This is a genomic window from Vibrio sp. 10N.286.49.B3 (genome assembly GCF_002873395.1).
In the GTDB taxonomy this organism is placed as follows: domain Bacteria; phylum Pseudomonadota; class Gammaproteobacteria; order Enterobacterales; family Vibrionaceae; genus Vibrio.
On the sequence record NZ_MCUV01000035.1, the window covers coordinates 98,792 to 156,462 of the forward strand.

Genomic DNA, 57,671 nt, shown 5'->3' on the forward strand with positions numbered 1-57,671 from the left:
AACTAGCCAAGATATTGCAAACGCCATCTGCTACGCGATCTCGTATTGGTCAAGGTCAGTACTTAGAGCCAACAGAGAACAACCCTGCAGGTAGAATAGAGCAAGCTCTGACGATTATTTTAGATGCAGAGCCAATTTTTAATAAAGTCTGCCAAGAGTTGCAACAACGCCGCCCATTTTTACGCTTAGATCTTATCGCTGATATAGGCTTAGAAAAAGAGATCATTACACTTGAGCAGGCACAATTACTGCGTGATGCTGAAGAGCACCGTCTTTATGTCATCAATGTTGATGATTTTGAGCCAGAACAGTTAAGTGCAAGTCAGCAACCTCAAAAAATTAATGTTGATGAAGTCGCTTAGATTAGACTCATAAAAAAGCCCTTATATTGAATTCGTAAGTATTCTCTATAAGGGCTTTTCTTTGTGCATTTTTGTTAGCCTAATGGCACTTCCAATTTACCATTTGGCTTAGTTACCGCTTTAGCTCTATATTTACGCCATGCAAACCAAGCAACGAAGGCAAGTAAAACAATCACAACATTACCAACCGCTATAATTATAATATTTCTTAAACGCAGATGCTCTCTTTGTTCAATAAGGCGTTGGCGCTCTAATAGTTGGCGTTGTTTCGCTTCTGTGAGTGCTAATGCTTTCTTACTTTCCATCAGTTTTATATTATTAACGACACTGTAGCTTCGCTCTGTCACTGGAAATATAAGCTCACGCTGAGTTGAAGAATCACTGGCATATGCCTTTCCAAACAAGAAATAGCGCCCAGTATCCTGATTATATTTTAATGGTAATGAAACTTGCAGATCATCGGTTAGCGCCTGCCCTTGAACATATCGAATATACTCACCTGGCCCTTTATGCTCTATATGAGCCGCAAGAGAACCTGGCGCTATCATCCCTAACTCACCGGCAATCACCACTTGATGATCGACACTACTATCACGAGATTGAATAAACGTGGTAGTGATGGGGGGTGGGTAAACCAGTACCTCTTGCTCTTTTGCTCGCATAAAGACGCCATTGCCAGACACGACTTTCATGCGGTATTTACCCGGTTCAACATCTATTGGTAAACCAACGGTAAAAACGCCATCGCCAGAGTATTCATCTAATAGCTTTCCATTATCCAAAAACTCGCCAAGTACCTGTGGGATGGGCTTTTCACTATCATCCAACTCATCTTCATTTTCAATAAATTCTGTCAATGTAACCTGAAGTTTGACGCGGTCAAGAAACTCTTTTAACTGTAAGGGCTTTCCATCCGAGGTTAATTTAGCTGTGAATTTGAGAACTTCGTGTTGATATAAGCGATTAGGTAAGGAATCTATTGATAAATTTAAATGTGAAATTAACGTGACTTTATTCCTTGGCGTCACTTTACCAATGGCTTGCCAAGGTCCAGGCATAGGCTGATCGATTGAGATAATGTCGATGCTCGATTCTCGATACCAACGAACATTATCTTCTTTTTTATAGGCGTAGTATTTTTTTCCATCAGGACGAACTAACACCACCGAAGGCGAACCTTCCTCTCGATGTATTAAGAAACTAATGCTCTTAATTGTCGGATCAACTCGAAAACGGTTATCCAACAAAGAGACTGAGGACTCTGTTGTCGCATATAAACTAAAACTTGAAAGAAACAATAAACAGACAACAATGATCCTCAACATAACATCTCCTAACTACGCCAAAGGCAAGCGCCACTTTTTTCAACGATATCCAAACGAGATTCGTGCTCTTGTAATTCATCGGCAGTAGCACTTAAAACCTTTAATGCTTTTCTTCCTAAAACCCGTTTTATTTCTTCCGCTTCCCCTTCTTTATGACCGGCACTGAACTGTAAGTCCGTTTGTCCACCCGTCATTAAGAGGTATACATCTGCTAATATTTCAGCATCGAGCAAAGCGCCGTGAAGAACACGCGCGGAAATATCAATCAGGTAGTGTCGAGCTAGTGAATCTAGATTTTTACGGCTAGGTAACCCTGCCATCCCTTTTGCCATTGCTAGCGTATCGGTGACCTTACAGTACTGTTCGGTTTTACCAATTTTAGGATCAAGCAAAGCAAATTCATGATCCATAAAGCCGGTATCGAAGGGCGCGTTATGAGCGACTAATTCTGCACCATCAATAAAATCGAGAAACTCTTGGTGTACCTGCTTATATTCCGGCTTATCGACCAAGAACTCATCGGTAATACCATGGACACCTATCGCTTCTTCTTGAATATCACGATCGGGCTTAATATAAGCATGAAAGTGTCGCCCAGTTAATTTGCGGTTAATGATCTCTACCGCACCGATCTCAACGATACGATGCCCTAAATAATGCGGACCACCTTCGGTATTCATACCTGTGGTTTCTGTATCGAGAACAACGATACGTCTGTTTTCTGTATTGTTACTGGTATTCATAATGATATCTATGTCAGACTATGCCAATTATATGCTTAAGGTAATAGTATCAAATCATGGCAAAACAAGTTGAGATTTTCACTGATGGATCTTGTTTAGGTAATCCTGGCCCAGGTGGCTATGGTATCGTTTTACGTTATAAGCAAACTGAAAAGACATTATCTCAAGGATATGATCTCACCACCAACAACCGAATGGAAATGCTCGCGGCGGTTGTTGCACTTCAAGCGCTAAAAGAGCCGTGCTCAGTTATTTTAACCACTGATAGCCAATATGTTCGCCAAGGGATAACTCAATGGATCCATGGTTGGAAAAAGCGTCAGTGGCAAACCAGCAATAAGCAACCAGTAAAAAATGCCGATTTATGGCAAGCGCTTGATAAAGAGACGCAAAAGCACACCGTTGATTGGCGTTGGGTTAAAGGTCACGCTGGCCATCGAGAAAATGAAATGTGTGATGAGTTAGCACGAACTGCAGCAGAAAACCCAACTCATAAAGATGAAGGCTATCAAGCTAATTAACTTCTCATCACCAATTGACTATTGGTCATTAGTCTTTGGGCTTTAGCTCGATATCACTTCTTCAATGCTTTAAATGGTGTTGATTTACTAACGCGATAATTAACACTCATTGGTGAAAGAGAACGCTTCAATTTCCAATGTGGTTTAATCGGCTTTAAAGGGTAAGTTCGTTTGCGAGCGACAATGAAGTAGGTGCTACCAAACGAACTTCCCCAATGACCAAATAAGTTTTCGACCCACATACCTAGTGTTAAATAGCGTGTCATTGGAAATAATCCATAACAGTCACAATCGACGATTTCATAGTTCAATACCCCCAGCCAATCTTTTACTCGACTCGGTGTAAACATCCGTCCACTCCAAGGAAGATTTTTTTTTCGCCATGGAAGGAAGCTTGATAGACCTAATAAGCTTATCGGATTGAACCCACTGATCACTAAGTAGCCATCATCCATCATTACTCTATCAACTTCTCTTAAAAGACGATGAGGATCATCACAATAATCAAGTTGATGCGCTAAGATAACGGCATCAAAACTTTTCTCAAGGAAAGGGAGTTGGTAGCTATTGGCAATAACATTGTGTAAAGGATTACTGTCATCGACTCTCACTTGATGTTGAATGTTGCACATATGAGTGGCAAGTTCACAGCTTAACCCTCCTAGCTTTAACATGTGATAGCCAAATAATTTTGGGCTCCATTCGTCTAAACGCATTTGAATAGATTCACTTATCCGCTCACCATTGCTAAGCTGTACCCAAGTATAAGGGGCTGCTATCTTTTTTTGACTATGAGCGGGCTTCATCAATTATTGGCCTCAATTGAAAATGGCTGGAGAATTAATAATGTTACAGATCAAAAGCATACCTGCATTTAACGACAATTACATCTGGTTGATTGAAAATAGCGATCAACGTTGTGCTGTTGTTGACCCAGGTGATGCCACTCCAGTACTTAAATACCTAGAACAGCACGGTTTAACTTTAGATGCTATTTTAGTTACTCACCACCATAATGATCACATTGGTGGCGTCCCCGACTTAGTGAGACAGTTTCCTAATATCGACGTGGTCGGCCCTCGCAGCGAGCCTATCCCTACCCTGACTCACCCAATGGATGATGGTGACCAATTACAGTTATTTGGTGAGATTTTTTTAGTGACTGAATTACCAGGCCATACAAAAGGTCACATCGGCTACATTGGTGATGGTAAGCTGTTTTGCGGTGATGTACTTTTTTCTGCCGGTTGTGGGCGTATCTTTGAAGGAACGCCAGAGCAAATGTTCAACTCTTTAAACAAAATATTATCTCTGCCAGAAGAAACTGAAATTTATTGTGCTCATGAATATACGGCAGGAAACCTTGCTTTTGCATTAGCGGTTGAACCAGAAAATGCGTCACTACATCGCTATAGAGAGCAAGTTAATCGCTTAAGAGTACAAAATAAGCCCACACTTCCAACGACTTTAAGCCACGAAAAGCAAATTAATCCCTTTTTACGCTATGAGCAACCGAGTGTTATGCGCTCAGTATCAAAGCGTTGTCATGTTTCTGACTCCTTGTCAATTTTCACTGCGCTACGTGAGTGGAAAAACGAATTTTGACAATTTGATACTTGTCAGCTACGCATCATGACAAGTATTATCTGCGGCCGTTCACTAAAAAGGCTGCACCAATGCACGTTAAATACAGTTGGGTTTTGGCATTATTGCTATCAGGCTGTCAATTAGCCCAACCCACATCATCTGATGATAATGCTACGAGTAATATCGACTCTGAATCCGTCGCAGTAGAAGAACTTTCAACACCAGAAGAGAGCATTACTGCAACCGTCAGCGAACCGATTGAAGTTGTGGCTGAACCAGCACCAATCATCACACCAGAAAGCCAAGAAGATGTGTGGCAACGCATTGCAATGCAGTTAGAACTCGAGATCCCAGATAATAAAACTGTCGACTACTACCGCACATGGTACCTTAAGCACCCTAGCCACCTAAGAACCGTAGCAAAACGAGCTGAACCTTTTCTATACCTAATTACGACTAAAATAGAAGAGCAAGGTTTACCTCTTGAGCTTGCATTACTTCCTGTTGTTGAAAGTTCTTTCGATGCGTTTGCCTATTCACATGGCAGCGCTGCTGGTTTGTGGCAATTTGTGCCTGCAACTGGTGAAATGTATGGGTTAACTCAGAACTTTTGGTATGACGGACGCCGCGATGTTTCAGCGTCTACAGATGCAGCTTTAGAGTTCTTAACTTCATTAAACAAGCGTTTTGATGGTGACTGGCAATTGGCTATAGCAGCTTACAATAGTGGCGGTGGTCGCGTATCAAGTGCTATGCGTAAAAACCGAAATGTGGGTAAACCTGTCGATTTTTTCTCTCTGTCACTACCAAAAGAAACCGTTGGCTATGTACCTAAACTCTTAGCGCTTGCTGATATTGTGGCAAACCAAGAAAAATATGGCATTACTATTCCAAGCATTGCCAACAAACCAGCACTAACTCTTATCGATCCAAAAGAGCAATTAGATTTAGCGATTGCGGCAAAATATGCAGGGATCAGTGTAAAAGAATTACAAGGCTATAACCCCGCCTATAACCAATGGGCAACCTCACCAGAAGGTCCTCATCAGCTATTAATTCCAGTTGATAAAGCAGAACAATTTAAGCAAGAAGTCGCTAAGAATCGTGGCAAAGGCATGAAGCTTATTCGCTATAAAGTGGCTTCAGGTGATACAGTAAGTGTACTAGCAGAGAAATATGCGACAACTTCGTCGGTAATTCGTAATGCGAATAATATGACCAATAATAATTTGCGTGCCGGTCAGTACATTATGATCCCAACATCAACGAAAGATGATCAAACTTACGCTTTGAGCGCAACCAATCGTCTTGCTAAAACGCAGTCACAAAGCCGTGGTCAGTATAAAGTTGAGCACACGGTTAAATCTGGTGATAGCTTATGGACCATTGCACGAGCCAATAAAGTTTCCCACCAAAACCTAGCGAAATGGAATGGTATGGGACCACGTGATACGTTGCGTATTGGGCAAAAGCTTGTGATTTGGAAAAGTGGTGATGACGGCGCGATCATCCGTACTGTTTTTTATAAAGTACGTTCAGGCGACACGATCAGTGGCATTGCTAGTAAGTTTAAAGTGAAAAGTAATGACGTAATTAAATGGAATACTTTGCAGCAGCAAAAGTACTTAAAACCAGGCCAGCAATTAAAATTGTATGTCGATGTCACTAAGGTAAGTGTATGACCCCTTCTCGTAACCCGTTAACAATGCTGTTGGATATTTTTCACTCTCCGACTAAGTGCTTTCTTGCCCTTTATCAAAAAGGGGCTTGGGGCTGGCAACCTTATATCATACTGATAGTTAGCCCGTTTTTATTTTGGGGTGCTTATTTTGCTAATGTGGATTTTCAGTGGCTATCTAGTGAGTTAGCTCCGCAATTAGCTATCGTCAATCCACAGCAGTTGGAACTACTCGATAGCAATACCTTAATGGCAAGTAACATTATTAGTGATGTTTTTGGTCGAACAGCCACTATTTTCTTGCTTGCTCTCTGGTTTCATCTTGCAACTAAAACAAGCCAGCACCAACATGGCTTTTGGAAGTGGTTTGCTGCTGCAACAGTGATTAACTTCCCTGCGGTACTCGGTGATATTGCCAGCTATACAAGCTTATTGCTGCAACATGCAAAAGTGATGGTGTACGCTGCCGATCTAAACTCACTAAATGGACTACTAAAGCTACCATTAACCAGTGACTGGGTTGGATTTGCTCGCTCTATGCCTTTACTTTTACCTTGGTATATCGTTCTTGGCTATGGTGCTGTTTTAACTTGGACGGAGTTTGAACGCGGTCAAGCACTGGTTATTTCAGCGCTTCCATGGCTAACTTATTATCTACTATGGGCGATCTACATTATCGTTACCTAGTGAAAAACGAGCGACTAGTGGAGTATGATCTGAAGCGTCTGTCATGGGCGCTTCAGCACTTTCTAATATTAACCCTCGATAAAATATATGATCTAAGGGAATACCATCAAAAGGTTGAATGCGATTATCAGGGTTAAATGCCACTTCCAACAAACCTAAACTGGCTAAACTCTGCTTCATCACCGCAACCCTCTCAGAGCTCCAACTATTAAAGTCACCGGCGACGATAATCGGCCCTTGATGATCCTTCAATGCATCAGATAAATGCAATAATTGAGTATGGTACTCCTGCGTGCCAAGCGTAAAATTAACAGCATGAATATTAACAACAGCCAAAATTTCATTTGATGATAAGGCATAGCGAGCAAATAAAGCAGACTTAGGTAACTTGAGCCATGGTTCCATTGCGGTATAAGCACAAGCCGTCATAGGTAGTTCACTGGCTAAGTTTAAGACACCTGAGGTAGTATCAAGTGCGTCAAAAGCTTTCACTTGATTACTATTCCACAACCCATCACTCACCCACTGTTTGAGCTCATCGGTCATACTCGCTTCTTGCAGTAAAGCTAATTGAGTATGCTGGCTAAATTGAGTGAGTTCTTGCGCCCATGTAGCTCTATTTTGTTTATAAATATTCCAAACTAATAGGTCAAGGCGACCTTGATTATCGATTGCTAGAGGTTGAGGATTATCAAAACAGCGAACTTCTTTTTCTGTTTCAACTTGCCCATGATTAATGGTTAAGAGTTGGGGTGATGCTGGAATTTTAAAAATCAGATGAAAAGTAAGCAATAAAGCAACGACAACGCCTAAGCCTACCCCAGCAGTATAACACATTAACCTAGTATAGCTTTTGGGCATAAAATCCTCTTTCTTACTAATAAAAAAGAGCCCTTCTGGACTCTTTTATCATTTATTTATACTGCGTCTTCATCTTCTTCACCGGTGCGAATGCGTACAACACGCTCGACTTCAGTGATGAAAATTTTACCGTCACCAATTTTACCCGTTTGAGCCGTTTCAATAATAGTATCAACGCATTGATCAGCAACTTCATCAACGACTACGATCTCTAATTTTACTTTTGGCAAAAAGTCGACCATATATTCTGCACCGCGGTACAGTTCCGTATGACCCTTTTGACGACCAAAGCCTTTAACTTCAGATACTGTCATACCCGTAATACCAACCTCAGCCAGCGCTTCACGAACATCATCTAACTTAAATGGTTTGATGATTGCTTCAATTTTTTTCATGTTCATCCTTTAAACTTTAATTTATAGCGTCATTATCGAATACCACATACAAACATTCAATCGAAAAAGCCAGAGCATTCACTCTGGCCTTAGAATATGTGCTACTCATTATAAAAATGGTTTTAAAACTTAAATGAAAGGCTGATAAACCTTACTTCAAGTTGGAATAATAAGCAGCAAGATTAGCAATATCAGCGTCACTTAGCATTGAAGCCTGCGCCTGCATTACAGCGGCTAAGCCACCATTACGCTGCTTAGTTTTATAAGCATTAAGTGAGGATACAATGTATTGCTCATTTTGCCCCTTTAAATGCGGATACCCAGGAATAACGGCCATACCATTTGCTCCATGACAAGCTGCACAAATTGCCGCTTTTGCCTGCCCTGCTGCAGCGTCACCGGCAGCCAAAGCCCCACCGCTAACGATACTACTACAAGTAACGACCAACCCTATCGCTATTTTCTTTAACATACGATTCCTTCCTCTCTGAGTGTATCTCTTTTCTACTATACGGTTGTGGTATAAATAAAGTTTATTTATACCACTGAATTTCTAGATCTTGCCCCGCATACTGTTTATCAATAAACAGACCAACGATAGCGACAACTTGATCTCCACACATCACAACCGGCAATCGCTTTCTTTGCCAAGGTGGGATCGAATACTCTTGAAAAAGTTTTTTAACCTTACGGCTATGACCCCGACCGTTGGGATGAGCAACTAAACCCTCTGGATTAAAATGTATCTCCAGTGGGTGATTTAATGCTTTCCTATCTATTTTCCCAGACCAGCACGTTAAAGGATCAGAGGCATTCATTGCTAACGTTATTGTTCCTAAACCATCAGGCAAATGACAGGCTTTATCACAAGAAAGTGACTGTGAAAAATTTGATAAATCTTGATAATCATCAATAAAGTATAGATGCTGTTGGAAACGACGGATAATTTTATGACTACAAATAAATTGTGGCGCAGCATCACTTTGAGCAAGCGCAACTTGTTGCCAAATAGAGGTTAGTTGATCTCGACTTGGCATAGGTTGCCCCGCATGAGAAAACCACATTCTAATTAATCGATTTCTAGATAATTCACTTTGAGTCGTGAGTTTTTCAATCGACAGTTGCCCTTCCGGCCCTAACATACCATTAAAGATTGGCGTTAATAGCTCATCTAATAATGACTCTTGCTCAGCACACAAGCTTGCACTACGTTGTACCGCTTGTTTTATATTTGGCCAACGATGAATTAATGCCGGCGATATATCATGGCGAATAAAATTGCGGTCAAAACGTTTATCTTGATTACTTTCGTCTTCAACCCAGTCAAGGTTATGTTCACTTGCGTATGATTCAATATCATGGCGTGAAACATGTAACAGAGGTCGCAGCATAGACCCTTGAGCAAGAGGCATGATCTCAGGCATTGAAGATAAGCCTTTTGGCCCACTACCGCGCTTTAGCGCCAGTAAGAAGGTCTCTAATTGATCATCACTATGTTGCCCAGTCAGCAATAGGTCACCGTGGGCTATATGCTTAGCGAGTGATTGATAACGCGCATCCCTTGCCATCTGCTCAATACTATCGCCAGAAGCCATATCGAGCTTTACACGCTCAATAAAGACCGGAATATTGTTCTCCTTCCCCCAAGTCTGACACTGCATTGCCCAATCATCGGCATTGCCACTTAAGCCATGGTGAACATGAACAGCAAAACACTCTACTTGAGGATGTATAGCACGGTATTGAGCAAGTAAATCTAATAGAACACGCGAATCAACACCACCACTTAATGCCAAAATTAATCGAGATTGAGGCTGACGGTGATGGTTCATTTTCTGCTGAAATTGAGATAAAAGAGAGGACATAAAAAACCTATATATAAGAAAAAAGGCTGGAACAAAGTCCAACCTTTCAAAACCATTGACCGATTAATCAACAGTAACCATAACTCATTAGACGCTGGTAGCGACGAGCAAGTAATGCTTCTTGATCAAAGCTTTCTAATTCATCAAGCTGCTTTAATAGCGTTGCCTTAATGTTTTCTGCCATGATAATTGGATCGCGATGAGCGCCACCTAATGGCTCTTCGATAATCTCATCAATGAGTTCAAGCTCCTTTAAGCGCGGAGCCACAAGTCCCATCGCTTCTGCTGCTTGTGGTGCTTTATCTGAGTCACGCCATAAAATCGATGCACAACCTTCAGGTGAAATCACCGAATAAGTTGAGTACTGCAGCATGTTGACATAATCACCAACACCAATCGCTAAAGCACCACCAGAACCACCTTCACCAATCACATTACAGATAACAGGTACTGTTAAGCCTGACATTACCTTTAGGTTTTTAGCAATCGCTTCTGATTGACCACGCTCTTCAGCACCAACACCTGGGTAAGCTCCTGCAGTATCGATAAAAGTAATGATCGGCATTTTAAAACGCTCTGCCATTTCCATTAAGCGCAAAGCTTTACGGTAACCTTCAGGTTTTGGCATACCGAAGTTGCGGCGTACTTTTTCTTTCGTCTCACGACCTTTTTGATGACCGATAACCATAACAGGACGACCATCTAAACGAGCCATACCACCAACAATCGCTTTATCATCAGCAAATGCTCTATCACCAGCAAGTTCATCAAACTCGGTAAAAGCGTGCTCTAAATAATCCAATGTATAAGGACGTTGTGGATGGCGAGCTAGTTGAGCAACCTGCCAAGCACCTAGATCACTAAATACTTTCTTTTTAAGCTCTAAGCTTTTTTTCTCTAACTGAACAAGCTCTTTATCCAAATCAACGGATGCATCACCACTATTACGTGAAACATCACGAAGCGCTTCAATTTTAGCTTCAAGCTCTGCGATAGGTTTTTCAAATTCCAGAAAGTTTGGGCTCATCAATGAATCCTTATTGATTTAATCTTATTATCATCAATCTTGCGAAGATAAATAATCATTAAATTTTTAGTTAAATTCGAGTTCTACCTGGTTATTACCAAGTAGCTGTTTTAATTCGTCTAGTAATACGTCACTTGGCGTCACTCGCCACTCTGTACCCAAAGCCAACCGTGCGCGAGCATCTTCTCGTTGGTAGTATATATTGACTGGAACAGTACCAGCTCTATAAGGCTCTAATATTTGAGTGAAACGTTCAAAAAAGGCACCATCAACGAGGCTGCTTTTGAGGGAGATAGACACCCCTCGTACATATTTTTCTCGGGCTGACCCTAGATCCATGACTTCACGTGCTGACATTTTAAGGCCACCGTTAAAGTCATCAAAGCTGACCTGTCCAGAAATAACCACTATTTTGTCTTTTTCTAACAATTCAGCGTAACGATCAAGCGCATCTGTAAATAACATGACTTCCATACGCCCTGAACGGTCATCGATCGTCATCAAGCCAATGCGATTTCCTCGCTTCGTTGTCATGACACGAGCAGCAATAACCAAACCAGCAATAGTCACTGACTGGTCACGTCTTGTTGGAACAGCATCAACTAAGCGACAACTGGTATATTTTGATAACTCTTTGAGATACGCATTAACTGGGTGCCCCGTTAAGTATAAACCCAATGTATCACGTTCACCTTCCAACCATACTTTTTCTGGCCAAGGTTCAACTTGAGTGTACTTTTTCTCGACCTCTTCTGGTGCATCCGTTAACACACCAAACATATCCGACTGACCAAATGATTCTGCATGATGGTGCTGGCTTGCCGCTTTCACTGCATCGTTTAAAGATGCCATCATGGCAGCACGATGCGGACCGAGTCTATCTAGCGCTCCAGAATAAATCAGTTTTTCAATAACACGTTTATTGACTTTCTTAATATCAACTCGTGCACAAAAATCAAAAAGATCTTTAAAGTGTCCACCCTTATTGCGTGCTTCGATAATGATATCGATAGGGCCTTCACCAACGCCTTTTATCGCACCAATACCATAAACAATGGCACCATTTTCATCAACATTAAAGCGATAAAGACCAGAGTTAATATCTGGTGGTAATAGCTTAATTTTCATACGTAAGCATTCATCAACCAAGCCAATAACTTTTTCAGTGTTATCCATATCGGCTGTCATTACCGCTGCCATAAATTCCGCAGGATAATGGGTTTTAAGCCAAAGCGTTTGGTAAGAAACCAGTGCATAAGCCGCTGAGTGGGATTTGTTAAACCCATAGCCAGCAAACTTTTCTACCAAGTCGAAGATTTTCATCGCCAACTCGCCATCAACACCATTTTTCTCTGAGCCTTCTTTAAAGATAGAACGCTGCTTTGCCATCTCTTCTGGTTTTTTCTTACCCATAGCACGACGTAGCATATCAGCTCCGCCTAGGGTATAACCTGCCAAGATTTGGGCAATTTGCATAACTTGTTCTTGATACAAGATAATGCCGTAGGTTGGCTCAAGCGTCTCTTGCAATGAATCATGCTGCCAAGTAGCGTCGGGATAAGAAACCTCTTCGCGACCATGTTTACGGTCGATAAAGTTATCTACCATCCCTGATTGCAATGGACCAGGACGGAACAAAGCTACCAAAGCGATAATGTCTTCAAAACAGTCTGGTTGTAGACGTTTGATCAAGTCCTTCATACCACGGGATTCTAATTGGAATACCGCTGTAGTTTCAGAGTTTTGTAACAGGCGAAATGAAGCTGGATCATCTAAAGGGATCGACTCAATATTGATCGACGCCTTACCTTCTTTCTTAAATCGCGCATTGACTAAGCCAAGTGCCCAGTCAATGATAGTCAGTGTGCGTAGACCTAAGAAGTCAAACTTAACTAAGCCAGCCGTTTCTACATCATTTTTATCAAACTGAGTAACAGGAAAGTGACCATCTGCATCACAATAAAGTGGCGCAAAGTCGGTAATGGTTGTTGGCGAGATAACAACGCCACCAGCATGCTTACCGGCATTACGAGTACAGCCTTCCAAAATGCGACACTTATCAATTAACTCACGCACTTCTTCATCGGATTCATACAGGCTCGGCAAAGCAGGCTCTGCTAAGAATGCTTTGTCTAATGTCATGCCCGGATCCGGTGGGATCATTTTTGAAATGCGATCAACAAAACCAAATGGGTGACCTAGAACACGACCTACATCGCGAATTACCGCTTTAGCCGCCATTGTACCGAAGGTGATGATCTGTGATACCGCATCTCGACCATACATCTCAGCCACGTGATCAATAACCAAATCGCGTTTGTCCATGCAAAAATCGATATCAAAATCGGGCATCGATACACGTTCAGGGTTCAAGAATCGTTCAAAAAGCAGATCATATTCTAGTGGGTCAAGATCGGTAATATCTAGTGCATAAGCAACCAATGAACCAGCACCTGACCCTCGCCCAGGACCAACTGGAACATCGTTATCTTTTGACCATTGGATGAATTCCATTACGATCAAGAAATAGCCTGGGAACCCCATATTGTTGATAACTTCAAGCTCGATCTTTAAGCGATCATCATACTCTGGTCTACGTGCTTCTCTCTCTTTCTCATCAGGGAATAAAAAGGCTAAACGACGCTCTAAGCCTTCTTCAGACTTCTTAATCAGAAAGTCTTCAATTTTCAGCCCTTCAGTGGGGAAGTTAGGTAGAAAGTACTCACCTAAACGCACGGTGGTATTACAACGTTTCGCTATCTCAACACTGTTTTGTAGTGCTTCTGGGATATCAGAAAATAGCTCACACATCTCCTCTTCAGTACGTAAATACTGTTGTGAGCTGTAATTTTTTGGACGCCTAGGATCAGCCATCGTATAGCCATCATGTATCGCTACACGGATTTCATGCGGTTCGAAATCCTCTTCAGCTAAGAAAACAACCTCATTCGTTGCAACAACCGGTAAGTCTGAATTTTCAGCTAACTCTAGTGCAAAGTGTAAGTACGTCTCTTCATCAACTCGACCCGTTCTAGTCAACTCTAAATAGAATCGATCTGGGAAGTGAGTTTTATAAAACTCAACGCATGAGTCAACCAGTGGTGCGTTGCCTTTTAACAGTAATTTACCGACATCACCACTTTTACCGCCAGACAGTATAATTAGCCCTTCGTTATGTTTCGCTAACCACTCTTTATCAATAACAGGTTGATGCTGCACATGCCCACGTAAGTAAGCCTCTGAAATTAATAGCGTTAAGTTGTTATAGCCTTTATTGTTCATTGAAATGACGGTCACTTTGCAGAGTTCATCACCTAACTCTGCTGACTGCATCATAAAATCAGCGCCAATAATCGGCTTAATACCACTACGATGGGCATTTTCATAAAACTTAACCAGCCCGCATAGGTTGGTAAAATCGGTTAAAGCCATTGCTGGCATACCTAATGCTGCGACTTTTTTAACTAACGGTGGCACTTTAGATAAGCCATCCACCATAGAGAAATCACTGTGAACGCGTAAATGGACAAATTTAGGATCTGACATCAATTAAATCCCTAGCGCACGTTTAACGGGTTTAAAACTTTTACGATGTTCTGCGATCACGCCATGCTTTTCTATCGCTTCAAAATGCGCTTTGGTTGGGTAGCCTTTATGCTTGGCAAAACCAAATTCAGGATGTAATTTATCCAATGCTTCCATCTCCTGATCACGCACAACTTTAGCAATAATTGAAGCGGCACTAATTTCTGCCACGCGCATATCCCCTTTCACGACAGCAAGCCCTTCCATTGGCAGTTGAGGAACGCGGTTACCATCGATTAATGCAAAGTCTGGCACGACATTAAGCCCTGCAATAGCTCGCTGCATTGCGACCATAGTGGCTTGTAAAATATTGAGTTGATCAATTTCTTCTGGCGAACAACGACCTACAGCCCAAGCGAGCGCCTTTTGTTGGATTTCTGGAAAAAGAGCAAGACGTTTTTTCTCTGACAACTTTTTAGAGTCATTAAGCCCTTCAATCGGATTATTGGGATCTAAAATAACCGCAGCGGTAACCACATCTCCAACTAAGGGACCTCTACCTACCTCATCCACACCTGCAAATAGCTGAAAACCTTGTGGGTACTCAAACGGAGGCCATTCTTTTTTATCTTTTACTGTCGCCATACTTGGTCTCAATGATCGTTATTGTTGTGCAATTAAATGTAAAACAGCTTGAGCCGCTTGTTGATCGGCATCTTTTTTTATCCAGTGATGCATTTCTGTAAACCGGTCAATTAATGGCTGGTTATCTTGTGTCAGTATTTTCTCCGTTGCAGGGAAGAGGTTATCAGGATGACATTCATCAAGTACATACTCTTTCACTAATTCCTCACCTGCTAAAATATTAGGCAATGACACATGATCTGTCAGCATAAGCTTCTGAACGATCCACCCCGTTAAACGGTTAACTTTATAACCAACCACCATTGGGCGCTTGAGTAGCATGCACTCTAAGGCAACCGTTCCCGAGGCTAATAACACGGCATCTGAAGCTGTGATAACATTTTTTGCTGTATCTTGAATAATAGTAAATTCGAGTTCAGGCGCAACGGCTTGCCAGATTTGTTCAAATTGCTGCTGGCGTTTATCATTCACGGCAGCAACTACAAAGCCTAACTCAGGGTATTTGGCATTGAGACGCTGACAAGTTTCAATAAACGGCTTAGCAATAAGGCTCATTTCACCACCGCGACTACCTGGTAGTACCGCTAACCACTGCTTATCTGGATTTAAATCTAATAATTCTTGTGCTTGTGCTTTATCGGGCTGTAATGGAATACTATCGGCTAAAGTATGTCCAATAAATTCGCAAGCAACGTTATATTTATCATAAAAATCTTTTTCAAAAGGCAAAAATGCTAAAACTAAATCGGTGGCTGCGTCAATTTTGAAAATACGCTTTGGTCGCCAAGCCCAAACGGATGGACTGACGTAGTGTACGGTTTTAATACCTGCCTTTTTTAGATCCAACTCTAAACGTAAGTTAAAATCAGGTGCATCAATACCAACAAAGACATCAGGTGGGTTATCAGTAAAATAACGCACTAAATCCGCTTTGACTTTCAATAATCGTCTTAAGCGGCCTAATACTTCGACTAACCCCATAACGGCAAGCTCTTCCATATCAAACAGTGATTGGCAGCCTTGAGCCATCATTTTAGGACCACCAATACCGATAAACTCTGCATCAGGATACTGAGCTTTAATCGCCTTGATAAACCCCTCACCCAATGTATCACCAGATAGTTCGCCAGCCACGATACCTATACGTAATGGTCTATTCTTTTCCAACATAGTTCTTCCTAAAATGATGGTACAAAAACACAAAAAGACCGCTGTACGTACAGCGATCTTTATTCATCGTTGGATACCTGGGGTAACTAACGAATAATACCGCGCGTTGAATTCTCAAATAAGTCTAGGAACCCTTTTAACACTGGGAATTCCGTTAGCTCTTTTTCAATTTCAACTTTAGCTTCTTGCAGCGTATTACCGTTACGATAAATAGCTTTATAAGCTCGGCGTATTGCATGAATTTCTTTTTTCTCAAAACCACGACGTTTTAACCCTTCGATATTAATACCAAATGGTTTGCAGTGGTTTCCTTGCGCCATAACGTAAGGAGGAACATCTTGCACAACAACTGATGCACCGCCAATGAAGCTATGCGCTCCCACAGTACAGAACTGATGCACTGGCGATAATGCTGAAACAATAGCGTAGTCTTCAACCGTTACATGCCCGGCTAAAGTCGCATTGTTACCCATAATGATATTGTCACCAACAATACAATCGTGAGCAATATGAACGTTGACACAGAAAAGGTTATCACTACCTACTGTTGTAATGCCTTTGTCTTGTACTGTACCACGGTGCATCTGAACGCTTTCACGAATAACATTTCGATCGCCAACCACAAGGCGAGTATCTTCACCTTGGAATTTCTTGTCTTGGCATTCTTCACCGATAATCGCAAATGGGAAAATACGGTTGTCCTGACCGATGACAGTGGGACCTTTAATGACGACATGCGACATAACTTCGGTTCCATCGCCAATCTCAACATTACTCGTAATGTAAGTAAATGGACCAACCGTTACATTAGCACCAATTTTAGCGCCATCTTCAACAACAGCTGATGGGTGGATCTGAGCGGTTTGATGTATCATATTAAAACTCTCTGCGTGCACACTTAAGTTCAGCGGAACAAACAACCGTACCATCGACTTTTGCTACGCCATTAAATTGAGCAATACCACGACGCTCTTTAAGGAACTCAACTTCAATAATTAATTGGTCACCCGGTACGACCGGCTTGCGGAACTTCGCTTTATCAACACTAGCAAAGTAATAAAGCTCATTTTCAGCCGGTGCACCAAATGATTTAAATGCAAGTAGACCCGTTGCTTGCGCCATCGCTTCAAGGATAAGCACGCCAGGAAAAACCGGCATTTGAGGAAAGTGACCTGTGAACTGGGGCTCATTTACTGACACATTTTTTATAGCCGAAAGATGCTTACCTTCTTCAAAATTAGTCACGCGATCAACTAGCAAGAATGGGTAGCGATGAGGCAAAAGCGACTGAATTTCAGTAATATCCATCGTTTTATTTTCAGTAGTCAAAGTCATATTCCTATTTGTAAACTTTTAATATATGGAAATTATAGACAAACAAGACCCGCCTATCGCGAGTCTTGTTTGAATTAAGTCGACCCCTAGGATTCGACTTTTTTCTCAATGTTTTTTTCTAATGCTCTAAGTCGCTTATTCATATCATCGATACGGTGTACTCGAGCAGCCGTTTTGCGCCAATCTTTATTGGTTTGCAATGGTATGCCCGATGAGTACATGCCTTTTTCTTTGATACTACGAACCACCATGCTCATCCCTGTTAGGGTGACACCATCAGTGATTTCGATATGACCATTAATAACGCTACCACCACCAATAATGCAATACTTACCAATAGTCGTGCTACCAGCAATAATCGTCCCACCCGCTAAGGCTGTGCCGTAACCAATATGAACGTTATGAGCAATTTGTAGTTGGTTATCAATGATAACGTTACTTTCAATAACAGTATCATCTAAAGCGCCACGGTCGATCGTTGTACAAGCACCGATCTCAACGCGATCACCAATACTAACTGAGCCAACTTGAGGGATTTTGATCCACTCTCCTTTCTCGTTAGCATAACCAAAGCCATCTGCACCAATGACGGTATTTGACTGAACTAGGCAAGAGTCACCGAGCTTCACATCATGATAGATAGAGACATTAGCCCATAAACGAGTATTTGCACCTAATTTGGCATTTTTACCAATAAAGCACCCTGCGCCGACAACGACATTATCACCAAGAGTAACACCTGAATCGATAACCGCATTTGCGCCAATAGACACATTTTCGCCTACTGTAACATCTGCTGCGATTACTGCCGATGGAGCAATCTCATCAGCAGGCTGTGGTGTAGTATCAAGCGCTTGAGCAACTTTAGCAAAAGCAATATACGGGTCACTAACCACAATAACATTAGATGTACAAAGCGTGCGCTCAGATTCTTTAACCATTACAGCCGTTGCTTTACATTCAGCTAAATGCTTCACGTACTTAGCATTTGAAAGGAAGGTAATATCTCCCTTACCTGCTTTATCCATTGGTGCAACAGAAGTGATGGCTATGTCACCATCACCGTACAGTTCACCACCAACAATTTCAGCCAACTTGGCCAGTGTCATATCTAGCATAGTATTCTTATTTTAATTGCTTAATTACAGCTTCAGAAATGTTAAATTCTGGTTTTGCATAAGGCACTGCTTGAATTTCAAGAATGATATCGTAGCCTTCTTTTTTCGCTACGTTATCAACAGCGGCTTGAATTTGTTGAAACAGTTTCTGTTTCTCTTGAGCTTCACGCTGCTGACTTTGTTGCTCTAAAGCTTGACCTTTAATCTTAAAGTTGCTGTCTAATTGACCAATTTCAATACGTAGCTTTTCGACTTCACTAGGGCTTAGTAGCTCGCCATCACGCTTCAGTTTTTGAATTTTCGTTTCTGCTTGTGATTGAATGGCTTGTAACTCTGCAGCCTTATCTTTAAATTCATTTTGTAGTTTTTGTAATACAACTTCACGCTGTGGCAATGCCTGAAAAACTTGAGCGGTATTCACATAACCAATTTTTTGTGCAGCATCTGCAGCATTAGCAAATAAAGAAGTGCTTAATACTACTAAACCAAGACCCGCTGCTTTAATCATTTTGTTCAAAATATAATTCCTTTAAAGATTAGAAAGTTTGACCGATGGTAAATGTAAAGACTTCTTCATCATCACCTTCGTATTTTTTCACCGGTTTTGCTAATGAGAATACTAGAGGTCCCATTGGCGACATCCACTGTAATGCCGCACCGTAAGAGGCACGGTAGTTTGATGGATCTGAATAATCGTAATAATATTGGTTACCCGAGTTTATGTTATCTGGACGATAAATAAATTCGGTATCCCACACACTCGCCATATCAAAGAAGATACTGGTGCGAATTTGGTTGCGAAATTCATCAGAAGTAAATGGTGTTGGCACGATAAGTTCAATACTTGCTAGTGCGACAGCGTTACCACCGATTGAATCTTCTGTGGCTTGCAAGTCAGGGTTATTACCTGTTGATGAACTATCGTAAACCGCTTTAGGGCCTGCTGTATTAGAGCCAAAGCCACGTAATGTTGTAAAACCACCCGCATAGTAGTTTTCATAGAATGGGAACAAGTTATCATTGCCATCCGTTTGCCCATAACCATTACCATAACCTAATCGCCCACGTAATAAGAGTGAGAAGTCATGATTTTTGGTAATAGGGAAATACTGACGAATATCATACTGAACTTTAAAGTACTGAACATCCGAACCTGGCGTTGTCATTTTATAGAACGCGCGTTGGTGGTTGCCCGCCGTTGGGAAGTAGCCTCGGTTTAAGTTGTTACGTGTCCATGAGATGTTAACATCAAAATCATTAGTTTTGATCTGCGTTGCATCACAGTCACCTAAGCTACATAAAAAGTTTTCAATTTGAACGTTTGGATCTAAGTTTGAAATCTTGTTATGTGTAAAACCAACCCCAAATTCTAGGCGGTTTAATTCATCAAACGGGAAGCCCCACGTTAAACTTGTACCATAACTTTCGTTGGTATAGTCGACAATATCGGCTTCTGATGCTTCAAACTCATTGTAGAAAACTTTACCACCAAGGCTGACACCATCCAAGTTCCAGTACGGATCACGGTAGTCTAAGCTAATATTTTTTTGATAGTCGTTCATCATCGCATTCACACCAACACGATTACCAGAACCAACAAAGTTATCTTGCTGTAGACCAACCTGGAAGCTAACACCAGATTCAGTACCATAACCGACACCAAAGTTAATGCTGCCCGAGTTGGCTTCTTTTACGTTATAAACAAGATCAACCTGATCTTCACTACCAGGAACTCGTACGGTTTGCACATCAACAGTCTCAAAGAAGCCAAGACGATTTAATCGACCTTTACCCGTTTCAATGGATTTCGAGTTTAACCAGCTACCTTCCATTTGGCGCATTTCACGGCGAAGTACTTCATCTTTGGTTGAGTTATTACCAGTAAAACGAATATCGCGCACATAAATACGACTACCTGATTCAATATTAACGCTTAAAGAAACGGTTTTATTTTCATCATCAAATTCAGGAATAGTACGAACTTGAGGGTAAGCATAACCCGCCTCACCAAGTACACGTTTGACGTTTTCTTCTAACGCCGTTACTTGAGATCCGCTGTAAGTATCACCAGTCTCAAACGGCACCATTTGCTCAAACTCGACTTCTTTACCAATTAAAGTACCGCGAAAGTTCACATCCTCAACACTGTAGGCTTCACCTTCATTAAGACCAAGCGTGATATACACCCCTTTCTTATCTGGTGAGATAGCAACCTGAGTTGAGTCGACTTGAAACTTTAAGTAACCACGATCAAGATAATAAGATTTTAATGCTTCAATATCACCAGCTAAGACTTGCTTCTGATATTTATCATCAGATAAGAAATTCCACCACGCTACATCAACATTAAGATTGAAGCGTGACAATAACTCACTGTCGGTAAACTGTGTGTTACCAATAAAGTTGATCTGCTTAATCTTTGCCGAAACACCTTCAGTAAAAACGAATTTCAAATCTGAGCGATTACGTGGAAGAGGCGTTACAACCGCTTGAACGGTGGCATTATATTTACCAACACTGTAGTAAAAATCTTCGAGCCCCTTCTCGATATTACTTAACTTAGTGCGATCTAAGGCTTCACCTTCTCGTAAACCTGACGCATCTAAGTTCTGCTGTAACTGCTCTTCTTTAATCGCTTTATTGCCTGAAAATGAAATACTAGCAATAGTCGGACGCTCAGTGACTTGCACGATCAGTACATCACCATCGCGTTTCACTTCAATATTTTCGAAGTTGCCAGACGCATAAAGTGCTTTGATGATCTGAGAGATATCTTGCTGATCAACAGAATCACCAATACGTACTGGCATTTTTAGCAATGCAGCACCTAAGGCAACCCTCTGTAAACCTTCAATCTGAATGTCTTGAACGACGAAATCTTCTGCACCGTTTGCGGCCACACTAGTTGCGAGCGCTGTCGCCAACAAAATCTGCTTAATTGCCATATATATTCTAATTATTCCTTGCTACTGCTTGGTCTACCATTGGAAAAATCATAGACGACTAAAATCGTTAAATATTGCTAAAGCCATTAAAGAAAAGAGAATTGCACTACCTAAACGGTAACCTATCTCCTGTACTTTTTCAGGAACTGGACGGCGGATCACAGCTTCAATGGCAAAGAACAATAAATGTCCACCATCAAGCATAGGAAGTGGAACTAAATTAATAATACCTAAGTTAATACTAATTAGCGCCAAGAAGCCTAAGAAGTAAGCAATGCCATAATCCGCAGTAGCACCAGCCCCTTTCGCAATTGAAATTGGCCCACTTAAGTTATTTAAGCCCACATCTCCTACAATAAGTTTTTTCAACATACTAATAGTTAGACCGATAACTTGACCCGTCTTATCAAAAGCTTTCTCTATGGATTCAAATACACCATATTGGAGGTCAAATCGATAACTTTCTGGCCATTCTGCGACCTGAGGTGCAATACCTGCAAAGCCTATCGTTTTAGCACTTGAAACTTTGCGGCTATCTGGTACTAGGGTTAATTGAGTCGTTTGCCCGTTACGATTAACATCAATTAGCATCGCCGTTTCAGGGCTAGCTTGAATGCCTTCGACAACTTGCTGCCACTTTGTCACAGCGACACCATTAACTGCAGTGATGGTATCACCAACCTTCAAACCTGCTTTTTCACCAGCACTACCTTCACTGATGTTAACCAACAACATGGAAATTTCAGGACGGTACGGTGTAAAACCTAATGTTGTCATGGCTGATTCTGTTTCTGGGTTATAACGCCAGTCACGAATATCTAAAACTTTGGTTTTTTCTTGGCCTATTTCATCGGCAGCACTCACCGTGATAACCATTTTATCGTCACCAATATGAGAGATTAAGCCCATATTAACCGATTCCCAATCTGCGGTTTTGATTCCTGAAATGGACTTTAGTTCCATACCTGGTTCAATTCCTGCTTGAGCCATAATTGAATTGGGAGTTACATCACCAATTACAGGCTTAACAGCAGGAATACCAATTAAGAAAACTAACCAATAAGCAAAAATTGCAAAGAGGAAATTAAATATAGGACCAGCTGCAACTATGGATGTTCGTTTCCAGAGAGCTTGTTTATCAAAAGCTAAATGGTGCTCGGTTTCATCAACCTCTTCAACACGGCTATCGAGCATTTTCACGTACCCGCCTAAAGGGATCATCGATAGACTATATTCCGTACCATCTTTACCGATGCGGCTCCAAATCGATTTACCAAAACCGATGGAGAATTTTTCAACCCTCACTCCACAGCGACGTGCCACCCAAAAGTGACCAAACTCATGCACGGCAACTAAAATACCTAATGCAATAACAAATGAAGCAAAGTTCCACAGGATACCGGTCATAATATACGCTCACGAATCACATCAAGGGCAAGGGATCTCGCAATAGCATCAAGCTTTATCAAGCTATCTAAATCATCGACTTGCGAGTCTTTATGTGTTGCACAGATACGAGATAATACCACTTCATTAACAATAGCTATATCGGTAAAGCGAATCTTGTGAGTTAAAAAGGCATCCACGGCAATTTCATTGGCTGCATTTAACGCTGTTGTCGCATATTGCCCTTCATAACACGCATCAATGGCTAGTTTTAAACATGGGTAACGAGCAAAATCAGGCTCTAAGAAGGTTAACTCGCCCACCTGAGTAAAATCTAGTGGTTTAACACCAGCATCAACACGGGCAGGATAAGCCATTGTGCATGCGATAGGGGTTGCCATATCAGGCTCACCCATTTGAGCAAGTACTGACCCATCTTGGTATTGAACCATCGAGTGGATAACCGACTGCGGATGGATAATGACTTTTAATTGCTCACGTGATGCATTAAATAACCACTTAGCTTCAATGTACTCTAACCCCTTATTCATCATGGTCGCAGAGTCAACAGAGATCTTTGGTCCCATGGACCAGTTCGGGTGGTTAACAGCTTGCTCTGGTGTTACGCTTGCCAGCTCTTTGACATCGGTATAACGAAAAGGACCACCTGAACCGGTTAGTAAAATATGATTGATACCATGACTGGTTAAATCACAACGACCCAAGTTCTCTTGGATAGTGGTTGGTAAGCATTGAAAAATTGCGTTGTGCTCACTGTCTACAGGAAGTAGCTCAGCGCCATGCTTTTCGACTGCATCAATAAAAAGCTGCCCTGACATAACTAAGGCTTCTTTATTGGCGAGTAATATACGTTTACCTGCTTTAACTGCAGCCATGGTAGGAATAAGACCAGCGGCACCAACAATGGCTGCCATGACCGTATCCACTTCATCTAACGAAGCAACATGACACATGCCTTCTGTTCCACAGAGTACCTGTGTTGTTAAACCTAAGGCTTGCAATTGCTCCGTTAGCAACTGTGCAGCACTCTCAGAGGCCATCACAGCGTAAACAGGTTGCCATGTCTTACACAGTGCAACCATTTTTTCTACATTCGAGCCTGCCGCTAAAGCGATGACGGTAAAACTCTCTGGATTTTGCTCTACGACTTTTAAAGTACTTGTACCAATTGAGCCTGTTGCTCCAAGAATTGTTAACTTTCGCATCAATAATGACCAGTCGTTAATAACAGAGGTAAGGTATAGCCCTACCTCTATTAACTAAAAAATAAAGTATAGAAGAGTAAATACAGGGAATGCCGCTGTTAGGCTATCGACTCGGTCTAAGATACCACCGTGACCGGGAATGATATTACTGCTGTCTTTGATGCCTGATACTCGTTTAAACATACTTTCTACCAAATCGCCAAGCACTGAAATAATAACAGTAACTAACGTAATGATAAGCATATGCAAAGGACTGGAAAACTCAATATTAAACCAATCAGCACAGAACCAAGCAACGATCATTGCAGCAATAACACCGCCAACTAAACCTTCGATGGTTTTATTCGGGCTCACTGCTGGTGCCATCTTACGTTTACCAAATGCTCGACCTGTAAAGTACGCACCACTATCGGCAGCCCATACAATAAAGCACACAAACATTACAAGCTTAGCACCATGGTAAGTGTCAACTTCAATGTTGGTTGCTCTTAAGATCAAGATACTCCAAAAGAAAGGTAGTAAAGTGAGTACACCAAACGCATGACGCAGTAGGGTTGACTCTTGCCAAGTTGCTGTCGATTTCGGGTAAGTAATAGCAAGACCGCTAGCGACTACCCACCAAAAACTACCTATCATTAAGATAGCGTAATGGCTCGCTGACAGCGCATTTAAACTTGCCGCATCAGACGCAATAACAAAGTAGCTGCCTAAACTAATAACAACGGTTGGAATCAAGGCTAAATAACGTGATTTGTGCTCAACAAACTGAGTCCACTCCCAAAAGCCAAGCAGTGTAATGACCGCCAAAGCAAGCATAAACAGAGGAAGAGATAACTTAAAGATGCCCAATATCACTAAAGGGGCTAAAATCAACGCCGTAATAATTCGTTGTTTCAAACTAATTAATCCTTATTCAGATTCCATCATGAGAGCTTTAATTTGCTCACCAGTACAGCCAAAACGTCTTTCTCGGTCAACAAACCAAGTAACCGCTTCAATCAAACTTTCTTGACCAAAGTCTGGCCAATGTTGCTCGGTAAAATACATTTCAGCATAAGCTAATTGCCAAAGCATAAAGTTACTAATGCGACACTCACCACTTGTTCGTATCAATAAATCCACCTCTGGAATGTCAGACATGGTTAGATGCTTGGTGATTAAAGCTTCATCAATATCATTCGGGAAGAGTTGACCAGATTCAACTTTTAGCGCAATAGCTTTCATCGCCTCGGTTATATCCCACTTACCGCCATAATTGGCAGCAACATTGATGACCATACCGGTGTTTGATGCAGTGAGTGCTTCCGCTTCAGCTATTTTTATTTGTAAACGCTCACTAAAACGGCTTTTGTCGCCAATAATTCTTAAACGTAAATTATTTTTGTGTAACTTTTTTAGTTCACTCGACAAAACCGTAATAAAAAGCTCCATCAGCAAACCAACTTCTTCTTCTGGACGACGCCAGTTTTCACTGCTAAAAGCGAATAAAGTGATAGCTTGGATTTTGAGCTTAGCGGCGGCTGAAATTGTTTTTCGTACAGCACTTACCCCTTTTTTATGTCCAAATACACGAGGTTTACCATGGGATTTAGCCCAGCGACCATTACCATCCATAATGATGGCAATATGTTTTGGAAGGGAGTCTGAAAAGATTTGAGAATTAGGCATAAGAGTAAGTTATGATCAATCAGCTTAAAAGGATAACATAAAAAAGCGCTGAACCGTTAGTGCAGCGCTTTTTTGCAGAACAAAAGTGAGAGTGGATTAAACTTCCATTAACTCTTTTTCTTTTGTTGCTAAAACGTCATCAACTTTCTTAACTGCTGCATCAGTCAGTTTTTGAATCTCGTCTTGTGCTTTACGATCTTCATCTTCAGAAATTTCTTTGTCTTTTAATAACGCTTTTAGATCACCGTTAGCATCACGACGAATGTTACGGATAGCAACACGACCACCTTCAGCTTCGCCACGAACAATCTTAACAAGGTCTTTACGACGCTCTTCTGTTAGTGGTGGAAGTGGTACGCGAATAACAGTACCAGCAGACATTGGGTTTAGGCCTAAGTCTGACATCATAATCGCTTTTTCGATTAAAGGCGTCAGTTCGCGGTCAAATACTGTGATTGCTAGTGTACGTGCATCTTCAGCAACAACGTTAGCAACTTGATTTAGTGGCGATTGAGCGCCGTAGTATTCAACAGAAATACCAGACAATAAACTTGGGTGTGCACGACCAGTACGGATCTTAAGTAGGTTATTCTTTAGAGAATCTACACTTTTGTCCATGCGCTCTTGCGCGTCTTTTTTAATTTCGTTAATCACAATATCACCTTAATGATTTATTCTTAGAGAGCACTTTATCGTACTAAAGCACTCTTGAGTCATTGCTAAGTTAATTTAAACAGTACAGTAGAAATAAGAGTATTACTCTACATCGCTGATTAAAGTACCTTCAGTCTCACCCATTACCACGCGACGTAATGCGCCAGGCTTATTCATATTAAATACGCGAATTGGCATTTTGTGATCACGTGCAAGCGTAAACGCAGCCAAATCCATAACTTTCAACTCTTTTTCAAGAATTGAGTTATAAGAAAGCTTATCATACAACTCTGCGTCTGGGTTTGCTACTGGATCAGCGGTAAATACACCATCAACTTTTGTTGCTTTTAAAACAATGTCAGCTTCAATTTCAATGCCACGTAGACAAGCTGCTGAATCCGTCGTGAAGAATGGGTTACCTGTACCTGCAGAGAAGATAACAACACGGCCTTGACGTAATTGGCTAATCGCATCAGCCCAGTTGTAATCGTCACATACACCTTTTAAAGGAATAGCTGACATTACACGAGCATTAACGTATGCGCGGTGAAGTGCGTCACGCATTGCTAAACCATTCATTACCGTTGCAAGCATACCCATGTGGTCACCGACTACGCGGTTCATTCCTGCTTCTGCAAGACCAGCACCACGGAATAAGTTACCACCACCAATAACTACACCCACTTGCACGCCAAGTTCTACTAACTCTTTTACTTCTTGAGCCATACGGTCAAGTATGGTTGGATCGATACCAAAGCCTTCTTCGCCTTGAAGTGCTTCACCACTTAGTTTAAGTAGAATACGTTGGTACGCAGGTTTAGGATTCGTTGTCATGAAGTATACCTTTCAAGAGAGTTGTTGATTAACAGTCATGAATATAAACTATTTTCACCACAATAGAGCAACCGATTGCAATATTGCATCATATATAATTTAGATTCATCACAGCTAATCTTCATTAGCTAGTCATAAAAAGACCGCAGCAATGGCCACGGTCTTTTCTTTCATTAGTACGCTAGGGATTAACCTTTTTGTACCGCTGCAACTTCGTCTGCGAAGCTCATTTCAGCCGCTTTCTCGATACCTTCACCAACTTCTAAACGAACGAAGGTAGATACTGATGCGCCTTTCTCTTTAAGAATTTCAGCAACAGTTTTCTTAGGTTCCATGATGAAAGCTTGACCAGTTAGAGAAACTTCGCCCGTGAATTTCTTCATACGGCCGATAACCATTTTCTCAGCGATCTCTTGAGGCTTGCCTTCGTTCATAGCGATTTCAACTTGAACAGCTTTCTCTTTTTCTACTACGTCAGCAGGTACGTCAGATGGGTTAACGTACTCAGGCTTAGAAGCAGCAACGTGCATAGCGATATGCTTAAGAGTTTCGCCTTCGCCTTCACCAGCGACAACAACACCGATTTTCTCACCGTGACGGTAAGAAGCAAGAGCTACACCTTCAACGATTTGAACACGACGGATGCTGATGTTCTCACCGATTTTAGTTACTAGTGCGATACGAGCTTCTTCGAATTTAGCTTGAAGAGCTTCGATGTCTAGACGTTCTGCTAGAGCAACTTCAGCAACTTCGTTAGCGAATGCTAGGAAACCAGCATCTTTTGCTACGAAGTCAGTTTGACAGTTAACTTCTAGAAGCGCTGCAACGCCAGCGTCTTCTTTAATGATGATTGCGCCTTCAGCTGCAACGTTACCAGCTTTTTTAGCTGCTTTCGCTGCGCCAGATTTACGCATGTTTTCAATTGCTAGCTCGATATCGCCTTCAGCAGCAACAAGAGCTTTTTTACATTCCATCATGCCCGCAGCTGTGCGTTCACGAAGTTCTTTAACTAGAGCTGCAGTTACAGTTGCCATTCTCTATTCCTCAGTTAATTCTAAAAAAGATAAAAAACAGGGGCCTCATTAGTTGGCCCCTGATATTGACTGTATTTAGTGTGCTTAAGTCATCAATTATGACAGCTTAATATGAACTAAATATGGCTCAGAGCCGCTATTATTCAGCTTCTACGAAACCGTCTTTTTCAGCAGCAACAGCAGCGTCTTTGTTACGACCTTCTTTAACCGCGTCTGCAGCAGCGTTTAGGTAAAGCTGTACTGCACGGATTGCGTCATCGTTACCAGGAATGATGAAGTCAACGCCGTCTGGGTTAGAGTTAGTATCAACTACAGCGTAAACTGGGATACCTAGGTTGTTTGCTTCTTTAACTGCGATGTGCTCGTGATCAGCGTCGATTACGAATAGAGCGTCAGGTAGGCCGCCCATGTTTTTGATACCACCAAGAGATTTCTCAAGCTTCTCCATTTCGCGAGTGCGCATAAGAGCTTCTTTCTTAGTTAGTTTGTCAAAAGTACCGTCTTGAGCTTGCGCTTCAAGTTCTTTTAGACGCTTGATAGACTGACGAACAGTTTTGTAGTTTGTTAGCATACCGCCTAACCAGCGGTTGTTAACGTAGTACTGGTTGCTGTTGATAGCAGCTTCTTTAACAGCTTCAGATGCAGCGCGCTTAGTACCAACGAAAAGAACTTTACCTTTTTTCTCGCCAACTTTAGCTAGTTCAGCTAGAGCTTCGTTGAACATTGGTACAGTTTTTTCTAGGTTGATGATATGAACACGGTTACGAGCGCCAAAGATGAATGGCTTCATTTTTGGGTTCCAGTAACGAGTTTGGTGACCGAAGTGAACACCAGCTTTAAGCATATCGCGCATTGATACAGTTGCCATTTTAAAATCCTCTATGGGGTTAGGCCTCCACACTTCCCATGAATCCGACCCCTAACCTATCAGGCATAAACCTAATCGTTGAAGCACCCCGGAACATGTGTCGAAATGTGTGTGATTTAAAGATAATTAAGTATAGATTCCCGAATCGCATCGCTAAAAAGAGACAACAATCCGTTAATCTGGCGCGCTTTATATCATACTTTACTGGTCTTTTTCCAGTAAAAAGGGCTTTTGATAGTGAAAAAAACAACACTGCGCGATGAAAGAATCTAGTGACCTTAAAAAGGATTTCAATTGCGATTACGTTCTGCACTGTTAGAATAACTATAAAGAGACGAGAGTGGACCATATTTCGAGTCAGCTCCATAGCAATAGAGAAAGCCCATGTCTGTAAAAATTAAAAACGCAGAAGAAATTGAAAAAATGCGCACTGCTGGTCAACTTGCCGCTAATGTACTTGAAATGATCGAACCTCATGTAAAGGCTGGCGTTAGCACTGAAGAGTTAGACCAAATTTGTCATAAGTATATTACTGAAGTACAACAAGCCATTCCTGCACCACTAAACTACCATGGCTTCCCTAAATCTATTTGTACCTCAATTAACCATGTTGTTTGTCACGGCATCCCAAGCCAAAGTGATGAAATGTTTGGTTCAATATCTCGCCCAGGTATTTTAAAAGATGGTGACATTGTCAACATTGACATCACGGTTATTAAAGATGGCTACCACGGTGACACATCGAAAATGTTCCTAATTGGTGATGTATCTCCAGCTAACCGCCGTTTAGCTATGGTTGCTCAAGAAAGCCTGTACATCGGTATGAAAAAAGTTAAGCCAGGTGTAAAACTTGGTGAGATTGGTACTGCCATCGAGAAGTACATCAAAACAAATAATAAAAATAACCCTCGTGCTAAATTTTCAATTGTAAAAGATTACTGTGGTCACGGCATTGGCGCTGAGTTCCATGAAGATCCACAAGTTGTGCACTACAAAAACAACGATCGCACTGTTTTAAAAGCTGGCATGGTCTTTACTATTGAACCTATGATCAATGCAGGTAAATTCGGTTGTCGTCTAGATGAAGAAGATAACTGGACCGTTTACACAGGCGACCATAAAAACTCGGCTCAATGGGAACACACACTACTCGTGACTGAAACTGGCTGTGAAGTGCTAACACTGCGTAAAGATGAAACGATCCCACGTCATCTTGTAAACTAAACCGGCTAAAAAGTCGCGAAGCTGCAAGGGTTAATTTAACTGAGCTTCAATAACTTTTCTGACCAATATATCCCTATGATTATCAATCGTAGGGATATTTTTTATCTCTCGCGATTATTCTGGTAAATTAAAGTCTCTTACTTTTATTTGCATGGAACGCGATGTATGCCTTTTCTATCACCAACCACTTTTAAAGATGACCAGCTCACCGTTCTAGGTCTCAAGCCTCAGCTAGACCAATTTACCGATTATCAAAAAGAACAGTTTCTCAATCACCACTCTGTGACTGATTTGGTATTAATGCGTTCTGATTATATGGACCAGTTACTGATAAGGCTTTGGCGCTTTTTAGGTTTAGCTGATTTACATAATATTAGCCTTGTCGCTGTTGGTGGTTACGGTCGTGGTGAATTGCACCCACTCTCTGATATCGATATTCTCGTTGTTTCCAATAAAAAACTGCCTGACAATATTGGGGCTAAAGTTAGCGAGTTTATTACCTTTCTTTGGGATCTAAAACTTGAAGTAGGCCATGCTGTTCGCACTATAAATGAATGCCAGACTATAGGCTCAGAGGACCTCACTGTCGCAACTAACTTGCAAGAATCTCGGTTACTGTGTGGCAGTGAAGATACCTTCCAAGCATTAAAAATGTTGATACATTCCGAATCATTTTGGCCAAGTGATGTTTTTTATACGGCCAAGTTACAAGAGCAAAAAGATCGCCACGCTCGCTACCATGATACGACTTATAACCTAGAACCGGATATCAAATCAACGCCTGGTGGATTACGTGATATTCATACTTTAAGCTGGGTGGCGCGCCGCCATTTTGGTGCAACGTCATTACTTGAGATGAGCCGTTATGGTTTCTTAACTGATGCAGAATATCGTGAATTGGTTGAGTGCCAAGACTTCCTGTGGCGTGTACGCTTTGCTCTGCATATTGAATTAAGACGCTATGACAACCGCCTCACCTTTGGCCATCAAGCACAAGTTGCCGAAAATTTAGGTTTTATTGGTGAGGGTAACCGTGCTGTGGAAATGATGATGAAGGAGTTTTATCGTACCCTTCGTCGTGTTTCTGAATTAAACAAGATGCTATTAAAGCTGTTTGACCAAGCGATTTTGAATCATGGCACAAACGAACAAGCCGTTATTCTCAGTGATGATTTTCAACGCCGTGGTTCATTAATTGAGGCAAGAAAACCGGCTCTGTTTCAAGCTAGACCAGAAACTATCCTAGATATGTTCCTACACATCGCTAACGACTCAACCATTGAAGGGGTAAGCCCACCAACCTTACGCCAGTTACGTACAGCGCGCCGACGATTAAATAAGTTTCTGCATACTATTCCGGCGGCTCGTGAGAAGTTTATGGAGTTGGCTCGCCACCCCAATGCATTACATAAAGCGTTTAGCCTCATGCACCGCTTGGGCGTATTAGCGGCGTACCTGCCTCAGTGGAGCCAAATTGTAGGTCAGATGCAGTTTGATCTTTTCCATGTTTATACTGTCGATGAGCACAGTATTCGACTGCTCAAACACATCAATCGTTTTAGTGAACCGGAAAATCATACTAAGCACCCTATTTGCTGTGAGGTTTATCCTCGAATTCAAAAGAAAGAGCTGCTCATCCTTGCCGCTATATTCCATGATATCGGTAAAGGTCGTAATGGTGATCACTCAGAGATAGGGGCAATCGAAGCCTATCATTTCTGCATCGAGCATGGGTTAGCAAAATCAGAGGCTAAGTTAGTTGCTTGGCTCGTACAAAGCCACCTGCTTATGTCTGTCACAGCCCAGCGCCGTGATATTTACGACCCTGAGGTTATCACCGAGTTTGCAGAAAAGGTTCGTGATGAAGAGTCGCTCGACTACTTAGTCTGTTTAACTGTGGCTGATATCTGTGCAACAAACCCTGAGATTTGGAATAGCTGGAAGCGCACTTTACTTGCAGAGCTTTACCATTCGACTCAAAGAGCACTACGTCGAGGCTTAGAGAACCCTGTCGATGTAAGGGATCGTATTCGCCATAACCAGCAACTTGCATCTGCCCTATTGCGCAAAGAAGGATTTAGCGCACGTAACATTGAGGTGCTTTGGCAGCGCTTTAAAGCTGATTATTTCTTACGTCATACGCATACACAAATTGCATGGCATTGTGAGAATTTACTCAGCCAATCCGATCCTCAACAGCCGTTAATTTTAATCAGTAAAAAACCAACACGTGGTGGCACTGAGGTCTTTGTTTACTGCAAAGATCAACCCGCCCTTTTTGCTACTGTTGTTGCTGAGCTAGATAGACGTAATTTTAACGTTCATGATGCGCAAGTGATGATGAGTAAGGATGGCTTCATTATTGATACATTTATGGTGCTCGACCAACATGGCGAAGCTATCGATGAAAGCCGCCACAAAGCCGTGACAAAGCATCTAATGCATGTGATTGCGGACGGAAGACCGACCAAAATTAAAGTCCGTAAAACACCACGCAATTTACAGCACTTTAAAGTAAAGACTCGTATTGAGTTCCTACCGACTAAAAGTAAAAAACGTACGTTAATGGAGTTGGTTGCACTTGATAAACCGGGCTTGCTGGCTAAAGTCGGTGCGACATTTACTGAACTAGGTATGCATTTACATGGCGCAAAAATAACTACCATAGGTGAAAGAGCAGAAGATTTATTTATTCTGACGAGTGAACACGGTGGTCGCTTAAGCCCTGAAGAACAACAAAGCCTCTATCAATGCTTAATGAACAACTTATCTGAACCAAAAGAGTAACCAGACCGCCCTCCAGTCGTTTCGTATCTGAAGCGACTGGATTGTCTCTTTTCCGCGATCTCAACCACAGTTAATCAATCAAGTCCTATTCTATCTACCTAACTCCCATCCTGACTGCTACAGTAATTTATCTAACCTATAGATAAATAAGGGTGATTATGTACACACAGCTCACAGCCCTCGGTATCCAAGAGCCAACTCAAATTGAACGCTTTTCTTTACGCCAAGAGGCTCAAAAAGATATTCTAAAAATCTATTTCCATAAACAGAAAGGGGAACTTTTTGCCAAGAGCATTAAATTCAAATACCCACGTAGAGTTAAAAGTGTCTTACCAAATGGTGGGCAAGGTCAATATCGGGAAGTGACTGAAATCAATCGCAGTTTAACTTTAGTGATTGAAGAGCTTAATACGATAACCAAACCGCAAAAAGTGACCGACCAAGATATAAAGAATAAAATTTTGAAAGATTTAAGGCATTTAGAAAAAGTGGTTGCGAGTAAAATTGATGAAATAGAGGCTGATCTCGCTAAATTACAGTAAGTTGTCAATAAAAGGCATCCCTGCCTATCTATGATTGCTACCTACTAGGATAACGGCATACCATCCATTGGGATTGAAGTCGCTAATAAGTCAGACGACTCAAAAATATCTAACCACTCAAATTGCGTGAGGAGTTGTTGCCATGTTGGATCAAATGCCGCCTTCATAACCAACTCTTTGCCAGTAAATGGGTGGATAAAACTGAGTTCTGAAGCATGTAATAATAAGCGGTGCGAGTCATAGTGATCTCTAAATAACTTATTGTGCTTACCATCACCATGTGAAGTATCACCGACAATAGGGTGTCTTAAATGGGCCATATGGCGACGAAGTTGGTGTTTACGACCCGTCTTTGGTTTCATTTCAACCAGACCATAACGACTGGTTGGGAAGCGCCCTGTCGATAGTGGTACTTCTACCTTACCCAGAGGCTGATAGTCAGTGATCGCCTCTTGGGCTTCTTTATCTGCACGAGCAAACTTATCCGCTATTTTATCGAGCTCGACTTTCAAAGGGTAATCGAGCGTTGCCCCTTCTTCTATCCAACCCCTAACAATAGCATGATACGTTTTTTGCATTTCATGATTCGCAAACATCGGCATCACCTGTGCGGCAACTTCACTTGAAAGAGCAAAAACCAAAACACCGGATGTCGGTCGATCTAAGCGATGTAGTGGAAACACATGCTGGCCAATTTGATCACGCAATGTCTGCATGACAAATTGAGTCTCATGCTTATCTAACCATGAGCGATGAACTAGCATACCCGCAGGCTTATTCACCGCGACAAAATACTCATCTTGAAAAATAATCTCTAACATCTAAGCGCATACCTTATCTATCTTTTCTAATAGACTTAAAATAGGGTGAAACTCCGGTGACGCTTGCCAAACTTGAGCAAAATAAGGCAAGACAGAAAAACCTCTTGGTAGAGCTTGATTCTCCAAAAGCATTTGGTTTAGTTTCGCGATAAATACCCACTGAATCCATTGCTCAGGCTCTAGTGTATCAATAGAGAAAGGTTCGCAGCTCGATAATTGAGCATCCGATGGTGGGACATTATCCCATAAACCAAGTTGCTGCAGTTTTTCTTCAAGTTCCCGCAATAATGGGGTAATTTGTTGTGATATTAGTGTGGAAGTTGTCATTCTTCACCCGGAATTTTATGTTTAACCTTGAAATTAGGTCATAGAGTACCATTTATTGAATAAAGAAAGTTAGGACCTATTTATCCATGGATACCATTAATTCGTTAACTCAACTGCTACAGCAAAGCGGCTGCCAATATAAGATTTTCGATCTTGGGCGTCGTATTCAGCCAATCACCAGTGATGTATTTGAAAGTGTAGAGCAAGGAATGCAGCCTTACCCTTACCCTCTACAACGTCATGCAAACCTTGCGATTGCTTATTGGAATAGTGATCAACAACCATGGATTTGGTTTTTAAAATTTAGCCTTGATGAACGTGGGTTATTCAAGCACGCTGACATTGGCAACTTTCTAAAGTACGTACTTGAAGCAATGGGCTCACGCTTAAATCAAACCATGAGTGAAGAGCAACAGGAAAAGCTGGCTAATAACCCTTACACCTTTAAGCCTTCGGAAGATAAAATGGCATTGTTTCATAGCCAAATTCGCGCGCAGCTAAAGCTACCAACCAGTCAGTATTACCCACATGCCTTAGCGTATTTTAAAGGCGACCTAGGCTGGGATAATTGGCAAACAGTCGGCCTACAAGGTATTACTGATATTGCAGCTCGCTTAGATGAAAACCAAAATACCGTAACCGTTCGTAAAGCTTTACCTCATCTTAGCAATGAACCACTGTATGCCCTATTAGGTGCTTTAGAGCACGTTAATTTGAACGATAAACTCAGTGAGCGCTTAGTTGAGTTAATCGAACAAGAGATTAACAGTGATGAACGTGATTTATTCCTAATTTCAGCACTTGTTCGTGCGCTGTCAGGAGGAAAAGAGGCCGATATAAACTCAATAGTGAAACAAATACTAGCGAGCCCAACCCTCAGTCATCAAGAAATCTTGATCGGAATAGCTGGTAGAGCTTGGCAAACATTATGTGATTCAAGCGTGGCGGAACAATTTTTATTACGACTCGCTCAAACGCGCAATCAAACACTCTTTAACCAACTTTTTGCTGACTTAGTCATGTTGCCAAGTTTGCGCATGGTATTGCTGCCGATATTGCATGCAAATCCATCAGTAGAACTCACGAACGCATTGAATGAGCTTCAAAAGGCAACAAAATCGTAAGTTGTACCACTTCAGTTATGAGTGGAACCGGTATTCAACTAAGTTATAAGGATTATTAACTCATGATCAGCGATCTACTCGCGATTTTATTACTGAGCTTAGTCTGCTTTGCATTCTGGCAACAACGCAGGCAGTCTGAGCTAGCGAAAATGGCGATTACTCGTAAATGTGAGCAATTAGAGTTACAACTCGTTAGTATCGCATTTAGCGGCCATAAATTTAAAACGAAAAGTGGAAAATGGCGTTGGCATACTCAATATCATTTTGAGTTTTCAGCCTTAGGAGACGATTGCTACCAAGGGGAAATGACCATGCTAGGCTTTCGCCCTGCTCATTTTAATCTCCCACCTCATCGTATGCTTTAATACAAAAAAGAAAACCCCAACACCGAAGTGTTGGGGTTATATCTTACTTGCAGCAGTCCGGCTACCAAATAATGCTCCATGCATCATCCATAATAGTTGCTGATTACTTCAGCTTATCCTTATCATCGCCGTCCTAGCGGTGTCCTTTATATCCTAAATGCTAACCATTCTGGTTAACTCTCTTCACTTATTCCCTGAGCGGTGTCCCTGACATCGTCCTGATGTGAATCCAACCTTTATCCAAAAGGGTTCCTATCTTCCTTAAGGTTAATATCCTATCAACCCTAACATCCATATCCTTTCCACTACTCCATGCGGATAACTCACTCCTGAGTTACCAAAGCTTCAATCCTAAAGCTATCCTATTCATGTCCGCTTCCTGCCGACAAGGTTTAATTTACGCATTTAAAAGAAATGAACAAGGTGCTTTAGGTGATCATTTAACTCTGGGAAAGTTCAAAAAACACAAATAACATTATTATCAACCAGTTAAGCAAAACCTTGCCATATTTCCTATTGATTAAACTTACTTTTCTTACAGGCCATGTAAGCGATCTCGCACAAGACATTGCCCTTTTTACTCACTTCATATTAACTCGAACAAATAGATAGTGTGATCTAAAACACATTAGCCTAATGAGAGAAGACAAGGTACGATAATAGTAATCAAAGTGCGGAGGTAAAAAGATGTTAACAAAAGATATTTCTGATGAATTAGAGCAAGTCCTGAAAAGCCTACAAGCACAAGGAAAAGAACCAACCCTAGCCCTAGTTAAAGCACGTTTGAGTACTCCTGTCCCTATGCCCGCCTTGATTTCAACAATCAAAAGCTGGAAGGCACTTAACCGAGTACCAAAAGTTGAAATCGCGGTGTCATCGACAGATAACGACGATAAATTGAAACAGTTAGAACAGCAAATAGCAGCATTAACTTCTCGTGTGATAGCACTAGAGTCTCAACTAATGGAAAAATCATCATAATGAAAATTTGGGTCGATGCGGATGCGTGTCCAAAAGTAATCCGTGAAACAATATGCCGAGCGGCTGAACGCACTGGGGTTGAATGTACTTTTATTGCCAACCATATGGTACCTGTACCACAAAGAACTAATATTCATTCACTACAAGTCGAAAGCGGATTTGATGTGGCTGATAATGAAATCGTTCGTCGTACTGAAGCGGGCGATCTAGTCATTACATCTGACATCCCCCTAGCCGATGAAATAATCACTAAAGGAGGGCTTGCTCTTAGCTCTCGCGGTGAACTTTATACCAAGGAAACCATTAAGGCTCGCCTCAATATTCGTGACTTTATGGATACAATGCGCTCAAGCGGTATACAAACTGGTGGACCAAGCAGTTTATCTCAAACGGATAGAAGAGAGTTTGCCAACCACCTAGATCGTATTTTAGCGAAACGTTAGTCATTTTAACCAACGTTTTATAGATATAAAAAAACCTGCAACATGCGCAGGTTTTTTGTCTTTGTACAGCGAGACTTCTCTAATTAAGGCGTGTAGTACGTTGCCGCACCTGGACCTACAGGGAAACCAAATAGGAATACCCAAACATAGAAAAGAATGCTCCAACCAACCATGAATACCATTGAGTATGGCAGCATAGTTGCGATCAGAGTACCAATACCTAAGTTCTTCATGTAACGACTCGCTACCGCTAAGATAAGACCGAAGTAGCTCATCATTGGGGTAATAATATTCGTTACTGAATCACCAATACGGTATGCCGCTTGAATCGTTTCTGGCGCGTAGCCAACCAGCATTAACATTGGTACAAAAATTGGTGCAGTTACAGCCCATTGTGCTGATGCAGAACCAACCATCAAGTTAATAAAGCCACACATGAGGATGAAAGCAAAGAATAATGCAGGGCCTGTTAAACCAATCGTTTGTAGGAAATCAGCACCACCAACTGCGATCACTTGACCAAAGTTAGTCCAGTTAAAGAAAGCAACGAATTGTGCAGCGAAGAATACTAATACAATGTACAGACCCATTGATGACATTGATTTCGCCATCGCATTAATCACATCGCGATCAGTCTTCATTGTGCCAACAGTTTTACCGTAAACAAAACCAGGGACAGCAAAAGAAACAAAGATGAAAGCAACGATACTTTTCAAAAATGGTGAGCCGGCAACAAGACCAGTTTCTGGATGACGCAAGATGCCACTTTCAGGAACAATCGTAGACGCTAATACACCAGCAACGACTAAAATTGATAGACCTGCTAGTTTTAAGCCTTTCTTCTCTTGGTCTGTCAAGCCACCCATCGTGTCATTTGACAGATCTTCTGCAGCTTCTTCAATATTGTATTTACCTAGTTTAGGCTCAACAATTTTCTCTGTTACCAAAGCACCAGCAATTGAGATAAAGAAAGTAGAAACAAACATGAAATACCAGTTTGATTCAGGACCAACGGTATAAGTTGGATCGAGCATTTGAGCAGCAGTTTCAGTAATACCTGATAAAAGCGGATCAACGGTACCGATAAGTAGGTTTGCTGAGTAACCACCAGATACACCAGCAAATGCAGCGGCTAAACCGGCTAAAGGATGGCGCCCTAAAGAGTGGAATAACATTGCTGAAAGTGGGATCAGTACAACATAACCTAGCTCAGAAGCTGTGTTAGAAATGATACCAGCAAAAACAACCGTAAAAGTAACCATGCGCTGAGATGCGCCCATTACCAAACCGCGCATTGCAGCAGAAAGAAGACCAGAGTGTTCTGCAATCGCAACACCAAGTAAAGCAACCAATACTGTGCCAAGAGGCGCAAAACCAGTAAAGTTAGTCACAAGGTTAGTAACTATGCGCTGTAAGCCTTCTGCGTTAAGAAGACTGACAACATGAATCATGCCATCAGCAGAGCGACCAGCTGCGCCTTCTGGACGAGGGTCCATAACCGCGACTTCAAAGTAGCCAGCAATGCCTGACATCGCAAGAAGAGCGACACAGAAGATAGCGAATAAAGTGATTGGGTGGGGTAAAAGGTTCCCCAAATATTCAACACTATTTAGAAAACGGGTAAATAGTGGCGTTTTAGGTGAATATTGTGTATTTGAAGCAGATGAACTCATCTGTTCCCTCCTTGTAGTTATTCCTGAGCAATTTTGATACAAATGTCAAAATGCCGGCAGAGGTTACGTGAGGAGTCGAATAATTAAAAGTCAAAAATGTTACTAAATATTACCCCAAGAGTGCTTTTTAACCAGAAATACACTTTTATTCAGATAATTCATCTACATAGATTACATAAACACATCATATAATTAATGACACATACAAGCCACAATAATATGCAACACGCGCATTGAATCATATTATTACGATGAATCTTCATTTTATGCTATTTTGCATTCAGTCTTATTGATTAATGAACAGATATGCACTCAATTGAACCGGTTGGTATAATTCAAAGCCCATATAAAGAAAAATTCGCCGTGCCAAGGCAACCAAGATTAACGCCAAGTGCTCGTGCTCGCATACAACTATGTAATGAAGCTAACTCACCAGAAGCAGTGCGTGGTATTGAGCAATTTAGTCACTTATGGATTCTATTTTTATTCGACCAAAATTTATCTGCTGGCTGGAAACCAACCGTGCGCCCTCCAAGGCTTGGTGGCAATGAAAGAGTTGGTGTGTTTGCATCAAGAGCGACCTTTCGCCCCAATGGAATTGGAATGTCTGCAGTAGAACTAAAAGGGGTTTCCCAGCAAGGTAGCCAAATATTTTTGGAACTCGGCAGTGTCGATTTAGTTGATAAAACCCCTATTATCGATATTAAGCCATACATCCCTTATTCTGATTCAATACCGGATGCATGCGGCGGTTTTGCTGATGTAGAGCCGACAACGCTAGAAGTAAACTTTACCCCACAGGCAATCGAGAGCTTACAGACACACTCTGACGGGCAGCATATAATACAAGTAATAAAAGAAGTATTAGCTCAAGACCCTCGCCCTGCTTATAAGAAAGGTAAGCCTGATGATCGTGAATATGCGGTAAATTTGTTCGATTTAAATGTAAAGTTCACAGTTACCCCTCTTTTCATTAATGTAACTGCAATTGAACGCTTTTGAGTTTGCTCTTAGACTGATATTATTCACAGCTACATTCGATTTATTGCTGACAGCAGTCTACAATAAATTTTCTTTTTCTTAATGATGAACGGATAAAATAATGCGCACCAGTAACTATCTTCTTTCTACCCTGAAGGAGACTCCAAACGACGCTGAAGTAATCAGCCACCAGCTAATGCTACGCGCGGGTATGGTCCGTAAACTGGCTTCAGGTCTATATACTTGGCTACCGACTGGTCTACGTGTGTTGCGTAAAGTTGAAAACATCGTTCGTCAAGAGATCGACAACGCAGGTGCAGTGGAAACACTGATGCCCGTTGTTCAGCCTTTTGAGCTTTGGGAAGAGACTGGTCGCTCTGAGACAATGGGCGCAGAACTGCTTCGCTTTACCGATCGCCACGAGCGTCCGTTTGTATTAAGCCCAACGGCAGAAGAAGTTATCACTAGCCTTGTTCGCAATGAAGTTAACTCATACAAACAGCTTCCGCTTAACCTGTACCAAATCCAAACTAAATTCCGCGATGAGCGTCGCCCTCGTTTTGGTGTTATGCGTGCTCGTGAATTTTCGATGATGGATTCATACAGCTTTGATATCGATAAAGAAGGTCTAGAAAAATCTTACCAAGCAATGCACGATGCTTACTGTAAAGCATTCGATCGTATGGGTCTTGTATACCGTCCAGTATTGGCAGACTCTGGCGCTATCGGTGGCAGTGGTTCACAAGAGTTCCACGTTCTAGCTGAAAGCGGTGAAGACTTAATCGCATTCTCTTCTGAATCTGATTACGCTGCGAACATCGAGAAAGCAGAAGCACTCGCTCCAACGACTGAGCTTGCAGCGCCTACTCAAGCAATGGAACTGGTTGATACGCCAAACGCTAAAACTATCGCTGAGCTTGTTGAGCAACACGATATGGCTATCGAAAAAACAGTGAAAACATTGTTTGTTAAAGCTTCAGATGAAATTGAAGACGATATCATTGCATTGATCATCCGTGGTGATCACGAGCTTAACGAAGTGAAAGCTGAGAACCTTCCACAGGTCGCTTCTCCACTAGAAATGGCTGAAGAAGCTGAGATCCGCGCTCTAGTTGGTGCTGGTCCTGGCTCTCTTGGTCCTGTAGGCCTTGAGCTGCCATTTATCGTTGATCGCTCGGTTGCTGTCATGAGTGACTTTGGCGCTGGCGCAAACGTAGATGGTAAGCACTACTTCGGTATCAACTGGGGTCGTGACGTTGAACTTGCTCAAGTTGAAGACTTACGTAATGTCGTAGAAGGTGACCTAAGCCCATGTGGTCAAGGTACAATTCAACTAAAACGTGGTATCGAAGTAGGTCACATCTTCCAACTGGGTAAAAAGTACTCAGAAGCAATGAACTGTAACGTACTTGGTCCTGATGGTAAGAGCGCTATCCTAGAGATGGGTTGTTACGGTATCGGTGTATCACGTGTTGTTGCTGCCGCTATCGAACAAAACAATGATAAGTTTGGTATTGTTTGGCCTGATGCTCTTGCACCATTCCAAGTCGCTATCGTTCCTATGAACATGCACAAATCTGATCGTGTTAAGCAAGCAGCTGAAAAACTGTACGCTGAACTAACGGCTATGGGCATCGAAGTACTCTTTGATGACCGTAAAGAGCGCCCAGGTGTTATGTTTAAAGATATCGAGCTTGTGGGTATCCCTCACACTATCGTGATTGGTGATCGCAGCATGGACGAAGGTAACTTTGAATATAAGAACCGTCGTACTGGTGACAAAGAAGTTATCGCTATTGATACTGTGCTTGACCACTTAAAATCACAGCTACAATAATTAGTCATATAAATTAGCTAAACACCGTTAATTTCGTGATTGAGCCCTCAAAGGTTGCCAAATATGGCAGCCTTTTTTATTACTCTTTATTCACTGTTCTTTTCATTTTAAAAGCGCTTGTGTATATTCGATGGCAATCTTACTCCTAATGATTAAAGGAATAAAAATGAAAATATACGATTGCTGTGATTTGATCCGTGAACTCTATTCGCAAATAGGTAGCGGCGATCAAGGTTACATCCCACAAGCGATTACTTGTGTTTTAAAAACTCTGAACGACATCGCTTCAGATGCTTCTCTGCCAAAAGAGACACGAGAAAGAGCTGCTTTCGCAGCCGCTAATTTATTAATCTCTGATTTCGAAGATTAATATGAACTTAAGCAATTTTGAAAGTATGGACCCTGTCATGTTGATGAGCATTATCAATATGAAGCTACGAGATGAATTCAATGGTGATTTAACAAAGTTAGTGAATTACTTTGAAATTGATCAAGCAGCACTCATCAAAAAGCTGGCGGATGCTGGGTTTGATTTTTTACCTGAAGCAAAGCAGTTTCGCTAACGGTTAGCATTCTAATCGCTGTTAATCCTAATGAATAAACAAAAAGAGCAGATGGCGGTTTAGCCAATCTGCTCTTATTTATTCTAATCAACGCTTGTTATTCTTAGCCGCTACAATAACCAACCGGCATAATGACCAACACCCCAAAGAGCAAAGCCTGCGATAACACCCGCGACGATATCATCAATCATGATACCTAAACCACCATGAACTCGCTTATCTAGCCAGCTAATTGGCCAAGGCTTTACCATATCAAAGAAGCGAAATAGCACAAAACCTGCCACTAACCATTTCCAATCCGTTACTGGTAAATTGAGCATAGGCACGATCGCCATAGTGATCCAAAGACCAGAGAACTCATCCCATACTATCGAACCGTGATCATGCACCCCCATATCATCGGAAGTCACTTGGCAAATTTTCACACCAACAATACAAGATAGAATCACTAAAATCACATAGAGATATAGAGGTAACTGCACCAGCAACAAATAAAATGGGATCGCCATTAAAGTGCCCATCGTTCCTGGGATCACTGGAGATAAGCCGCTACCAAATCCAGTGGCGAGTAAATGCCATGGGTTTTTTAATGAAATAAGTGAAAGTGGGTTTGCCATTATGCAGGTTCCTTAAAATGATCATAACCGGTTAAGTCCCAGTTAATCGCTGCGCCTTTGTTATGCAGTTCTAATTGGTTAGATGAAGTAATGATGCCAATACAAGTGACGTTATGGGTTTTCCCCTCACGACTCCATTGCTCTATTTTAGCTTGGCACTGACTCGGTACAGTAAAACACAATTCATACTCTTCACCGCTGGTTAATGCAAATTGTTGTGCTGTGATGAGATCGTCACTATAGCTCAATAAAGCTTCTGAAAGAGGGAGTTGACTGACATCCAACCGAGCCCCGACATTAGAACACTTTAAAATATGAGTTAAATCTGAAATAACCCCATCAGAAATATCAATGGCCGAAGATGCCATTGTGCGTAACGCCTCACCTAAATGAATTCTCGGTGTTGACTGGTAATGGCGTTGCTCTAACTCTAAAGCCCCCACTTTTTGGCTATTTTCAGAATCAAGGATCACTTCAAGCCCAGCTTTACTATCACCAAGATTACCTGATACATAGATTAGATCGCCAACCTGAGCACCATTGCGACGTAGCGCTTGATCTTTAGGAACAAAACCCTGCACAGTTAAGGTAATGCTTAACGGTCCTTTAGTGGTATCACCGCCAATAAGCTGAATACCAAATGTATCCGCTAATGCAAAAAAAGCATCACAAAAAGGCGCTAACCATGCTTCATCAGGCGTTGGCATTGTCAAAGCGAGCGATACCCAAGCTGGTGTTGCTCCCATTGCGGCTAAGTCACTGAGGTTAGAGGCTAACGCTTTATGAGCAACCCAAGCAGGGTTAGCGTCCAATAAGAAGTGAGTACCGGCTACTAATGTATCCGTACTAATCGCGATATGTACATTTTCAGGTGCAGTGACGAGTGCACAATCATCACCTGCCGCTAAAATTACATCCTTTCTCTGCTGCTGACGTTGACAAAAGTACTTATCAATTAGATTAAATTCACCAGGCATAAACCATCCATTTAGAGGCAATAATGAGGCTTATAGTGTACAAAAAAGGCCAGCATAATGCTGACCTTTTATCATGTATTTCGATAGACTATTATTTTTTACGTACATGGGGTGCTGCTTTATCAAGCACACCATTAATAAATTTATGACTATCTTCTGCTGCAAATACTTTCGCTAACTCAATCGCTTCATTGATAACCACTTTGTATGGTACATCATCACGACGAGTCATTTCGTACATCGCTAAACGTAGTAACGCTAGCTCCATCATATCCAAATCTTGCATTGGACGAGATAGGTATGGACGAAGTTTGCTATCCAGTTCCATGTGACTCAAAACCACACCTGTAAGCAGGTCACGGAAGTAAACCACGTCTGTTTCTGGCGCGCTTAGAGCAGGTTCTGATGCATGATTTGCTTCTTCATCATACTTACCACCAGTTAAGAACTGTTCTTCTACTGTGGCAACATTTTCTTTAGTAATTTGCCAAGAGTATATAGCTTGTAGAGCAAATTGACGTGCATTACGACGTGCGGCTGGTTTCACACTGGCCCCCATTAGGAATCGATTTCAGAAAGAACATTTATCATCTCAAGTGCGCTAAGTGCAGCTTCTGCACCTTTATTACCAGCCTTGGTTCCTGCGCGTTCAATAGCTTGATCGATAGTATCAACGGTTAATACACCAAATGCGACTGGAAGACTAAACTCCAATGACACTTGAGCTAAACCTTTATTACATTCACTACAAACATAGTCAAAGTGTGGAGTACCACCACGAATTACTGTACCTAGCGATACAATCGCGTCAAACTTACCTGTTTTGGCTACACGCTGAGCAACTAATGGTAATTCTACAGCACCAGGGCAACGCACAACTGTAATGTTGTCTTCGCTAACTTGACCATGACGCTTTAATGTGTCAATGGCAGCAGAAAGTAAACTTTCGTTAATAAAACTGTTGAAACGAGAAATAACGATAGCGATTTTTGCGTTTGGAGCTGCGAAGCTACCTTCTATCACTTTCATAAGCCTTCCTTTAACTATGTCTATCAAGTGAGAATCGCCGGATTCTACCATAAAACTGTGAGCAATATCTAATGGATATTTAGCTTTATCATACCGGCGACCTTGTCTGTGAATAAATTAATTCGCTGACTACTGGCTAATGCCTATATTCGTTGACTGCTTATTTACACACATATTCAACGACATTAAGACCAAAACCACCCAGAGCATGGTAGCGTTTATCGCTTGAAGAAAGCAGGCGCATATCACTAACACCAAGATCAGCCAGAATTTGAGAGCCAACACCAACACGACGTGAAGTGCCTTGTTTCTTAGCCATTGTTGGCGCTTCGCCCTTATCTTGAGCTTCAAATACTTTCACTTTATGGGTAATAGAATCAACCGATTCTTCGTTACCTAAAATAATCAGTACACCACCCTCTTCGCCAATTCGAGCCATCGCTTTATCCAGCGTCCAACTGCGCTCAGTACCGCGGTCAGAATGCAATAAATCGGTAAATGTATCATGTAAATGTACACGTACTAAAGGAGCACCAGTCGCCAGTTCCCCTTTTGTCATCGCATAATGAATTTGGTTGTCGATCGTGTCACGGAAAGTAACCAGCTCAAAATCACCAAAATCTGTTGGTAAGTGACATTGTGCAACGCGTTCGATGGTCGTTTCAGTGTTATTACGGTACTCAATAAGGTCCGCAATGGTTCCTAATTTAACGTCATGCTTTTCCGCAAAAATTTCTAAGTCAGGACGGCGAGCCATCGTGCCATCTTCATTCAAGATTTCGACAATAACTGAAGCCGGCTCCAAACCCGCTAAGCGCGCTAAATCACACCCCGCTTCTGTATGGCCAGCACGTGTTAAAACTCCACCTTCTTGTGCCGTTAGAGGGAAAATATGCCCTGGCTGAACCAAATCTGCCGCTCGTGCATTTTTCGCAACAGCAGCTTGTACCGTCACAGCACGATCAGAAGCTGAAATTCCGGTTGTTACCCCTTCAGCGGCTTCAATAGAGACCGTAAAGTTTGTTGTATATTGAGCATTATTGTCTTGAACCATAGGTGGTAAACCTAAGCGTTCACAGCGCTCTTTTGTCATGGTTAAACAAATCAAGCCACGACCGTGTGTTGCCATAAAATTGATCGCTTCAGGAGTGATGTGCTCTGCTGCCATGATCAGATCACCTTCATTTTCGCGATCTTCATCATCCATAAGAATGACCATTTTACCTAAACGAATATCTTCAATAATTTCTTGTGGGGTACTAATTGGCATGTTTTTTTCCTATCAATTCAGCTTCCTAGCAATCAAAGTCTAGGTAATAATGAGCTTTACTTTCAATAATATTTTAAAATTAAGTTATGCAAACCCATTTTGTTGTAAGAATTCCATTGTTAAACGGGACTCTGGCTCTTTTGATTCTTGCGAACCTTGAATCAAGCGCTCCATATAACGAGCTAAAACATCCACTTCCAAGTTCACTTTACGCCCAACTTGAAAGTTATCAATTGTGGTCTCTTCTGATGTATGAGGCACAATTGTCAGCTTAAATGCATTCTTACGTAAATCATTAACGGTTAAGCTAATTCCATCTACTGTAATCGAGCCTTTTTGAGCAACATACTTACTGATATCCGCTGGCATGCTAACCCAAAACTCAATAGAACGTCCTACATGATTGCGCTCAACAATTTCACCGACACCATCAACATGACCAGAAACGATGTGACCACCAAAACGAGTCGTAGGTAGCATCGCTTTTTCTAAGTTCACTTTATCACCCGCTTGGTAATCGGCAAAGCCAGTCTTCTTTAATGTCTCAAGCGATAAATCGGCTGTATAGCTAATAGCATCAAATTTAACAACGGTTAAGCAAACACCATTAGTGGCAATACTGTCGCCTAATTTAACGTCGGCCATATCAAGCTTACCCACATTGACAGTGATACTAATATCTTCGCCTTTTGGGGTTATTGCCGCTAAAGATCCAACTGATTCAATGATTCCTGTAAACATAATATGATTCTTTTTTAAAAATTAGAGTGGGTGGCAGGCACAGCGCGAATACGTACGTCCTGGCCAAGCAGGCGAATATCAGTAATGTTAAGATCAATACACTGCGTCATATCAGTCAGCCCAAGAGCACCAATTAAACCTCGTCCATCACTGCCCATTAACTTAGGCGCTAAATAAACAATAAGTTCATCAACAAGATTGTGTTTAATAAGACTGCTGGCTAAAGTCGCCCCAGCCTCAACCCAGATATGATTGATATTCTGCTCTGTTGCTAGCTGAGATAAGAGCTGGCTAAGATCCAACTGCCCTTCATCACTACAAGCGACTAAAAGATCAGCATCACTTTCAGCCACCGTTAAAACTTCGCCTTCACTGTTGAATAGAGCTAAGCCTTCCGATAGCTTATGTTGACGATCTAAGATAATACGTACCGGCTGCCTTAGCGCCTGTGAGGTATTATGATATGTATCTTGCTCAAGTTGCGTTGATAGCCAATCAGGGAAGTCGCTAGCCCGAACATTGAGTGATGCATTATCTTCGATAACCGTTTGGCTACTAGAGAGTATAGCACCTGCTTGAGCTCGAAATGCTTGTACATCTTGTCTTGCGGCTGAAGCAGTAATCCATTTACTTTGTCCATTGTTTAGCGCAGTTTGGCCATCTAAGCTTGCTGCCATTTTTAATTGAACAAATGGCATACCAGTTTTCATGCGCTTAATAAATGCAGGGTTAAGCGCTATAGCTTCTGATTCAAGTAATCCAACCTGAACCTCTATACCAGCCTCACGTAACATTTGAATGCCTCGACCAGATACTTGAGGATTAGGATCGGTCATAGCACAAATGACTTTGGTCACGTTGGCTTTAATTAAACCTTCAGCACAAGGTGGCGTGCGACCATAGTGGGAACAAGGTTCAAGCGTGACATAAGCCGTTGCCCCTTGAGCGTCATCACCTGCCATACGTAAAGCGTGAACCTCAGCATGAGGCTCACCGGCTTTAAAATGAAAACCTTCACCAATGATTTGCCCATGTTTAGTGATAACACAACCAACATTGGGGTTAGGTGCAGTCGTATAGATCCCTCGCTTTGCTAATTGAATAGCGCGAGACATCATTTGCTGATCAATAGAAGTAAATTCTGACATAATTTTGATGGACAGCTAATTAGAGATCAATCTTCTAGCTTGGCAATCTCCTCGCCAAACTCTCGAATATCTTCAAAACTACGGTAAACCGAGGCAAAACGAATATAAGCGACTTTATCCAAGACTTTTAGCTGATCCATAACAAAGTTACCGATCATTTCACTTGGGATTTCTCTTTCACCCGTTGCTCTCAATTTTGATTTAATTGTGCTAATAGCCAATTCAATAGCGTCGGCACTAACCGGACGCTTTTCTAGTGCTCTTTGAAAGCCATCGGCCATTTTATCTTCATTAAATGGTTCTCTATTACCATTTGATTTAATGACTTTCGGCATCACTAATTCAGCGCTTTCAAATGTGGTGAAGCGCTCACTACAAGCTAAGCATTGACGTCGACGACGGACTTGGTGCCCATCGGCAACCAATCGAGAGTCAATAACTTTAGTCTCATTTTCAGAACAGAAAGGACAATGCATAATGCCTCCAATTAATTGTAAACAGTGTAACGGAATAGCACCTTGGAAGGAAAGAAAAAGGGCCTTTTAAAGCCCTTACATAGATTACGTCGTATCATTCTGTTTAATTGATGCCCATTTCACTCAGAGCATAGGGCACCAGGAATTAACCGCGTATTAAGTAGTCAGCTTTACCGACCCATTTGTAGCTAGTTAACTCTTCTAACCCCATAGGGCCTCGTGCATGTAATTTTTGCGTTGATACAGCAACCTCTGCACCTAAGCCAAATTGTGCACCATCCGTAAATCGAGTGGATGCATTAACATAAACAGCAGCAGAGCCTACTGAATTAATAAATCGCTCAGCATTGACTAAACTGTTTGTCATGATGGCATCAGAGTGGCTCGCGTTATGTACACGCATATGATTGACCGCTTCTTCGATGTCTGCAACGATCTTAACGCCTAAAGTATAGCTTAACCACTCTGTATCAAAGTCACCACTTTCGGCTGCTCGTAACTGCGGATAGCCTGCCAATAAAGCCTGTGCTTTGGGCTCGGTAACCAAAGTCACTTTATCAGCCAAACGTGCAGATAGCATCGGTAAGAAAGTCTCCGCTACCGCTTGGTGAACAAGTAAGGTATCTAATGAGTTACAAGCTGAAGGACGTTGAACTTTTGAGTTTTCAACAACATTGAGTGATTTTTCAAGATCAGCGCTCTCATCAACAAAGATATGACTTATACCAAAACCACCAATGATCACGGGAATCGTACTATTCTCTTTGCACATTTTATGCAATCCAGCACCACCTCGTGGGATGATCATATCCACATAATCATCAAGCTTAAGTAGCTGAGACACTAATTCACGATCCGGTTTTTCTATGTACTGCACTGAAGACGCTGGCAGTTCTGCTTTCTCTAGTGCAACTTGAATAACGTTGACCAATTCCATATTAGAGAAAAACGTCTCTTTACCACCACGTAAAATACTAGCGTTACCCGTTTTTAAACATAAAGCTGCAATATCAATGGTAACATTAGGGCGAGCTTCGTATATCACGCCAACGACACCTAACGGAACACGGCGACGAGCAAGTGACATACCATTTTCTAATACTTTACTATCGATTTCACTACCAACAGGATCATTCAAATTAATCACATTGCGGACATCATTGGCAATTCCAGCAAGGCGCTCTTCATTAAGAAATAAACGGTCAAGTAAGGCTTCTGTTAGACCCGCTTCACGCCCTAAAGCAATATCCTTGGCATTCGCGGCTAAAATAGCGGCTGCGTTCGCTTGTAATTCATCAGCAATAATGGCAAGTGCTTTATTCTTTTGCGCTGTAGAAGCGGTTGCTAAATGAAAAGCAGCATCTTTAGCTGCTATACCCATGTTAGTTAAATCCACGTTTATGCTCCCTTAAATTAACTTCGAGTTTATTCACTCATTTAAACAATGATAGCAATTCAATCATCAATCCTGAATAACAACAAGATCATCACGGTGAATAACCTCAGAACCGTAATCATGTCCTAAAATAGCGCTAAAATCTTTACTGTGCTTGCCAATAATTTGTATTAAGTCTTCACTTGGGTATTGAGAAATACCTCGTGCGACTAAACGCCCCTTATTCGTCATAACGCGAACAACGTCACCTCGTGCAAACTCACCATCAAGCTTTACAACGCCCTTTGCTAATAGACTACTGCCCTTATCAATAACGGCTTGTGCTGCACCATCATCAATATAAATATGACCAACGGCAGCTGGACCCGCTAAGATCCAACGCTTACGGTTTTCTAATGCTTCTGGTAGTGCTAAAAAGCGAGTGCCCTGCGGCTCAGAGCTTAAAGAGTCAAAAATAACATTCTTTGCACGACCGGCTGCAATAATAACTTCAATCCCAGCTCGTCGTGCAATATCAGCAGCTTCTAGCTTCGTAGCCATGCCACCTGTGCCTAATGTTGAACCACTACCGCCGGCTATTTTTCTTAATGTTTCATCAATCGTGGTGACTTCTCTGATTAATTTAGCATCCGGATTATTGCGCGGGTCGGCAGTAAATAAACCAGATTGATCGGTCAATAAAAGGAGCTTATCTGCGCCGCACAAAATACCGACTAAAGCAGATAAGTTATCGTTATCACCCACTTTAATCTCGTTGGTTGCAACCGCATCATTTTCATTAACTATTGGAATAATGTCGTTTTCAACCAGTGCATTAATGGTATCGCGAGCATTCAAAAAACGTTCTCGATCATCTAAGTCGGCACGAGTCAGTAGCATTTGACCTATTTTTAAGCCATATAATGAAAATAAAGATTCCCACACTTGAATAAGTTGCGTCTGCCCAACAGCCGCTAATAATTGCTTACTAGCCATTGAATTTGGTAATGCGGGATATTGAAGGTGCTCTCGACCAGCGGCAATAGCGCCAGATGAGACCATAACAACAGAGTGACCTTGTGCTTTTAGCTCCGCGCATTGGCGAACTAGCTCTACCATATGAGCACGGTCGAGCGCTAATGTACCACCAGTTAGCACACTGGTGCCTAATTTCACAACGATGGTTTGTCGTTGATTTGCATTACCTTGCTGCTGATTGCTTGTCATATTATTTTCTAAAAAATTAAAATAAAACTATGAGTCATGTTTTAACAATCAACACACCAATGCACAAGAAGAAAAGGTGCTCAGAAGCACCTTTTTCAATGATAATGAAGGGATAAAAAGAAATTTAGACAAATTCTGCGGAATCAATATGCAAATCCGCACTCAATTCAAATCGCTTAGCTAACATATCTAATAATTTTTTATGGAAACTTACTTGAGTTCGAGTTACCTCTTCAATAGCTTCCTCTGGTAATTTCGCTGATGTCCACTCGCCTTCAGAATTATATTTACCAATATGATAATTCGCTGAGAAAACATCGGATGACGCTTCTTTGTTTAGCTCCAACCACCAACCCCAAAACTCACGCATTTCAGGGGATTTCTTATCATCAACACAAACTGATAAACAATCAAAATAGTAGCATCCGTCAGCGGATTGAGCCTCGCGTAGATAGGGACCTACGGCTTTAAAAGCAAACATCAATCGATTATGAGTCGCACTTTTCTTTACTGTATCTGGCATATTGAATCTCCATTTCAATGTTAATAACTACACACAACCCAAATGCCGCATGAATATATTAAATTAAATAATAACCAACCAATATGCCCTGTATATCATAAACTATACTGCTGTGTTGATATCCTTAACGAAATAGTTCATCTTCTAGCCATTTCATTGCAAAATTGAGAGATTGCTCATAACCTTCACTAATGGATTTAGAGCTGATATTTTTTGCTCTACCATATTCACTAAAGGTTGCCACCATTTGATTATCGGAAAATGAAGAGATCGGATCGCCTTCCAACCCTATCGCTAGCATGGAAACTTTTGTACGACGACTAGCTAAAATCCCTTGAACCTTTAATGACCAAGCCATCATTTGACGAGATAAACTTTGCACATCAACCGCATTTTTGCCAAGACGAGATGCCAAAACATCTAGATGCATTTTTGGCATTTTTTGCAGTTTGTCATGATTAACAAAAAGATCGTGAATTGGAGCGCCTAAACTCACACACGCCTTAATTTTATCTTGCTCAAGGAAAGAGAGCCTAACCATAGCATTGCCGCCAAAGCGAAAACCTAGCAGACCGACTTTAAAGTGATCAACCCAAGGTAAAGTGCGCAGCTCATTAAGTACAGCTTGATGTAAACAAGATGAATCTTCACTTAGATCCCAATGTGAGCTATGACCGATTGAAGGCATATCAACCGTTAACATAGCGATATTTTTAGGGGCTAGGTAATCTCGGAATAAACGCCACATATCGGTTTGTAGACTGTCTAAACCAGCACTAACGATAACAACAGGCTGAGGTTTTTCAGTGCTCGATAAATGTAGATGAGCGGTGATTTTTTTATTCTTGTATGGAACTTCTATTTTCTTAACCACAAACTTAGTTTTTTTAACGGCTTCATCATAGGCTTTATTGGCAAGTAGCTGTGCTTGTAATGCAAGGTTATCGTTTTTTAAATGCGGATATCCGGCAATACTAAAACATAATGATGCAGAAAATAACTCATTTGCTCCCTGCTCTGAATCTAGCTCACTAGCTCTACTTTGGTGACGCATCCCCAACTTAGTCCATTCGTATGCCCAGTTACCATTATGATATCCCATCACCGTATCTAACCAATTATCATTCGTTCTAGAGTGAGAAGATGAGGCAATACATGATAATACTTCTTCTAGTTCAATTGGATCTATCCCCTGCCACATCCATTGCATACGACGAACATTTCGATACCAAGAACTTGGATTTTCACTCTGATTTTTATCAATCACAGCTTGAGAGCTAGGAATGTAGCGCGTTAGCATTGACGTTTCTTTAGCTTGCTTATGCTTTACAAATAAAACTTCCGAGAGGTTTTTGCTCGTTTCTTCTGACATACATCAAATCCATTTAGGAGAGAGAGCATAATTGTAATAAAAAAAATGACCCAAGATAGGGTCATTTTTAAAATATCTAAAAAATAAAATTATTTAGACTTACGATTAATTGGCTCTACGAAAGATACAGCTGTATCCCACGGTTGCTCAATCCAAGTATCTTGTGCAATATCAACAATGTATTCATCAACAAGATCTGCACCTGCAGGTTTTGCACATACCGTTACAAATTTAGCATTTGGGTACATTTCACGAATTTTACGAGCAGTATCACCGCTATCGACTAGATCATCGATAACAAGGAAGCCAGTACCATCATGCTCAGGTGCCTTGATGATAGACATATCACGCTGGTGATCATGATCATAGCTTGAAATACATACAGTATCTACGTAACGAATACCTAATTCACGTGCCAAAATAGCGGCAGGAACAAGACCACCACGGCTCACAGCAAGAATGCCTTTCCATTGCTCTGCTGGCATTTGTTTTTCAGCAAGTTGACGACAGTACGCTTGCATATTGTCCCAAGTGATAATGAATTTAGTAGTCATAATAATTAACCTAATAGTTGTATTGCTTACTTGTTTTTACGTATTAAACAGCAGTTAACACGTATTTTAAAATAAAGATGATCGTCATAACCCAAACGCTTATTGATACATCTCGCCCCTTACCACTGCATAACTTAACCGCTGCATAAGTAATAAAGCCAAGAGAGATACCTTCAGCAATAGAGAAGGTAAATGGCATCAATAAACAAGTTACGACAACAGGTGCTGCTTCTGTTAAATCAGACCAATCGATGCCGACTAAGCCTGATAACATCAAGATAGCAACATAAAACAGAGCGCCTGTTGTTGCGTATGCTGGGATCATTCCAGCTAATGGTGCAAAGAATAGTGCAAGTAAAAATAAAATACCAACAACAACTGCAGTTAGACCGGTACGACCGCCAACCGTTACACCAGAAACACTTTCTACATAAGATGTCGTATTTGAAGTGCCGAGTAGAGCACCAACTGAAGTCGCTGTCGAGTCAGCCAGTAACGCTCGATTCAAGCGAGGGATTTTACCATCTTTGCCAATTAAATTTGCTTTTTGCGCTACACCAACAAGTGTACCTGCCGTATCAAATAGATCGACAAATAAGAAAGCAAAAACAATTGAGATCATACCCACTTCAAATATTGCAGAAAAGTCTAACTGTAAAAATGTTGGTGCAATACTTGGTGGCATTGACATTATGCCTTGATATTGAACATCGCCTAATGCCCAACCTAAAACAGTAACGGCTAAAATAGCGATCATAACACCGCCTTTCACGCCACGGTATACCATTGCAATCGTTAAGAAAAAGCCAACTGCCGCTAAAACAGCAGGAAGTGAGGTGATGTTCCCCATCGACACTAATGTTGCAGGGCTACCGACAACAATGCCAGCATTTTTCAGTGCAATAAGCGCTAAGAAAAGACCAATACCCGCTGATATCCCAGTACGTAAAGACATAGGAATAGAGTTGATTATCCACTCACGAATTCTGAAAATGCTTAAGAGGATAAATAAAACACCTGAAACAAAAACAGCAGCGAGTGCAACTTGCCATGTATAACCCATGCCTAAAACAACAGCATAAGTAAAGAAGGCGTTTAACCCCATGCCTGGAGCTTGTGCGATTGGGTAATTAGCAACAAGACCCATGATAAAACAACCAATGGCAGCAGCAATACATGTGGCAACAAAAACAGCCCCATGATCCATACCAGTACTCGCTAACATTTGTGGATTAACAAAAATGATGTACGCCATGGTTAAAAATGTTGTCATACCAGCAATGATTTCAGTGCGAGCATTCGTTCCATTTTCAGTGAGTTTAAATAGTCTTTCAAGCATAATATATCCCTACCCGGTAAACGGTTGCGTAAACGATTGGCTGCGATTATAAAGTTATAAAATCACAAATTCCAGATAGAATTAAGACTCTAACTAATAAATATTACATACCATATGATACGAAGCCCTTAGTAACGGCAAGGTGAATAATAAAAGTTCTTATTAATCATATATATAATATAAATATCTTCTAACACATATTTGTGTGCTTTTTATGCTTAGGAAAAAAACTGTCTTATAAAAGGCTAATTTGAATTATGAAGATGATAAAAAAACGCCACCCTAAAAAGAGTGGCGGCAGAATATCATCATTTTTTGCGATTACAACAATAAATCAATCGCATTTGAATTCTAAATATAGGGGTGAACAAATCTGTTCATTTCACATGTACCGACTACTAGTTATTAGTAGCCAAAACTTGTTGGGTATGCAAAGTTGCCAGTATAAACAGAACTATTAATCCAGAACATTGCAGATGGTAAACCTTTCATAACTATCACCTTAATCAATCAATAAAAAAAATATGATTTCTCGGTTCCATGGAGGCGATAAACGGACTCATCCTTTGAGCATTTTCTCTTCTCTTTGAAGTTGATTAAAATATACCACAGAGAAATAAAATTACAATAAAAAATAATCGAACGCTAAAAAACATGACATAGACGAGATAAAACCAGCTCTTTCCGTAATAAAATTACAAAAAGGGCTGATATCGTATCTTTTACAACCAACTGAAAAATCTCACGCTAAGTTGAGCCGATCTATTATGGAAATGAGTTTCTCACTGTTAGCCCTACTCGCTTTTGGTGACAAGTGATATGCTAACTCCATCTAAATATAGCTTACTTAGCAAGTCACTCTGCATTTTAAGTTTAAGTCCAATCAAAATATGGCAATTGAACCATAAAGGAGCTTTCTATGTCTGAATTCCAATCTGAGATCAGCCAATTATCACCAACATCTATTTGGCAATTCTTCGACCAAATTTGTGCTATTCCTCACCCATCAAAGCATGAAGAAGCTCTCGCTCAATACATTGTTTCTTGGGCAACGGAGCAAGGTTTAGAGGTTAAACGTGACCCTACTGGTAATGTCTTTATCAAAAAAGCACCGACCGCGGGTATGGAACATAAGAAAGGTGTGGTGCTACAAGCTCATATTGATATGGTGCCACAAAAAAACGAAGATACTGACCACGATTTTACGCTTGATCCTATTCTGCCTTATGTTGACGGTGAGTGGGTAACAGCAAAAGGAACAACTTTAGGTGCTGATAATGGTATGGGCATGGCAGCTTGTCTTGCTGTACTCGCATCTGATGAGATCAAACACGGTCCACTTGAAGTACTGCTAACAATTGATGAAGAAGCAGGAATGACCGGTGCATTTGGTCTTGAAGCCGGTTGGTTAGAAGGGGATATTCTCCTTAACACTGACTCAGAGCAAGAAGGTGAAGTCTACATGGGCTGTGCTGGCGGCATTGATGGTGCTTTTACTTTCAATACTAACCGTGAAGCGCAACCTCAAAACTACACGACTCGTAAGCTGGTTTTAAAAGGCTTAAAAGGGGGTCACTCAGGTTGTGATATCCATACAGGCAGAGCAAACGCGAATAAACTACTAGCGCGCTTTTTAGCAGACCATGCTGAAGCTCTTGATCTTAAATTAATCGAATTCAATGGCGGTAGTTTACGTAATGCGATACCACGTGAAGGATTCATTACAGTTGCACTACCAACTGAAAATGAAACTAAACTTGCTGATGATTACGCAGCATACACTGAACTACTTCGCTCAGAGCTAAGCCGAATTGAAACGGATATTGTGACATTTAATCAAGCAATTGATACTGACCAAGGTATTTTCACTACTGTGGATCAGAACAACTTCATTGC

Annotated in this window: 58 protein-coding genes (2 of these 58 running past the window's edge); 17 read left to right on the forward strand and 41 right to left on the reverse strand. The window is 41.4% G+C overall.

Going from position 1 to position 57,671, the window contains the following annotated elements; all coding sequences use genetic code 11:
• On the forward strand, positions 1–362 hold the 3' portion of the coding sequence (fadE, locus tag BCU68_RS12675; protein WP_102565112.1) for an acyl-CoA dehydrogenase FadE. The gene continues 2,089 nt to the left of window position 1, outside the view; the window shows 362 of its 2,451 coding nt (coding positions 2,090–2,451); the start codon falls outside the window, past its left edge; it ends in the stop codon at positions 360–362.
• Between the two features lie 74 nt (positions 363–436).
• On the opposite strand, the gene BCU68_RS12680 is transcribed toward fadE, so the two are convergent.
• Both BCU68_RS12680 and dnaQ read right to left on the reverse strand, forming a co-directional pair.
• Complete coding sequence (locus tag BCU68_RS12680; RefSeq protein WP_102565113.1) at positions 437–1,687, reverse strand: TIGR03503 family protein; 1,251 nt, start codon at positions 1,685–1,687, stop codon at positions 437–439.
• 8 nt (positions 1,688–1,695) lie between these two features.
• Positions 1,696–2,430 (reverse strand): DNA polymerase III subunit epsilon, encoded by a 735-nt coding sequence (gene dnaQ / locus BCU68_RS12685; protein WP_102565114.1) that lies wholly within the window; start codon positions 2,428–2,430, stop codon positions 1,696–1,698.
• A 56-nt stretch (positions 2,431–2,486) separates the two neighbouring features.
• On the opposite strand from dnaQ, the gene rnhA reads away from it, so the two are divergent.
• Entirely contained in the window at positions 2,487–2,951 is a 465-nt protein-coding gene (gene rnhA / locus BCU68_RS12690; protein ID WP_102565115.1) for a ribonuclease HI, read from the forward strand.
• A 53-nt stretch (positions 2,952–3,004) separates the two neighbouring features.
• Here rnhA and BCU68_RS12695 read toward each other — a convergent pair whose 3' ends face one another.
• The gene (locus BCU68_RS12695) at positions 3,005–3,757 is read right to left on the reverse strand and encodes a class I SAM-dependent methyltransferase (protein WP_102565116.1); all 753 of its coding nucleotides are present in this window, start codon (positions 3,755–3,757) and stop codon (positions 3,005–3,007) included.
• 40 nt (positions 3,758–3,797) lie between these two features.
• Between BCU68_RS12695 and gloB the strand changes: the two genes are divergently transcribed.
• The 3 genes from gloB (at position 3,798) to BCU68_RS12710 (ending at position 6,903) form a co-directional block, all read left to right on the forward strand.
• Entirely contained in the window at positions 3,798–4,556 is a 759-nt protein-coding gene (gene gloB / locus BCU68_RS12700) for a hydroxyacylglutathione hydrolase (protein WP_102565117.1), read from the forward strand.
• 71 nt (positions 4,557–4,627) lie between these two features.
• Positions 4,628–6,220 (forward strand): LysM peptidoglycan-binding domain-containing protein, encoded by a 1,593-nt coding sequence (locus BCU68_RS12705; protein ID WP_102565118.1) that lies wholly within the window; start codon positions 4,628–4,630, stop codon positions 6,218–6,220.
• Entirely contained in the window at positions 6,217–6,903 is a 687-nt protein-coding gene (locus tag BCU68_RS12710) for a YIP1 family protein (protein ID WP_102565119.1), read from the forward strand. The genes BCU68_RS12705 and BCU68_RS12710 overlap by 4 nt, the downstream gene beginning before the upstream one ends.
• Here the strand turns inward: BCU68_RS12710 and BCU68_RS12715 are convergent.
• The 21 genes from BCU68_RS12715 to rpsB all read right to left on the reverse strand — a co-directional run bounded on the left by BCU68_RS12715 (position 6,874) and on the right by rpsB (position 29,459).
• Complete coding sequence (locus BCU68_RS12715) at positions 6,874–7,764, reverse strand: endonuclease/exonuclease/phosphatase family protein (protein WP_241901374.1); 891 nt, start codon at positions 7,762–7,764, stop codon at positions 6,874–6,876. The genes BCU68_RS12710 and BCU68_RS12715 overlap by 30 nt on opposite strands.
• Positions 7,765–7,820: 56 nt before the next feature.
• Complete coding sequence (gene glnB / locus BCU68_RS12720) at positions 7,821–8,159, reverse strand: nitrogen regulatory protein P-II (RefSeq protein ID WP_198591733.1); 339 nt, start codon at positions 8,157–8,159, stop codon at positions 7,821–7,823.
• A gap of 151 nt (positions 8,160–8,310) precedes the next feature.
• On the reverse strand, positions 8,311–8,631 hold the full coding sequence (locus tag BCU68_RS12725) for a cytochrome c (RefSeq protein ID WP_102565122.1): 321 nt from the start codon (positions 8,629–8,631) through the stop codon (positions 8,311–8,313).
• Between the two features lie 61 nt (positions 8,632–8,692).
• Positions 8,693–10,024, reverse strand: a complete 1,332-nt coding sequence (gene tilS / locus BCU68_RS12730) for a tRNA lysidine(34) synthetase TilS (protein ID WP_102565123.1) — start codon at positions 10,022–10,024, stop codon at positions 8,693–8,695.
• Between the two features lie 67 nt (positions 10,025–10,091).
• On the reverse strand, positions 10,092–11,051 hold the full coding sequence (accA, locus tag BCU68_RS12735) for an acetyl-CoA carboxylase carboxyl transferase subunit alpha (RefSeq protein ID WP_102565124.1): 960 nt from the start codon (positions 11,049–11,051) through the stop codon (positions 10,092–10,094).
• A 66-nt stretch (positions 11,052–11,117) separates the two neighbouring features.
• Positions 11,118–14,597, reverse strand: coding sequence for a DNA polymerase III subunit alpha (gene dnaE / locus BCU68_RS12740; protein ID WP_102565125.1), 3,480 nt, complete (start codon positions 14,595–14,597; stop codon positions 11,118–11,120).
• 3 nt (positions 14,598–14,600) lie between these two features.
• Positions 14,601–15,221: a ribonuclease HII gene (gene rnhB / locus BCU68_RS12745; RefSeq protein ID WP_102565126.1), complete on the reverse strand. Its 621-nt coding sequence runs from the start codon at positions 15,219–15,221 to the stop codon at positions 14,601–14,603.
• An 18-nt stretch (positions 15,222–15,239) separates the two neighbouring features.
• Positions 15,240–16,391: a lipid-A-disaccharide synthase gene (gene lpxB, locus BCU68_RS12750; RefSeq protein ID WP_102565127.1), complete on the reverse strand. Its 1,152-nt coding sequence runs from the start codon at positions 16,389–16,391 to the stop codon at positions 15,240–15,242.
• A gap of 86 nt (positions 16,392–16,477) precedes the next feature.
• Positions 16,478–17,266, reverse strand: a complete 789-nt coding sequence (lpxA, locus tag BCU68_RS12755; protein ID WP_102565128.1) for an acyl-ACP--UDP-N-acetylglucosamine O-acyltransferase — start codon at positions 17,264–17,266, stop codon at positions 16,478–16,480.
• 1 nt (position 17,267) lies between these two features.
• Positions 17,268–17,720 carry a 3-hydroxyacyl-ACP dehydratase FabZ gene (fabZ, locus tag BCU68_RS12760; RefSeq protein WP_102565323.1) on the reverse strand — a complete coding sequence of 151 codons (453 nt, stop codon included), beginning with the start codon at positions 17,718–17,720 and terminating at the stop codon, positions 17,268–17,270.
• 92 nt (positions 17,721–17,812) lie between these two features.
• The gene (gene lpxD, locus BCU68_RS12765) at positions 17,813–18,844 is read right to left on the reverse strand and encodes a UDP-3-O-(3-hydroxymyristoyl)glucosamine N-acyltransferase (protein ID WP_102565129.1); all 1,032 of its coding nucleotides are present in this window, start codon (positions 18,842–18,844) and stop codon (positions 17,813–17,815) included.
• A gap of 7 nt (positions 18,845–18,851) precedes the next feature.
• On the reverse strand, positions 18,852–19,352 hold the full coding sequence (locus tag BCU68_RS12770; RefSeq protein WP_198591737.1) for an OmpH family outer membrane protein: 501 nt from the start codon (positions 19,350–19,352) through the stop codon (positions 18,852–18,854).
• A gap of 28 nt (positions 19,353–19,380) precedes the next feature.
• The gene (gene bamA, locus BCU68_RS12775; protein ID WP_102565131.1) at positions 19,381–21,789 is read right to left on the reverse strand and encodes an outer membrane protein assembly factor BamA; all 2,409 of its coding nucleotides are present in this window, start codon (positions 21,787–21,789) and stop codon (positions 19,381–19,383) included.
• Positions 21,790–21,837: 48 nt separating this feature from the next.
• Entirely contained in the window at positions 21,838–23,196 is a 1,359-nt protein-coding gene (gene rseP / locus BCU68_RS12780; protein ID WP_102565132.1) for a sigma E protease regulator RseP, read from the reverse strand.
• Complete coding sequence (gene ispC / locus BCU68_RS12785; RefSeq protein ID WP_102565133.1) at positions 23,193–24,401, reverse strand: 1-deoxy-D-xylulose-5-phosphate reductoisomerase; 1,209 nt, start codon at positions 24,399–24,401, stop codon at positions 23,193–23,195. Before ispC ends, rseP begins: the two co-directional genes overlap by 4 nt.
• A gap of 54 nt (positions 24,402–24,455) precedes the next feature.
• Positions 24,456–25,298, reverse strand: coding sequence for a phosphatidate cytidylyltransferase (locus tag BCU68_RS12790; protein WP_102565134.1), 843 nt, complete (start codon positions 25,296–25,298; stop codon positions 24,456–24,458).
• A 12-nt stretch (positions 25,299–25,310) separates the two neighbouring features.
• Positions 25,311–26,069, reverse strand: coding sequence for an isoprenyl transferase (locus BCU68_RS12795; RefSeq protein ID WP_102565135.1), 759 nt, complete (start codon positions 26,067–26,069; stop codon positions 25,311–25,313).
• 96 nt (positions 26,070–26,165) lie between these two features.
• Entirely contained in the window at positions 26,166–26,723 is a 558-nt protein-coding gene (frr, locus tag BCU68_RS12800; RefSeq protein WP_102565136.1) for a ribosome recycling factor, read from the reverse strand.
• 102 nt (positions 26,724–26,825) lie between these two features.
• Positions 26,826–27,557 carry a UMP kinase gene (pyrH, locus tag BCU68_RS12805; RefSeq protein WP_102565137.1) on the reverse strand — a complete coding sequence of 244 codons (732 nt, stop codon included), beginning with the start codon at positions 27,555–27,557 and terminating at the stop codon, positions 26,826–26,828.
• 188 nt (positions 27,558–27,745) lie between these two features.
• The gene (gene tsf / locus BCU68_RS12810; protein WP_102565138.1) at positions 27,746–28,591 is read right to left on the reverse strand and encodes a translation elongation factor Ts; all 846 of its coding nucleotides are present in this window, start codon (positions 28,589–28,591) and stop codon (positions 27,746–27,748) included.
• Between the two features lie 139 nt (positions 28,592–28,730).
• On the reverse strand, positions 28,731–29,459 hold the full coding sequence (gene rpsB / locus BCU68_RS12815; protein WP_157935198.1) for a 30S ribosomal protein S2: 729 nt from the start codon (positions 29,457–29,459) through the stop codon (positions 28,731–28,733).
• A gap of 384 nt (positions 29,460–29,843) precedes the next feature.
• Between rpsB and map the strand changes: the two genes are divergently transcribed.
• From map to BCU68_RS12835, 3 genes are all read left to right on the forward strand, one after another.
• On the forward strand, positions 29,844–30,683 hold the full coding sequence (gene map / locus BCU68_RS12825; RefSeq protein ID WP_102565141.1) for a type I methionyl aminopeptidase: 840 nt from the start codon (positions 29,844–29,846) through the stop codon (positions 30,681–30,683).
• 165 nt (positions 30,684–30,848) lie between these two features.
• Complete coding sequence (gene glnD, locus BCU68_RS12830) at positions 30,849–33,470, forward strand: bifunctional uridylyltransferase/uridylyl-removing protein GlnD (RefSeq protein WP_102565142.1); 2,622 nt, start codon at positions 30,849–30,851, stop codon at positions 33,468–33,470.
• Positions 33,471–33,628: 158 nt separating this feature from the next.
• Positions 33,629–34,012 carry a DUF3461 family protein gene (locus BCU68_RS12835; protein WP_102565143.1) on the forward strand — a complete coding sequence of 128 codons (384 nt, stop codon included), beginning with the start codon at positions 33,629–33,631 and terminating at the stop codon, positions 34,010–34,012.
• A gap of 44 nt (positions 34,013–34,056) precedes the next feature.
• Here the strand turns inward: BCU68_RS12835 and truC are convergent, their stop codons facing one another.
• A complete protein-coding gene (gene truC, locus BCU68_RS12840; RefSeq protein ID WP_102565144.1) occupies positions 34,057–34,833 on the reverse strand; it encodes a tRNA pseudouridine(65) synthase TruC in 777 nt (258 codons plus the stop codon).
• On the reverse strand, positions 34,834–35,160 hold the full coding sequence (locus BCU68_RS12845) for a YqcC family protein (protein ID WP_102565145.1): 327 nt from the start codon (positions 35,158–35,160) through the stop codon (positions 34,834–34,836).
• An 86-nt stretch (positions 35,161–35,246) separates the two neighbouring features.
• On the opposite strand from BCU68_RS12845, the gene BCU68_RS12850 reads away from it, so the two are divergent.
• The 4 genes from BCU68_RS12850 (at position 35,247) to BCU68_RS12865 (ending at position 38,073) form a co-directional block, all read left to right on the forward strand.
• Positions 35,247–36,284: a DUF3549 family protein gene (locus BCU68_RS12850; protein WP_102565146.1), complete on the forward strand. Its 1,038-nt coding sequence runs from the start codon at positions 35,247–35,249 to the stop codon at positions 36,282–36,284.
• Positions 36,285–36,346: 62 nt separating this feature from the next.
• Positions 36,347–36,649: a DUF3301 domain-containing protein gene (locus BCU68_RS12855; RefSeq protein WP_102565147.1), complete on the forward strand. Its 303-nt coding sequence runs from the start codon at positions 36,347–36,349 to the stop codon at positions 36,647–36,649.
• 687 nt (positions 36,650–37,336) lie between these two features.
• Entirely contained in the window at positions 37,337–37,630 is a 294-nt protein-coding gene (locus tag BCU68_RS12860) for a hypothetical protein (RefSeq protein ID WP_102565148.1), read from the forward strand.
• On the forward strand, positions 37,630–38,073 hold the full coding sequence (locus BCU68_RS12865) for a YaiI/YqxD family protein (RefSeq protein WP_102565149.1): 444 nt from the start codon (positions 37,630–37,632) through the stop codon (positions 38,071–38,073). The genes BCU68_RS12860 and BCU68_RS12865 overlap by 1 nt, the downstream gene beginning before the upstream one ends.
• 83 nt (positions 38,074–38,156) lie before the next feature.
• On the opposite strand, the gene BCU68_RS12870 is transcribed toward BCU68_RS12865, so the two are convergent.
• On the reverse strand, positions 38,157–39,746 hold the full coding sequence (locus BCU68_RS12870; protein WP_102565150.1) for an AbgT family transporter: 1,590 nt from the start codon (positions 39,744–39,746) through the stop codon (positions 38,157–38,159).
• A gap of 306 nt (positions 39,747–40,052) precedes the next feature.
• Here BCU68_RS12870 and tsaA point away from each other — a divergent pair, with 306 nt between their 5' ends.
• The 4 genes from tsaA to BCU68_RS12890 all read left to right on the forward strand — a co-directional run bounded on the left by tsaA (position 40,053) and on the right by BCU68_RS12890 (position 43,127).
• The gene (gene tsaA, locus BCU68_RS12875; protein ID WP_102565151.1) at positions 40,053–40,748 is read left to right on the forward strand and encodes a tRNA (N6-threonylcarbamoyladenosine(37)-N6)-methyltransferase TrmO; all 696 of its coding nucleotides are present in this window, start codon (positions 40,053–40,055) and stop codon (positions 40,746–40,748) included.
• Positions 40,749–40,848: 100 nt separating this feature from the next.
• Positions 40,849–42,564 carry a proline--tRNA ligase gene (locus BCU68_RS12880; RefSeq protein ID WP_102565152.1) on the forward strand — a complete coding sequence of 572 codons (1,716 nt, stop codon included), beginning with the start codon at positions 40,849–40,851 and terminating at the stop codon, positions 42,562–42,564.
• Positions 42,565–42,730: 166 nt separating this feature from the next.
• The gene (locus BCU68_RS12885; RefSeq protein WP_102565153.1) at positions 42,731–42,934 is read left to right on the forward strand and encodes a YaeP family protein; all 204 of its coding nucleotides are present in this window, start codon (positions 42,731–42,733) and stop codon (positions 42,932–42,934) included.
• Between the two features lies 1 nt (position 42,935).
• Positions 42,936–43,127, forward strand: coding sequence for a DUF4250 domain-containing protein (locus BCU68_RS12890; RefSeq protein ID WP_102565154.1), 192 nt, complete (start codon positions 42,936–42,938; stop codon positions 43,125–43,127).
• A 110-nt stretch (positions 43,128–43,237) separates the two neighbouring features.
• On the opposite strand, the gene pgpA is transcribed toward BCU68_RS12890, so the two are convergent.
• The 14 genes from pgpA to BCU68_RS12960 form a co-directional block, all read right to left on the reverse strand.
• Positions 43,238–43,744: a phosphatidylglycerophosphatase A gene (gene pgpA, locus BCU68_RS12895; RefSeq protein ID WP_102565155.1), complete on the reverse strand. Its 507-nt coding sequence runs from the start codon at positions 43,742–43,744 to the stop codon at positions 43,238–43,240.
• A complete protein-coding gene (gene thiL, locus BCU68_RS12900) occupies positions 43,744–44,721 on the reverse strand; it encodes a thiamine-phosphate kinase (protein ID WP_102565156.1) in 978 nt (325 codons plus the stop codon). Before thiL ends, pgpA begins: the two co-directional genes overlap by 1 nt.
• Before the next feature lie 91 nt (positions 44,722–44,812).
• Positions 44,813–45,280 (reverse strand): transcription antitermination factor NusB, encoded by a 468-nt coding sequence (gene nusB, locus BCU68_RS12905; RefSeq protein ID WP_102565157.1) that lies wholly within the window; start codon positions 45,278–45,280, stop codon positions 44,813–44,815.
• Entirely contained in the window at positions 45,280–45,750 is a 471-nt protein-coding gene (ribE, locus tag BCU68_RS12910; RefSeq protein ID WP_102565158.1) for a 6,7-dimethyl-8-ribityllumazine synthase, read from the reverse strand. Before ribE ends, nusB begins: the two co-directional genes overlap by 1 nt.
• Before the next feature lie 160 nt (positions 45,751–45,910).
• Positions 45,911–47,020, reverse strand: coding sequence for a bifunctional 3,4-dihydroxy-2-butanone-4-phosphate synthase/GTP cyclohydrolase II (gene ribBA, locus BCU68_RS12915; RefSeq protein ID WP_102565159.1), 1,110 nt, complete (start codon positions 47,018–47,020; stop codon positions 45,911–45,913).
• Positions 47,021–47,104: 84 nt separating this feature from the next.
• A complete protein-coding gene (locus BCU68_RS12920) occupies positions 47,105–47,761 on the reverse strand; it encodes a riboflavin synthase (RefSeq protein ID WP_102565160.1) in 657 nt (218 codons plus the stop codon).
• Between the two features lie 14 nt (positions 47,762–47,775).
• Positions 47,776–48,909 (reverse strand): bifunctional diaminohydroxyphosphoribosylaminopyrimidine deaminase/5-amino-6-(5-phosphoribosylamino)uracil reductase RibD, encoded by a 1,134-nt coding sequence (gene ribD / locus BCU68_RS12925; RefSeq protein ID WP_102565161.1) that lies wholly within the window; start codon positions 48,907–48,909, stop codon positions 47,776–47,778.
• A gap of 26 nt (positions 48,910–48,935) precedes the next feature.
• Positions 48,936–49,385 carry a transcriptional regulator NrdR gene (gene nrdR, locus BCU68_RS12930; protein ID WP_102565162.1) on the reverse strand — a complete coding sequence of 150 codons (450 nt, stop codon included), beginning with the start codon at positions 49,383–49,385 and terminating at the stop codon, positions 48,936–48,938.
• Positions 49,386–49,530: 145 nt separating this feature from the next.
• Entirely contained in the window at positions 49,531–50,781 is a 1,251-nt protein-coding gene (locus BCU68_RS12935; RefSeq protein ID WP_102565163.1) for a glutamate-5-semialdehyde dehydrogenase, read from the reverse strand.
• A 66-nt stretch (positions 50,782–50,847) separates the two neighbouring features.
• On the reverse strand, positions 50,848–51,987 hold the full coding sequence (proB, locus tag BCU68_RS12940; RefSeq protein ID WP_102565164.1) for a glutamate 5-kinase: 1,140 nt from the start codon (positions 51,985–51,987) through the stop codon (positions 50,848–50,850).
• 124 nt (positions 51,988–52,111) lie between these two features.
• Positions 52,112–52,510 (reverse strand): sigma factor-binding protein Crl, encoded by a 399-nt coding sequence (crl, locus tag BCU68_RS12945; RefSeq protein WP_102565165.1) that lies wholly within the window; start codon positions 52,508–52,510, stop codon positions 52,112–52,114.
• Between the two features lie 124 nt (positions 52,511–52,634).
• Positions 52,635–53,882 (reverse strand): esterase FrsA, encoded by a 1,248-nt coding sequence (gene frsA, locus BCU68_RS12950; RefSeq protein WP_102565166.1) that lies wholly within the window; start codon positions 53,880–53,882, stop codon positions 52,635–52,637.
• Positions 53,883–53,971: 89 nt separating this feature from the next.
• Positions 53,972–54,436, reverse strand: coding sequence for a xanthine phosphoribosyltransferase (gene gpt / locus BCU68_RS12955; RefSeq protein WP_102565167.1), 465 nt, complete (start codon positions 54,434–54,436; stop codon positions 53,972–53,974).
• Between the two features lie 43 nt (positions 54,437–54,479).
• The gene (locus BCU68_RS12960; RefSeq protein ID WP_102565168.1) at positions 54,480–55,775 is read right to left on the reverse strand and encodes an NCS2 family permease; all 1,296 of its coding nucleotides are present in this window, start codon (positions 55,773–55,775) and stop codon (positions 54,480–54,482) included.
• A 919-nt stretch (positions 55,776–56,694) separates the two neighbouring features.
• On the opposite strand from BCU68_RS12960, the gene BCU68_RS12965 reads away from it, so the two are divergent.
• Positions 56,695–57,671, forward strand: the 5' portion of a protein-coding gene (locus BCU68_RS12965; RefSeq protein WP_102565169.1) for an aminoacyl-histidine dipeptidase. 493 nt of this gene lie beyond the right edge of the window; only the first 977 of its 1,470 coding nucleotides appear in the window; it begins with the start codon at positions 56,695–56,697; its stop codon lies beyond the right edge, outside the window.

Excerpts from the sequence above, each read along its gene's own strand:
- nusB (WP_102565157.1), bottom strand. The coding sequence starts at position 45,280 with ATGGGGGCCAGTGTGAAACCAGCCGCACGTCGTAATGCACGTCAATTT.
- rpsB (WP_157935198.1), bottom strand. The coding sequence starts at position 29,459 with ATGGCAACTGTATCAATGCGCGATATGCTTAAAGCTGGTGTTCACTTC.
- pyrH (WP_102565137.1), bottom strand. The coding sequence starts at position 27,557 with ATGACAACGAATCCTAAACCTGCGTACCAACGTATTCTACTTAAACTA.
- BCU68_RS12865 (WP_102565149.1), top strand. The coding sequence starts at position 37,630 with ATGAAAATTTGGGTCGATGCGGATGCGTGTCCAAAAGTAATCCGTGAA.
- tilS (WP_102565123.1), bottom strand. The coding sequence starts at position 10,024 with ATGTCCTCTCTTTTATCTCAATTTCAGCAGAAAATGAACCATCACCGT.
- BCU68_RS12715 (WP_241901374.1), bottom strand. The coding sequence starts at position 7,764 with ATGCCCAAAAGCTATACTAGGTTAATGTGTTATACTGCTGGGGTAGGC.
- rnhB (WP_102565126.1), bottom strand. The coding sequence starts at position 15,221 with ATGGCGACAGTAAAAGATAAAAAAGAATGGCCTCCGTTTGAGTACCCA.
- BCU68_RS12880 (WP_102565152.1), top strand. The coding sequence starts at position 40,849 with ATGCGCACCAGTAACTATCTTCTTTCTACCCTGAAGGAGACTCCAAAC.
- glnB (WP_198591733.1), bottom strand. The coding sequence starts at position 8,159 with ATGAAAAAAATTGAAGCAATCATCAAACCATTTAAGTTAGATGATGTT.
- BCU68_RS12680 (WP_102565113.1), bottom strand. The coding sequence starts at position 1,687 with ATGTTGAGGATCATTGTTGTCTGTTTATTGTTTCTTTCAAGTTTTAGT.
- rseP (WP_102565132.1), bottom strand. The coding sequence starts at position 23,196 with ATGACCGGTATCCTGTGGAACTTTGCTTCATTTGTTATTGCATTAGGT.
- dnaQ (WP_102565114.1), bottom strand. The coding sequence starts at position 2,430 with ATGAATACCAGTAACAATACAGAAAACAGACGTATCGTTGTTCTCGAT.
- tsaA (WP_102565151.1), top strand. The coding sequence starts at position 40,053 with ATGCACTCAATTGAACCGGTTGGTATAATTCAAAGCCCATATAAAGAA.
- BCU68_RS12885 (WP_102565153.1), top strand. The coding sequence starts at position 42,731 with ATGAAAATATACGATTGCTGTGATTTGATCCGTGAACTCTATTCGCAA.
- lpxA (WP_102565128.1), bottom strand. The coding sequence starts at position 17,266 with ATGATACATCAAACCGCTCAGATCCACCCATCAGCTGTTGTTGAAGAT.
- BCU68_RS12725 (WP_102565122.1), bottom strand. The coding sequence starts at position 8,631 with ATGTTAAAGAAAATAGCGATAGGGTTGGTCGTTACTTGTAGTAGTATC.
- BCU68_RS12860 (WP_102565148.1), top strand. The coding sequence starts at position 37,337 with ATGTTAACAAAAGATATTTCTGATGAATTAGAGCAAGTCCTGAAAAGC.
- rnhA (WP_102565115.1), top strand. The coding sequence starts at position 2,487 with ATGGCAAAACAAGTTGAGATTTTCACTGATGGATCTTGTTTAGGTAAT.
- nrdR (WP_102565162.1), bottom strand. The coding sequence starts at position 49,385 with ATGCATTGTCCTTTCTGTTCTGAAAATGAGACTAAAGTTATTGACTCT.
- BCU68_RS12705 (WP_102565118.1), top strand. The coding sequence starts at position 4,628 with ATGCACGTTAAATACAGTTGGGTTTTGGCATTATTGCTATCAGGCTGT.
- BCU68_RS12710 (WP_102565119.1), top strand. The coding sequence starts at position 6,217 with ATGACCCCTTCTCGTAACCCGTTAACAATGCTGTTGGATATTTTTCAC.
- dnaE (WP_102565125.1), bottom strand. The coding sequence starts at position 14,597 with ATGTCAGATCCTAAATTTGTCCATTTACGCGTTCACAGTGATTTCTCT.
- ribBA (WP_102565159.1), bottom strand. The coding sequence starts at position 47,020 with ATGCCAATTAGTACCCCACAAGAAATTATTGAAGATATTCGTTTAGGT.
- ribD (WP_102565161.1), bottom strand. The coding sequence starts at position 48,909 with ATGTCAGAATTTACTTCTATTGATCAGCAAATGATGTCTCGCGCTATT.
- ribE (WP_102565158.1), bottom strand. The coding sequence starts at position 45,750 with ATGAAAGTGATAGAAGGTAGCTTCGCAGCTCCAAACGCAAAAATCGCT.
- map (WP_102565141.1), top strand. The coding sequence starts at position 29,844 with ATGTCTGTAAAAATTAAAAACGCAGAAGAAATTGAAAAAATGCGCACT.
- BCU68_RS12920 (WP_102565160.1), bottom strand. The coding sequence starts at position 47,761 with ATGTTTACAGGAATCATTGAATCAGTTGGATCTTTAGCGGCAATAACC.
- BCU68_RS12890 (WP_102565154.1), top strand. The coding sequence starts at position 42,936 with ATGAACTTAAGCAATTTTGAAAGTATGGACCCTGTCATGTTGATGAGC.
- crl (WP_102565165.1), bottom strand. The coding sequence starts at position 52,510 with ATGCCAGATACAGTAAAGAAAAGTGCGACTCATAATCGATTGATGTTT.
- accA (WP_102565124.1), bottom strand. The coding sequence starts at position 11,051 with ATGAGCCCAAACTTTCTGGAATTTGAAAAACCTATCGCAGAGCTTGAA.
- glnD (WP_102565142.1), top strand. The coding sequence starts at position 30,849 with ATGCCTTTTCTATCACCAACCACTTTTAAAGATGACCAGCTCACCGTT.
- BCU68_RS12770 (WP_198591737.1), bottom strand. The coding sequence starts at position 19,352 with ATGATTAAAGCAGCGGGTCTTGGTTTAGTAGTATTAAGCACTTCTTTA.
- BCU68_RS12855 (WP_102565147.1), top strand. The coding sequence starts at position 36,347 with ATGATCAGCGATCTACTCGCGATTTTATTACTGAGCTTAGTCTGCTTT.
- truC (WP_102565144.1), bottom strand. The coding sequence starts at position 34,833 with ATGTTAGAGATTATTTTTCAAGATGAGTATTTTGTCGCGGTGAATAAG.
- ispC (WP_102565133.1), bottom strand. The coding sequence starts at position 24,401 with ATGCGAAAGTTAACAATTCTTGGAGCAACAGGCTCAATTGGTACAAGT.
- pgpA (WP_102565155.1), bottom strand. The coding sequence starts at position 43,744 with ATGGCAAACCCACTTTCACTTATTTCATTAAAAAACCCATGGCATTTA.
- gloB (WP_102565117.1), top strand. The coding sequence starts at position 3,798 with ATGTTACAGATCAAAAGCATACCTGCATTTAACGACAATTACATCTGG.
- frsA (WP_102565166.1), bottom strand. The coding sequence starts at position 53,882 with ATGTCAGAAGAAACGAGCAAAAACCTCTCGGAAGTTTTATTTGTAAAG.
- tsf (WP_102565138.1), bottom strand. The coding sequence starts at position 28,591 with ATGGCAACTGTAACTGCAGCTCTAGTTAAAGAACTTCGTGAACGCACA.
- proB (WP_102565164.1), bottom strand. The coding sequence starts at position 51,987 with ATGACAAGCAATCAGCAGCAAGGTAATGCAAATCAACGACAAACCATC.
- BCU68_RS12795 (WP_102565135.1), bottom strand. The coding sequence starts at position 26,069 with ATGCCTAATTCTCAAATCTTTTCAGACTCCCTTCCAAAACATATTGCC.
- BCU68_RS12695 (WP_102565116.1), bottom strand. The coding sequence starts at position 3,757 with ATGAAGCCCGCTCATAGTCAAAAAAAGATAGCAGCCCCTTATACTTGG.
- lpxB (WP_102565127.1), bottom strand. The coding sequence starts at position 16,391 with ATGTTGGAAAAGAATAGACCATTACGTATAGGTATCGTGGCTGGCGAA.
- bamA (WP_102565131.1), bottom strand. The coding sequence starts at position 21,789 with ATGGCAATTAAGCAGATTTTGTTGGCGACAGCGCTCGCAACTAGTGTG.
- BCU68_RS12870 (WP_102565150.1), bottom strand. The coding sequence starts at position 39,746 with ATGAGTTCATCTGCTTCAAATACACAATATTCACCTAAAACGCCACTA.
- BCU68_RS12960 (WP_102565168.1), bottom strand. The coding sequence starts at position 55,775 with ATGCTTGAAAGACTATTTAAACTCACTGAAAATGGAACGAATGCTCGC.
- BCU68_RS12835 (WP_102565143.1), top strand. The coding sequence starts at position 33,629 with ATGTACACACAGCTCACAGCCCTCGGTATCCAAGAGCCAACTCAAATT.
- thiL (WP_102565156.1), bottom strand. The coding sequence starts at position 44,721 with ATGCCTGGTGAATTTAATCTAATTGATAAGTACTTTTGTCAACGTCAG.
- BCU68_RS12850 (WP_102565146.1), top strand. The coding sequence starts at position 35,247 with ATGGATACCATTAATTCGTTAACTCAACTGCTACAGCAAAGCGGCTGC.
- gpt (WP_102565167.1), bottom strand. The coding sequence starts at position 54,436 with ATGACTACTAAATTCATTATCACTTGGGACAATATGCAAGCGTACTGT.
- lpxD (WP_102565129.1), bottom strand. The coding sequence starts at position 18,844 with ATGCTAGATATGACACTGGCCAAGTTGGCTGAAATTGTTGGTGGTGAA.
- BCU68_RS12845 (WP_102565145.1), bottom strand. The coding sequence starts at position 35,160 with ATGACAACTTCCACACTAATATCACAACAAATTACCCCATTATTGCGG.